This window comes from Anaerostipes faecalis, assembly GCF_018982945.1.
Lineage (GTDB): Bacteria > Bacillota > Clostridia > Lachnospirales > Lachnospiraceae > Anaerostipes > Anaerostipes faecalis.
Genome location: NZ_JABRXE010000005.1, coordinates 57,672 through 115,342, shown reverse-complemented (window position 1 = coordinate 115,342; position 57,671 = coordinate 57,672). Strand labels below are relative to the sequence as shown.

General features: G+C 38.0%; 55 protein-coding genes and 1 riboswitch (2 of these 56 cut by a window edge). Of the genes, 51 read left to right on the top strand and 4 right to left on the bottom strand.

The window, feature by feature from the left end:
• The 23 genes from KTB61_RS07360 to KTB61_RS07250 form a co-directional block, all read left to right on the top strand.
• Positions 1 to 814, top strand: partial view of a hypothetical protein gene (locus KTB61_RS07360; RefSeq protein WP_216697146.1) — the final stretch only. The gene continues 1,001 nt to the left of window position 1, outside the view; 814 of the gene's 1,815 nt are visible here — the last part of the coding sequence; the start codon falls outside the window, past its left edge; its stop codon occupies positions 812 to 814.
• Positions 815 to 832: 18 nt separating this feature from the next.
• Positions 833 to 1,420, top strand: coding sequence for a hypothetical protein (locus tag KTB61_RS07355; protein WP_216697145.1), 588 nt, complete (start codon positions 833 to 835; stop codon positions 1,418 to 1,420).
• Positions 1,421 to 1,434: 14 nt separating this feature from the next.
• On the top strand, positions 1,435 to 3,390 hold the full coding sequence (locus KTB61_RS07350; protein ID WP_216697144.1) for a DUF859 family phage minor structural protein: 1,956 nt from the start codon (positions 1,435 to 1,437) through the stop codon (positions 3,388 to 3,390).
• A gap of 83 nt (positions 3,391 to 3,473) precedes the next feature.
• Positions 3,474 to 3,896 carry a phage holin family protein gene (locus tag KTB61_RS07345; protein WP_022059228.1) on the top strand — a complete coding sequence of 141 codons (423 nt, stop codon included), beginning with the start codon at positions 3,474 to 3,476 and terminating at the stop codon, positions 3,894 to 3,896.
• Positions 3,897 to 4,048: 152 nt separating this feature from the next.
• On the top strand, positions 4,049 to 4,246 hold the full coding sequence (locus tag KTB61_RS07340) for a hypothetical protein (protein ID WP_022059227.1): 198 nt from the start codon (positions 4,049 to 4,051) through the stop codon (positions 4,244 to 4,246).
• A gap of 139 nt (positions 4,247 to 4,385) precedes the next feature.
• Positions 4,386 to 5,246, top strand: coding sequence for an N-acetylmuramoyl-L-alanine amidase (locus tag KTB61_RS07335; RefSeq protein ID WP_216697143.1), 861 nt, complete (start codon positions 4,386 to 4,388; stop codon positions 5,244 to 5,246).
• A gap of 231 nt (positions 5,247 to 5,477) precedes the next feature.
• Positions 5,478 to 5,672 carry a hypothetical protein gene (locus KTB61_RS07330; RefSeq protein WP_022059225.1) on the top strand — a complete coding sequence of 65 codons (195 nt, stop codon included), beginning with the start codon at positions 5,478 to 5,480 and terminating at the stop codon, positions 5,670 to 5,672.
• Complete coding sequence (locus tag KTB61_RS07325; protein ID WP_216697142.1) at positions 5,669 to 6,025, top strand: rRNA biogenesis protein rrp5; 357 nt, start codon at positions 5,669 to 5,671, stop codon at positions 6,023 to 6,025. Before KTB61_RS07330 ends, KTB61_RS07325 begins: the two co-directional genes overlap by 4 nt.
• A complete protein-coding gene (locus KTB61_RS07320) occupies positions 6,018 to 7,148 on the top strand; it encodes a DUF2800 domain-containing protein (RefSeq protein ID WP_216697141.1) in 1,131 nt (376 codons plus the stop codon). Before KTB61_RS07325 ends, KTB61_RS07320 begins: the two co-directional genes overlap by 8 nt.
• Before the next feature lie 5 nt (positions 7,149 to 7,153).
• A complete protein-coding gene (locus KTB61_RS07315; protein WP_022059222.1) occupies positions 7,154 to 7,702 on the top strand; it encodes a DUF2815 family protein in 549 nt (182 codons plus the stop codon).
• Positions 7,703 to 7,783: 81 nt separating this feature from the next.
• Complete coding sequence (locus KTB61_RS07310) at positions 7,784 to 7,963, top strand: hypothetical protein (RefSeq protein WP_022059221.1); 180 nt, start codon at positions 7,784 to 7,786, stop codon at positions 7,961 to 7,963.
• 63 nt (positions 7,964 to 8,026) lie between these two features.
• Complete coding sequence (locus KTB61_RS07305; RefSeq protein ID WP_216697140.1) at positions 8,027 to 9,979, top strand: DNA polymerase; 1,953 nt, start codon at positions 8,027 to 8,029, stop codon at positions 9,977 to 9,979.
• A gap of 56 nt (positions 9,980 to 10,035) precedes the next feature.
• The gene (locus tag KTB61_RS07300) at positions 10,036 to 10,254 is read left to right on the top strand and encodes an SHOCT domain-containing protein (protein WP_022059219.1); all 219 of its coding nucleotides are present in this window, start codon (positions 10,036 to 10,038) and stop codon (positions 10,252 to 10,254) included.
• A 61-nt stretch (positions 10,255 to 10,315) separates the two neighbouring features.
• Positions 10,316 to 11,878 carry a recombinase family protein gene (locus KTB61_RS07295; RefSeq protein WP_216697139.1) on the top strand — a complete coding sequence of 521 codons (1,563 nt, stop codon included), beginning with the start codon at positions 10,316 to 10,318 and terminating at the stop codon, positions 11,876 to 11,878.
• Complete coding sequence (locus KTB61_RS07290) at positions 11,871 to 12,293, top strand: recombinase (RefSeq protein ID WP_408630306.1); 423 nt, start codon at positions 11,871 to 11,873, stop codon at positions 12,291 to 12,293. The genes KTB61_RS07295 and KTB61_RS07290 overlap by 8 nt, the downstream gene beginning before the upstream one ends.
• A 3-nt stretch (positions 12,294 to 12,296) precedes the next feature.
• Positions 12,297 to 13,871 carry a recombinase family protein gene (locus KTB61_RS07285; RefSeq protein WP_216697138.1) on the top strand — a complete coding sequence of 525 codons (1,575 nt, stop codon included), beginning with the start codon at positions 12,297 to 12,299 and terminating at the stop codon, positions 13,869 to 13,871.
• 178 nt (positions 13,872 to 14,049) lie between these two features.
• On the top strand, positions 14,050 to 14,478 hold the full coding sequence (locus tag KTB61_RS07280) for a GNAT family N-acetyltransferase (protein WP_029172350.1): 429 nt from the start codon (positions 14,050 to 14,052) through the stop codon (positions 14,476 to 14,478).
• A 358-nt stretch (positions 14,479 to 14,836) separates the two neighbouring features.
• Positions 14,837 to 15,058: a helix-turn-helix domain-containing protein gene (locus tag KTB61_RS07275; protein ID WP_216697137.1), complete on the top strand. Its 222-nt coding sequence runs from the start codon at positions 14,837 to 14,839 to the stop codon at positions 15,056 to 15,058.
• Positions 15,059 to 15,156: 98 nt separating this feature from the next.
• Positions 15,157 to 15,570 carry a GNAT family N-acetyltransferase gene (locus KTB61_RS07270; RefSeq protein ID WP_216697136.1) on the top strand — a complete coding sequence of 138 codons (414 nt, stop codon included), beginning with the start codon at positions 15,157 to 15,159 and terminating at the stop codon, positions 15,568 to 15,570.
• A 212-nt stretch (positions 15,571 to 15,782) separates the two neighbouring features.
• The gene (locus tag KTB61_RS07265; RefSeq protein WP_216697135.1) at positions 15,783 to 16,067 is read left to right on the top strand and encodes a DUF1905 domain-containing protein; all 285 of its coding nucleotides are present in this window, start codon (positions 15,783 to 15,785) and stop codon (positions 16,065 to 16,067) included.
• Between the two features lie 63 nt (positions 16,068 to 16,130).
• Positions 16,131 to 16,481 (top strand): DUF2200 domain-containing protein, encoded by a 351-nt coding sequence (locus KTB61_RS07260; RefSeq protein ID WP_216697134.1) that lies wholly within the window; start codon positions 16,131 to 16,133, stop codon positions 16,479 to 16,481.
• Positions 16,482 to 16,564: 83 nt separating this feature from the next.
• Positions 16,565 to 16,918: an ArsR/SmtB family transcription factor gene (locus KTB61_RS07255; protein ID WP_216697133.1), complete on the top strand. Its 354-nt coding sequence runs from the start codon at positions 16,565 to 16,567 to the stop codon at positions 16,916 to 16,918.
• Between the two features lie 74 nt (positions 16,919 to 16,992).
• Positions 16,993 to 19,344, top strand: coding sequence for a heavy metal translocating P-type ATPase (locus tag KTB61_RS07250; protein WP_216697132.1), 2,352 nt, complete (start codon positions 16,993 to 16,995; stop codon positions 19,342 to 19,344).
• Positions 19,345 to 19,935: 591 nt separating this feature from the next.
• Here the strand turns inward: KTB61_RS07250 and KTB61_RS07245 are convergent.
• Entirely contained in the window at positions 19,936 to 20,079 is a 144-nt protein-coding gene (locus KTB61_RS07245) for a hypothetical protein (RefSeq protein ID WP_330390901.1), read from the bottom strand.
• A gap of 131 nt (positions 20,080 to 20,210) precedes the next feature.
• On the opposite strand from KTB61_RS07245, the gene KTB61_RS07240 reads away from it, so the two are divergent.
• Positions 20,211 to 21,089 (top strand): AraC family transcriptional regulator, encoded by an 879-nt coding sequence (locus KTB61_RS07240; RefSeq protein WP_216697131.1) that lies wholly within the window; start codon positions 20,211 to 20,213, stop codon positions 21,087 to 21,089.
• Between the two features lie 63 nt (positions 21,090 to 21,152).
• Here KTB61_RS07240 and KTB61_RS07235 read toward each other — a convergent pair whose 3' ends face one another.
• Positions 21,153 to 23,783, bottom strand: coding sequence for a carbon-nitrogen hydrolase family protein (locus KTB61_RS07235; protein WP_230973662.1), 2,631 nt, complete (start codon positions 23,781 to 23,783; stop codon positions 21,153 to 21,155).
• A gap of 353 nt (positions 23,784 to 24,136) precedes the next feature.
• Between KTB61_RS07235 and KTB61_RS07230 the strand changes: the two genes are divergently transcribed.
• From KTB61_RS07230 to KTB61_RS07125, 22 genes are all read left to right on the top strand, one after another.
• Positions 24,137 to 24,427: a DUF6465 family protein gene (locus KTB61_RS07230; RefSeq protein ID WP_216697130.1), complete on the top strand. Its 291-nt coding sequence runs from the start codon at positions 24,137 to 24,139 to the stop codon at positions 24,425 to 24,427.
• Between the two features lie 169 nt (positions 24,428 to 24,596).
• Positions 24,597 to 25,262 carry a nitroreductase family protein gene (locus KTB61_RS07225; protein ID WP_216697129.1) on the top strand — a complete coding sequence of 222 codons (666 nt, stop codon included), beginning with the start codon at positions 24,597 to 24,599 and terminating at the stop codon, positions 25,260 to 25,262.
• 358 nt (positions 25,263 to 25,620) lie between these two features.
• The gene (locus KTB61_RS07220) at positions 25,621 to 27,978 is read left to right on the top strand and encodes a glycyl radical protein (RefSeq protein WP_216697128.1); all 2,358 of its coding nucleotides are present in this window, start codon (positions 25,621 to 25,623) and stop codon (positions 27,976 to 27,978) included.
• On the top strand, positions 27,941 to 28,891 hold the full coding sequence (locus tag KTB61_RS07215; RefSeq protein WP_230973661.1) for a glycyl-radical enzyme activating protein: 951 nt from the start codon (positions 27,941 to 27,943) through the stop codon (positions 28,889 to 28,891). Before KTB61_RS07220 ends, KTB61_RS07215 begins: the two co-directional genes overlap by 38 nt.
• A gap of 103 nt (positions 28,892 to 28,994) precedes the next feature.
• A complete protein-coding gene (locus KTB61_RS07210; protein ID WP_075759778.1) occupies positions 28,995 to 29,672 on the top strand; it encodes a fructose-6-phosphate aldolase in 678 nt (225 codons plus the stop codon).
• Positions 29,673 to 29,719: 47 nt separating this feature from the next.
• Positions 29,720 to 30,697 carry a Gfo/Idh/MocA family protein gene (locus KTB61_RS07205; protein ID WP_216697189.1) on the top strand — a complete coding sequence of 326 codons (978 nt, stop codon included), beginning with the start codon at positions 29,720 to 29,722 and terminating at the stop codon, positions 30,695 to 30,697.
• A gap of 214 nt (positions 30,698 to 30,911) precedes the next feature.
• On the top strand, positions 30,912 to 33,182 hold the full coding sequence (gene lon, locus KTB61_RS07200; RefSeq protein ID WP_216697127.1) for an endopeptidase La: 2,271 nt from the start codon (positions 30,912 to 30,914) through the stop codon (positions 33,180 to 33,182).
• A 32-nt stretch (positions 33,183 to 33,214) separates the two neighbouring features.
• Positions 33,215 to 34,375 carry a glycerate kinase family protein gene (locus tag KTB61_RS07195; RefSeq protein ID WP_216697126.1) on the top strand — a complete coding sequence of 387 codons (1,161 nt, stop codon included), beginning with the start codon at positions 33,215 to 33,217 and terminating at the stop codon, positions 34,373 to 34,375.
• Between the two features lies 1 nt (position 34,376).
• On the top strand, positions 34,377 to 35,276 hold the full coding sequence (locus tag KTB61_RS07190; protein WP_216697125.1) for a DMT family transporter: 900 nt from the start codon (positions 34,377 to 34,379) through the stop codon (positions 35,274 to 35,276).
• A gap of 135 nt (positions 35,277 to 35,411) precedes the next feature.
• Positions 35,412 to 36,287: a DMT family transporter gene (locus KTB61_RS07185; RefSeq protein ID WP_216697124.1), complete on the top strand. Its 876-nt coding sequence runs from the start codon at positions 35,412 to 35,414 to the stop codon at positions 36,285 to 36,287.
• 220 nt (positions 36,288 to 36,507) lie between these two features.
• Positions 36,508 to 36,948 (top strand): Hsp20/alpha crystallin family protein, encoded by a 441-nt coding sequence (locus KTB61_RS07180; protein WP_075759783.1) that lies wholly within the window; start codon positions 36,508 to 36,510, stop codon positions 36,946 to 36,948.
• A 101-nt stretch (positions 36,949 to 37,049) separates the two neighbouring features.
• Positions 37,050 to 38,018 (top strand): DnaJ C-terminal domain-containing protein, encoded by a 969-nt coding sequence (locus tag KTB61_RS07175; protein ID WP_075759784.1) that lies wholly within the window; start codon positions 37,050 to 37,052, stop codon positions 38,016 to 38,018.
• 126 nt (positions 38,019 to 38,144) lie between these two features.
• Entirely contained in the window at positions 38,145 to 39,593 is a 1,449-nt protein-coding gene (locus KTB61_RS07170) for a 4Fe-4S dicluster domain-containing protein (protein WP_075759785.1), read from the top strand.
• 183 nt (positions 39,594 to 39,776) lie between these two features.
• A complete protein-coding gene (locus KTB61_RS07165; protein ID WP_075759786.1) occupies positions 39,777 to 40,202 on the top strand; it encodes a MarR family winged helix-turn-helix transcriptional regulator in 426 nt (141 codons plus the stop codon).
• Positions 40,203 to 40,291: 89 nt separating this feature from the next.
• Complete coding sequence (locus KTB61_RS07160; RefSeq protein ID WP_216697123.1) at positions 40,292 to 40,540, top strand: HAD hydrolase-like protein; 249 nt, start codon at positions 40,292 to 40,294, stop codon at positions 40,538 to 40,540.
• A 132-nt stretch (positions 40,541 to 40,672) separates the two neighbouring features.
• On the top strand, positions 40,673 to 41,218 hold the full coding sequence (locus KTB61_RS07155; RefSeq protein ID WP_216697122.1) for a ferredoxin domain-containing protein: 546 nt from the start codon (positions 40,673 to 40,675) through the stop codon (positions 41,216 to 41,218).
• A gap of 44 nt (positions 41,219 to 41,262) precedes the next feature.
• Positions 41,263 to 42,156: a PHP domain-containing protein gene (locus tag KTB61_RS07150; RefSeq protein ID WP_075759789.1), complete on the top strand. Its 894-nt coding sequence runs from the start codon at positions 41,263 to 41,265 to the stop codon at positions 42,154 to 42,156.
• Positions 42,157 to 42,246: 90 nt separating this feature from the next.
• A riboswitch (Fluoride riboswitch) is annotated at positions 42,247 to 42,323 on the top strand.
• 48 nt (positions 42,324 to 42,371) lie between these two features.
• The gene (locus tag KTB61_RS07145; RefSeq protein ID WP_216697121.1) at positions 42,372 to 43,544 is read left to right on the top strand and encodes a cation:proton antiporter; all 1,173 of its coding nucleotides are present in this window, start codon (positions 42,372 to 42,374) and stop codon (positions 43,542 to 43,544) included.
• Positions 43,545 to 43,647: 103 nt separating this feature from the next.
• On the top strand, positions 43,648 to 44,199 hold the full coding sequence (locus tag KTB61_RS07140; protein WP_075759791.1) for a TetR/AcrR family transcriptional regulator C-terminal domain-containing protein: 552 nt from the start codon (positions 43,648 to 43,650) through the stop codon (positions 44,197 to 44,199).
• A gap of 136 nt (positions 44,200 to 44,335) precedes the next feature.
• Positions 44,336 to 45,484, top strand: a complete 1,149-nt coding sequence (gene fucO, locus KTB61_RS07135) for a lactaldehyde reductase (RefSeq protein ID WP_075759792.1) — start codon at positions 44,336 to 44,338, stop codon at positions 45,482 to 45,484.
• Positions 45,485 to 45,625: 141 nt separating this feature from the next.
• Entirely contained in the window at positions 45,626 to 48,322 is a 2,697-nt protein-coding gene (locus KTB61_RS07130; RefSeq protein WP_216697120.1) for a leucine-rich repeat protein, read from the top strand.
• Between the two features lie 88 nt (positions 48,323 to 48,410).
• Complete coding sequence (locus KTB61_RS07125) at positions 48,411 to 49,373, top strand: D-2-hydroxyacid dehydrogenase (protein ID WP_075759794.1); 963 nt, start codon at positions 48,411 to 48,413, stop codon at positions 49,371 to 49,373.
• A gap of 9 nt (positions 49,374 to 49,382) precedes the next feature.
• Here the strand turns inward: KTB61_RS07125 and KTB61_RS07120 are convergent, their stop codons facing one another.
• Both KTB61_RS07120 and KTB61_RS13340 read right to left on the bottom strand, forming a co-directional pair.
• On the bottom strand, positions 49,383 to 50,429 hold the full coding sequence (locus KTB61_RS07120; protein ID WP_075759795.1) for a phosphatidylinositol-specific phospholipase C/glycerophosphodiester phosphodiesterase family protein: 1,047 nt from the start codon (positions 50,427 to 50,429) through the stop codon (positions 49,383 to 49,385).
• A 61-nt stretch (positions 50,430 to 50,490) separates the two neighbouring features.
• On the bottom strand, positions 50,491 to 51,114 hold the full coding sequence (locus KTB61_RS13340; RefSeq protein WP_230973664.1) for a TIGR01906 family membrane protein: 624 nt from the start codon (positions 51,112 to 51,114) through the stop codon (positions 50,491 to 50,493).
• Between the two features lie 162 nt (positions 51,115 to 51,276).
• Here KTB61_RS13340 and KTB61_RS07110 point away from each other — a divergent pair, with 162 nt between their 5' ends.
• The 5 genes from KTB61_RS07110 to KTB61_RS13020 all read left to right on the top strand — a co-directional run.
• Positions 51,277 to 51,921 (top strand): hypothetical protein, encoded by a 645-nt coding sequence (locus KTB61_RS07110; protein ID WP_216697118.1) that lies wholly within the window; start codon positions 51,277 to 51,279, stop codon positions 51,919 to 51,921.
• Positions 51,908 to 53,563: an adenine deaminase gene (gene ade / locus KTB61_RS07105; RefSeq protein ID WP_216697117.1), complete on the top strand. Its 1,656-nt coding sequence runs from the start codon at positions 51,908 to 51,910 to the stop codon at positions 53,561 to 53,563. Before KTB61_RS07110 ends, ade begins: the two co-directional genes overlap by 14 nt.
• Before the next feature lie 15 nt (positions 53,564 to 53,578).
• Positions 53,579 to 54,421 carry a polysaccharide deacetylase family protein gene (locus KTB61_RS07100; protein ID WP_216697116.1) on the top strand — a complete coding sequence of 281 codons (843 nt, stop codon included), beginning with the start codon at positions 53,579 to 53,581 and terminating at the stop codon, positions 54,419 to 54,421.
• Between the two features lie 60 nt (positions 54,422 to 54,481).
• Complete coding sequence (locus tag KTB61_RS07095) at positions 54,482 to 56,149, top strand: glycoside hydrolase family 13 protein (protein WP_216697115.1); 1,668 nt, start codon at positions 54,482 to 54,484, stop codon at positions 56,147 to 56,149.
• 254 nt (positions 56,150 to 56,403) lie between these two features.
• On the top strand, positions 56,404 to 57,671 hold the 5' portion of the coding sequence (locus KTB61_RS13020) for a fibronectin type III domain-containing protein (RefSeq protein WP_230973660.1). Its footprint extends 460 nt past the window's final position; only the first 1,268 of its 1,728 coding nucleotides appear in the window; it begins with the start codon at positions 56,404 to 56,406; its stop codon lies beyond the right edge, outside the window.

The following is a 57,671-nucleotide window of genomic DNA, read 5'->3' as shown; positions in this document are numbered from 1 at the left end:
GCTGGAACTTTCTGTAGCAGCATCTTCAAATCTTGGAGCAGATGCAGCATTAACAGGCAATATCACGCTGACATTTACGATCTCCGGAAAGACAGTTACAAAGGTTTTTACCTGGACAAAATCCAAAGCGGGAATCAATGGTGCATCGGCAGTAGTATTTTCTGTTTATGCACCCAATGGAACCATCGTACAGAATCAGTCGGGCAGTATTCTGCTTGCGACATCCGCCTATGCAGGTTCCACAGCGATTACATCAGCAGCATATCAGTGGGCGAAATATTCCAGCGGCTCATGGACAAATATAAGCGGGGAAACATCCGAAACGCTTACGGTATCCGGCTCGGATATTATAAATATTCAGTCTTACCGATGCACCATGACCTACGGTGGAAAGAATTATGTGGATGTTATCACAGTGGAAGATAAGTCGGATCCGTATGTTTCAGAAATGCTGTCCATTGGCGGATATACGGTGAAGAATAATTTAGGCGGTGTAGTTCCTTATGTAATTGTAAGAACCAATCAGAAGGAAGTAGATTCACTTCTTGGAAGTATTAGTGAAACTGCACCTTCTGCACCAAAGTCCGGAGATTTCTGGTATAAGATTGATCACACAGAAAAAAGTGTGACCTTGATGAAATATAACGGAACTTCATGGATCAGTGCTTCGGAAAAACAAAGCCTTACTTATACATGGTATGCGCAGGATAAAGACGGAAAAGAAATGACTTTTAATAAGGCGGGCAAGGTTATTTATTTATCCGCAGCAGACATTGACAGTATTATGACGCTTCAGTGTGATGTGTCCAGCTGATACGGGAGGTGATGCACTATGACATTACTAACGTGCTGCCAACATACTTTTCAAAATTTCACAGGATATGAAGAGAGTATCGATGAATTAAAAAATGCGGCAGATGTTTTGACAAAGGAAGTCAGTCAGACATCTGCCGAAATCATGAAAACATCGGATCGGATAAACAACACCGTAGAAATGGTTAAGACGAAGGTGGATGGCTCAACAGTAGAAGAACTGGAACGAAGAGTAACAGATGTGGAGCAGAATGCAAGTGGAATGCAGATCACTATTTCGTCTGTTCGTGATGCGGTAGATAAACAGGAACAGAATCTTGAAAATTATAAATTGGAAACAAGCATTTATCTGAGGTTCACAGAAAAAGGTTTAAGCATTGGAAAGCAAAATGCCGGAGATGAGTCACCGTATTCGATTGTTATCGATAATGAAAAGATGAGCTTTCAACAGAATGGTATGGAGGTTGCCTATATTCAGTATAACAAGATGCACATCAATGCAATCGAAGCAATGGATAAGCTGAGTGTGGGAGCCGCATCAGATGGTGGATATTTTGATTTTATTTCCACACCTCAGGGAATGGGAATCAAATGGAGAAATGTATAGAAAGGAGATAGTCTATGAGCTTAACAACTAGAAAACTGACAAAGTCGCTGTATTATCTTACGGCGAATGGATCGGTAAGCGGAGCCACAACGAAGCTGTCGATTGTGTTTCAGGCATCGACCGCAATATATGGTGCGGATTCAAAGAATGGAGTGGCAATCTATGTGGATGGAGCAAAACAGAGTCCGACATGGACCGTCAATAAGAGCGAAGATTTTATGGGAACTAAGAAGTATACAAAGATGACCAGTTCGACATTATCGATCAGCAAACCATTTTTCACACTGAAAATCACTGTAGATGGATTGGAGCTATATGAAGAAGTGTTTTCGTTTTATGAGATTGAAAAAGCCGGGAACGGCATCCGTGTGTCTGGCGGCTTGATGAATGGAAGCACAGCGTCTTCGGTGAAATTTGACTGCACATCTTCGGATGCAGCCTATAAGGCAACCTTTAAATTAGGATCATACAGCAACACGATAAGCTCCTCCGCATCATTGATTTCTTATGCAATTCCTATCAGTTGGTGTAATGCAGTGACGGATGATATCACTGGAGCTGCAAGTATTACCGGACAGGTTTTGTTTGGAGGAAAAGTGTACAAGACATTTACAGCTAATCTTACGGTATCTGTTCCGGACACTGTAATTCCCAGTATTTCGTCCGTAACGTTTTCAGATGTGGATGATTCTGTAGTTCCTTCTTCGTGGGGAATTTATGTACAGGGACAAAGCGGGATTAAACTGAAATCAATTAGCTGCGCAGGGGCATATGGTTCGGAAATTAAAAAAGTGAAAATGACAGCAGACAGCAGAATCCGGGCAACAGATTATCCGGAACTACCGGAAATGGATCATATCTCACAAAGCGGAGAAGTGAGCATTATGATTACAGTGACGGACAGCAGAAACAGGACGGTAAACAAGAGTGCCGTTGTTTCCATTGTGTCATATGCATCTCCTAAATTATCAAGTATAAAGAGCGAACGGTGCAATGCATCGGGCGAAACGGATAATGATGGAACGTACTTCTTAAGTACGACTTCTGCCGTATTTTCTTCCTGCTTTGGGAAAAATGCACTTACTCTCACTGTAAAATACAAGAGAACAGATCTTAAGAATTATGGAAATGAAGTGCAGATAAACCCTGGCTCCAATGTATGTGCAAACAATGATCTGGATCCGGAGTACAGTTATGATGTTCTTTATACATTATCGGATGAATTTAATACCGTGACTTATTCGGACTTTGTTTCAACAGCGGTGTATCTTATGCACTTTCTGCATGGGGGAAGAGGTGTTGCGTTTGGACAAAAAGCGACTCTTGCAGATACGCTGGACTGCAACTTCAATGCTGTTTTTAGAAAGAAATTATCCTGTGTGCTGGATGATGGAACGGTATTGGAAGTACGAGATATGATGGAGCAGATTCAAAACAATCTAGTGAATATGCTTTGTCCTAAAGGAAAGCTTCCTGCTCTTTTACTGGATCTTTTGTATCCGATTGGCAGCATCTATATGAGTACCAGTTCTGCAAATCCAACAAACATCATGGGTGGAATTTGGGTATCCTGGGGAGAAGGAAGAGTGCCTGTCGGTGTTGGAACAGGTACCGACAGCAACAATACGTCCGTGGACTTTTCTGCAGCAAATCAAACGGGCGGAGAGTATACGCATCTTTTGACCGGGGCAGAGAGTGGACAAAAGGCTGTGCAAACAGGAAACCAGAGTGCTTCTCATACGCATTCTCTTACATATAATGCCGACAGCGGTGCAGCAGCAAGTGGCTCAGATCCAAGCGGAAGAGGTGCTTTTGTAAGAAGAACTGCATCCGGAGGAGCAACTTCAACTTGGAAAACTGGAAATCAAAGTGCATCCCACACGCATTCAATCTCAGCTTCCAATGCTTCCAATCGTCATAATAACATTCAGCCGTATGTTACCTGCTATATGTGGAAAAGAACGGCTTAATACTTACTGCTAGATGAGGCGATTACTTATATTTGAGCAGTCGCTTTTTCTATACAAATTTTTAAGAAACGGAGGATTTATCAATGAAGGAATTTTGGAACATGATTCAGTTTTTATTTGCCGGAATCGGAGGATGGCTTGGATATTTTCTAGGTGGCTGTGATGGTCTGCTTATTGCACTGCTTTTATTTGTCATCACTGACTACATTACGGGAGTGATGTGCGCCATTGCAGATAAGAAGCTATCCAGTGCAGTTGGTTTTAAAGGCATCTGCAGAAAGGTCCTTATTTTTCTGCTTGTAGGGATTGCAAACATTCTGGATATGCAGGTGATTGGCACAGGCAGTGTACTTAGAACGGCAGTTATCTTTTTCTACATTTCAAATGAAGGAGTAAGCCTTCTTGAGAATGCAGGACATCTAGGGCTTCCTATTCCGGTAAAAATCAAATCAGTGTTAGAGCAGCTCCATGACAGAGCAGAACAGGAGGTGGGGGATGAAGATTAGTATAAGTAGTAAAACAAAATAAGTATATTGTGCTTCATTTTGTCTTTGAAATTTACTGAACCAATTTTCATTTGCAGTATAACTTGATTCTACGGAGATAGCATGGTAACATACAGCAAATTGTTAATTGTTAGAAGAATGGAGAAGTTAATATGGAAAAGCCACAGCATAATACAAGAAATGAAGAATTTTTTTCAAAGCGAGATTTTCCCCAAGAGATCGATTATCTTCTGGAAGGATTTGAAGACAATAAACTTTTAAAATGTGATGCCGAAAGGATGATAGAGATTGCATATAAAAGCGGATATGTTGATGCGTGGAGGGAGGCATTATTTTTTACAGATAATTAATAGAAAACAAAGAAAGACGAGTTGAAGTCCAGATGGGAGAAATCCTGTCGGGACTTTATTTTTTACATCAGATACAAAGAAAAAATCAAATCGTTATTAGAGTAGCTCCAAGGCAGAGCAGAAAGTGAGGAAAAATAATATGGCTTATACAAACAGTAAAATGGTATCTTACACAAGACTCAGTCCAAATCATTCCGGAAAGAGAACACATTCCATTGACAGAATTACACCGCATTGCGTAGTAGGTCAGTGCAGTGTAGAAACTTTAGGAAACATCTTTGCACCAAGATCCAGACAGGCAAGCTGCAACTATGGCATTGGGCCGGATGGAAGAGTTGGCATGTATGTGGAAGAGAAAAATCGCTCCTGGTGTTCTTCTTCCAATGCCAATGATCAGAGAGCTGTGACGATTGAATGTGCATCGGATACAAAACATCCTTATGCCATGAACAATAAAGTGTATGCGTCTCTTATCAAGCTTTGCACCGATATCTGCAAGCGCAATGGCAAGAAGAAACTTCTGTGGCTTGGAAGCAAGTCGAAGGCACTGAATTACAGGCCGAAATCCGATGAGATGGTTCTTACGGTACATCGTTGGTTTGCCAATAAGTCCTGTCCTGGTGACTGGCTTTATTCAAGACTAGGTGACCTTGCAACAAAGGTAACTGCACAGCTTGGTGGTCCTTCTTCTGGCGGAACAACTGCAAGTGGATTATATAGAGTCAGAAAATCTTGGAATGATGCAAAATCACAGAAAGGTGCATTCAAGTCCCTTGATAATGCAAAGAGATGTGCTGCATCAAATCCTGGATACTTTGTCTTTGATGAAAACGGAAGAATCGTAGGCTCTACTACCTCAAGTACCAAAACGGTAGATGAGCTTGCAAAGGAAGTCATCAAAGGTTTATGGGGCAACGGTGCCGACAGAAAGGCAAAGCTTACAGTAGCCGGATATGACTACGCAAAGGTACAGAAGAGAGTAAATGAACTCTTAAAATAAGAAATAGTTAAAACAGTGCTATGAGCCTGCTTGCATTCTTCGGAGTGTAGGCAGGCTTTATTTTTTTTGTAAAAACCGTCCTTTTGATGCTCTTTTCAAGGCTACTAGTTAGGAAGAGCAAAACAAGGAAAAAGGAAAATAAAAAAGTTTTTCAAAAAACCGTCCTTTTGAACCTCTTCCCAAGGCTAAAAGTTAGAGAGAAACAAATCTCTCGGAATTGGAGGTGTAACGATGAAACATAATCTTCACATTAGTGTTTCTGACAAGCCACAACGAAACGGCATGGTGTCCTACAAGAGCATCACACTTCGAGAAAGATTTATGAGAATGCTGTTCGGTAAAAAGCAGAAGATCATGATTCTTGTTCCGGGTGACACGGTTGAGGAACTTGCCATCACAAAAGTTACGGAAGGAGGTAGACCATGAACAAAGTAACAGAATTACTTGACGCTGTTGCCCACGTCATCACGAATGTGCGTAACCTGGCAGACAGTCTTCAGGTGGTAGCTGATGTTCTTACAGATATGAAATCTGTAGAAATAACTGAATCACAGCCTGTAGAACAGATTCCTGAAAAGACTTCAAAGCCTAAGAAGGAAAAAGCTAAGGTTTACACACTTGAAGATGTAAGAGGTGTTCTTGCAGAGAAGAGCCAGAACGGACTTACATCAGAAGTTAAGGGGCTGATTGCAAAGTTCGGAGGCAGCAAGTTATCCGACATCGACCCTAGCAACTATGAAGCAATCATCAAAGAGGCGGAGGTGCTAGGAAATGAGTAAACACGCATTCCTTTCCCCCTCAAGTTCTCACAGATGGCTCAACTGTACACCAAGTGCAAGTCTTGAATCAGAATTTGAAAATAAGACAAGCCAGGCAGCAGAAGAAGGAACAGCTGCCCACGCATGGTGCGAACACAAGCTTAAGAAGGCTTTCCGCAGAAGAAGTAAAAGACCTGTTTCATCCTATGACAGTGATGAAATGCAGGAACACACAGATGCATACGTGGACTTTGTCTTAGAACAGCTTGACATTGCAAAGCAGAACTGCAAGGACCCATTGGTGCTGATAGAGCAACACGTAGACTTCTCTGAATATGTTCCAGATGGTTATGGTACAGCAGACTGCGTGATTGTTTCAGACGATAAGCTTCACATCATTGATTTCAAGTACGGCATGGGAGTTCTGGTAGATGCAACAGACAATCCACAGATGAAATGTTATGCACTCGGTGCACTTGCCATCTATGACAGCTTATATGACATCAAGGAAATATCGATGTCCATCTTCCAGCCACGCAGGGAGAATGTGAGTACCTGGACAATCCCAGTTGATGAACTGAAGACTTGGGCAGAAGAAGTATTAAAGCCAAAGGCTGAAATGGCCATGAATGGCGAAGGCGAATACTGTCCCGGCGAGTGGTGTAAATTCTGCAGGGCGGCAGTCAGATGCAGAGCAAGAGCAGAAGAAAAGCTGAAACTTGCACAGGAAGAATTCAAACTTCCGCCACTTCTTACAGATTCGGAAATCGAAGAAATTTTAAAGGTTATTCCTGATCTTACAAAGTGGGCAAATGAGATTATGGCTTATGCCACCGAATCGGCAGTAAACCACGGCAAGCAGTGGGACGGATTCAAGGTTGTTGAAGGACGCTCTGTCCGTAAGTACACGGATGAAGATGCAGTTGCCAAAGCAGCCAAGGAAGCAGGCTATAAGGATATTTACCGTCAGAGCCTTATCACTCTTACAGAGATGCAAAGACTGATGGGTAAAGCAACATTTGAAAAGGTACTGGGTGACCTTATCTACAAACCACCCGGAAAGCCGACTCTTGTACCTAACTCGGATAAGAGAGAGGCAATGCATATATCAGACGCTAAAAACGAATTTAAAATGGAGGATTAACGATTATGGCGAATGTAAGAAAAACAAAAGTTATCACAGGCAAGAACACAAGACTTTCTTATTTCCACGGATGGGAGCCTACATCTATCAATGGCGGTCCTGAAAGATACAGCGTATCTGTTCTTATTCCAAAGGATGATAAGGAAACAGTAAAGGCAATCAATGATGCGGTTGATGCAGCTATTGAGGAAGGCATCGCAAAGTTCGGTGGCAAGAAGCCTAACAAGGCAGCAATCAAGCTTCCTCTTCGTGATGGTGACACAGAGCGTGAGGACGAGGCTTATGCCGGACATTGGTTCATCAATGCCAACAGTAAGACAGCACCACAGATTGTTGATAAGGCCGTAAAGCCTATCCTTGACCGTGATGAAGTGTACAGTGGTTGCTATGCGAGAGTTTCACTTAACTTCTATGCATTCAACTCCAATGGTAATAAGGGTATTGCTTGTGGTCTTGGCAACATTCAGAAGATTAGAGACGGAGAACCCCTTGGTGGTCGCAGCTCTGCAACTGATGATTTCAGCACAGAGGAAGATGACGATTTCTTATCTTAATCTGAACCGACCTTTTAACTTCCGGCAGGCGGTGTGAAACACCACCGTCTGCGACTATTACGAATATACGAGGTAAACGATATGAACGAATTATATGAATTAGCAAAGCAGATTGATGTGATTATCATCTTCTACATCTTTATGGGTGCTGGTATCTACGGCATTGTAAGCACCATTATGAATGGTATCTGGCTTGTCAAGGATTCAATCAAGAAACGTAAGGCAAAGAAAAAATCTGCTGAAGAAACAACTGAAGAATAAAAATGTGCAGGCGGTGGAGGACAATCCTCTGCCGTCTGTTTTACTTTGGAAGGAAGTGAGAATGTGAAATCAATCAGTATAGATATTGAAACCTTTTCAAGTGTGAGTCTGCAAAAATCCGGGGTTTACCGTTATGCAGAAAGTGAAGACTTTGAGATTCTACTTTTCGGATATTCCGTAGATGGTGGCGAGGTCAAGGTTGTAGATCTGGCAATGGGAGAAAAGATACCGGACGATATTATTGTTGCTCTTACAGATGATGAAGTAATAAAGTGGGCATTCAATGCACAATTTGAAAGAGTCTGTTTATCGAGGTATCTTCGTGATAATGGTGTATCTCTTAAGGGATATTGTCTTGATCCTGTGTCATGGCGTTGCACTCTTGTTTGGGCGGCAACTCTTGGACTTCCATTATCCCTGGAAGGAGTAGGAGCCGTTCTTGGTCTTGAAAAGCAGAAACTATCGGAAGGCAAGAATCTCATCAAATACTTCTGTGTTCCCTGTTCTCCAACCAAGGTAAACGGTGGCAGAACAAAAAATATGCCATATCACGATTTAGAGAAGTGGCAGCAGTTCAAAGCCTACAATATCCGTGATGTTGAAACGGAAATGGGTATTCAACAGAAGCTATCCCGTTTCCCGGTAAGCGAAACCATCTGGGATGAGTATCATTTAGATCAGGAAATCAATGACCGTGGAATTGGTGTTGATATGGTTTTTGTTAAGAATGCCATTGCCTTTGATGAGAAGAGCAAGACGGCACTTACAAAGCAGATGCAGGAACTTACCGGTCTTGAAAATCCTAACTCCGTACAGCAGATGAAAGGCTGGCTTTCTGACAACGGACTTGAAACTGGCAGTCTTGGTAAAAAGGTAGTAGCCGAGATGATTAAGGATGCACCGGAACACTTGGCAGAAGTCTTGTCTCTTCGTCAGCAGCTTGCTAAAAGCAGTGTGAAGAAATATACGGCTATGAAAAATGCCGTGTGCATGGATAACAGAGCAAGAGGAATGTTTCAGTTTTACGGAGCCAACAGAACTGGCAGATTTGCCGGAAGACTGGTGCAGCTCCAGAACCTGCCTCAGAACCATATGCCAGATCTTACACAGGCAAGAGGTCTTGTAAGATACGGTAACTTTGATGCCCTTGAACTGTTATATGATGATATCCCGGATACCTTGTCACAGCTTATCCGTACAGCCTTTGTGCCACAGGGAGATAACAAATTCATCGTTGCTGACTTTTCTGCCATTGAAGCGAGAGTCCTTGCGTGGCTTGCTGGAGAAAAATGGAGAATGAAAGTTTTTGAAGAAGGAAAAGACATATACTGCAGCAGTGCATCACAGATGTTCGGTGTTCCTGTTGAAAAGCATGGCATCAATGGTCATTTAAGACAGAAAGGTAAGATTGCAGAACTTGCGCTTGGATATGGAGGCTCAGTCGGAGCATTGAAAGCTATGGGTGCTATTGAAATGGGTCTGAATGAAGATGAACTGCAGCCTCTTGTCTATGCCTGGAGAAATTCAAATCCTGCCATCACAATGTTGTGGTGGGATATTGATAACTGTGTAAAGGAAACAGTCAAGAAGAGAATCACAACCGAAACTCACGGCATACGATTTATGTATGAGAGTGGATTTCTTTTTATCGTTCTTCCTTCAGGCAGAAGACTTGCATATGTAAAACCCAAGATGGGTGTGAATCAGTTCGGTGGTGCGTCTGTTACCTATGAAGGTGTAGGTGGTACAAAGAAATGGGAAAGGCTTGAAAGCTATGGTCCAAAGTTTTGTGAAAACATCACACAGGCAATCGCAAGGGATATTCTCATGTATGCAATGCAGACTTTAAGAAACTGTAATATCGTTGCTCATGTGCATGATGAAGTCATCATCGAGTGCAGAAAGAATATGTCCCTTGGTGCCGTGTGTGAGCAGATGGGAAGAACTCCACCCTGGGCGAAGGGTCTGCTTCTTCGTGCTGACGGCTATGAATGTCAGTTTTATAAAAAAGATTAATGAAAAACGTCCTTTTCAACCTCCTGCTAAGGCTACATGGTAGGAGGTGCTTTTTTATGCAGATTACAAAATTAGAAGACGGTGCAGCAGCACCAAAGCCTGACACAAAGGTGTTTACACAGGAAGAATTGCAGAAGGAATTTGACTTCATTCTCGCTGAAAGGATAGTTCGTAAGATGGCAGAAAAGGGTCTTATTTCTGATGATGAATTACACAAAATCTCCGAGAAAAATCGGCTTATTTTCTCTCCCTATCTATGCGAGATTTATCAGTAATTGACTTGATATATAACGGTTTCTACGGGAATATGTCATACGATAAAGCGAGGTGATATAAGTGAAGAATGTAACGAAAATCAATCAGGTTGATTTCTCCATTTTTAAGAAGACAAGGGTGGCTGCATACTGCAGAGTTTCAACTGATAGTGATGAACAGGAACTCAGCCTTGAAACACAGAAAAATCATTATGAGAGTTACATCAAAGCAAACAGTGAATGGGAATATGCAGGTATTTATTATGATGATGGTGTCAGCGGTACAAAGACTGCAAAGAGAGATGGGTTGTTAAGACTTATGGAAGACTGTGAAAAAGGTCTTATCGATCTTGTCATTACAAAGTCCATCAGCAGATTCAGCAGAAACACTACCGATTGTCTGACACTTGTAAGAAAGCTTTTGAATTATGAAGTCTATGTTATTTTTGAAAAGGAAAATATAAACACCGGCTCTATGGAAAGCGAATTGATGCTTGCCGTATTGGCCAGCATGGCAGAAAGCGAGTCACGTTCCATTTCCGAGAATGAGAAGTGGAGCATCAAGAAGAGATTCCAGAACGGTACTTATGTGATTTCCTATCCGCCTTATGGTTATGCCAATGTTGATGGTGAGATGGTGATTGTTCCAGAACAGGCAGAAGTTGTAAAAGAGATTTTTGCAGGATGCCTTGCCGGAAAGAGCACCCACATAATTGCAAAGGAATTGAATGAAAAAGGTGTTCCGACCAAGAGAGGGGCTAAGTGGACAGGCGCTACGATTAACGGCATTCTTACAAATGAGAAGTACATAGGAGATGCACTTTTTCAGAAGACCATCACAGATGCATCCTTCAAGCGAAAAAGGAACTATGGCGAAGAAGAACAATATTACTGTGAAAATCATCACGAGCCTATCATTGACAAGGATACCTTTGAAAAGGCAAAGGAAGCCATCAGACAGCGTGGACTTGAAAAAGGCAACTGCAGTGAGAATACAGCAAAATACCAGAACAGATATGCCATGTCTGGAAAAATCAAGTGTGGTGAGTGTGGAAGATCCTTTAAGAGAAGATACCATTACACTTCCCACGGCAGAAGCTACAATGCCTGGTGCTGTGGCGGACATATTGAAGATTCGAGTTCCTGCTCCATGAAGTTCATTCGTGATGATGACTTAAAGAGAGTGTTCCTTACGATGATGAACAAGTTGCGTTTCGGTAATGACCTGGTCTTAAAGCCACTTCTTATTTCCATCACTACCAGTAATTCGAAGAAGAACATTCACAGTATGGAAGACATCGAAAAGGATATGCAGAGCAATGAAGAACAGAGAAAGCAGCTGAATACACTTCTTACAAGAGGCTATCTTGAAAGACCTGTATTTGCCGAGGCTCATAACAAACTGATAATGGAGTATGAACAGCTTGCTGCAAAACGAGATCTTCTTTACAGAATGGATAACGCAGGCTACACGATGGAACAGGCATTAAGTGACATGGTTAGTTTCCTTAACGGAGCAGAGCCTTTTACTGAATGGGAAGAATCCCTATTTGAAAGATTTATAGAAAAGGTAAAAGTGCTGTCAAGGGATAAAGTTGAATTTGAATTTAAGTGCGGCTTAAAGCTAAAAGAAAGGATTGATTGAAATGGCACACATACCAGTAGGGTACAAAATAGTTGACGGTTGTGCTGTAGTTGATGAAACGGCTGCAGAACAAATAAGGGCAACCTACAGATACTATTTTGAAGGCAAGTCACTTATTAATGCAGCTAAAGATGCCGGTTTTAAGATGAACCATGCATCAGTAAAGAGAATGCTTTCTAACAAGAAGTATCTGGGAACAGACTATTACCCACAGATAATTGACGAAGAAACCCAGACAAGATTTCTGGAAGAGCTGACACGAAGGGCAGGAAACCTTGGAAGGCTCGACAGAAGATGCAAGGAACACAATAAGACAGTTCCTACAGCATTTCATTTCAAGCCAGCTGATTTAACATTTCCTGATCCATTCGAGCAGGCAGAATACATTTACAGTTTGATAGAAAGTGAGGAATAACCTATGGCAGGAGCAAAGAACATAACAGTTATTCCGGCAAAAAAACGTGTAGGTAATACGGTAACCGCAGAAGATAAGCCAAAGCTAAAGGTCGCAGCGTACTGTAGAGTAAGTACTGACAGCGAAGAACAGGCTACAAGCTACGATGCACAGGTTGAGCATTACACAGAATTCATTAGAAAGAATCCTGAATGGGAATTTGCTGGAATCTATGCTGATGACGGTATCAGCGGTACAAACACTAAAAAGCGAGAAGAGTTCAATCGAATGATTGAAGATACGATGGCAGGCAAGATTGATATGATTATCACAAAGTCAATCAGCCGATTTGCAAGAAATACCCTAGATTGCCTTAAGTACATCAGACAGCTGAAGGAAAAGAACGTGCCAGTATTTTTTGAAAAGGAAAATATCAATACTTTAGATGCTAAAGGCGAGGTACTTCTTACTATTATGGCATCACTTGCACAGCAGGAATCTGAGTCGCTTTCCAAGAATGTAAAGATGGGACTTCAATTCAGATATCAGAACGGGGAGGTTCAGATTAACCATAATTGGTTCTTGGGATACACAAAAGACGAGAATGGACATCTCATCATTGATGAAGATCAGGCTGTGGTGGTAAGAAGAATATTCCGAGAGTACCTTCAAGGCGCAAGCCTTAAAAATATAGCAGACGGACTTATGGCAGATGGTATTCCAACCGCAACCGGAAATATGAAATGGCGAAGTGATGGCATCAGAAAAATCCTTACTAATGAAAAGTATATGGGAGATGCTCTTTTACAGAAGACCTATACGGTTGACGTTCTTACAAAGAAGAGAGTTGCTAATAATGGAATTGTTCCTCAGTACTATGTTGAAAATAACCATGAAGCAATCATTCCAAGACAGTTGTTCATGCAGGTCCAGGAAGAACTGCAAAGAAGAGCTCATTTAAGAACGGAAAACGGGAAGAGGAAAAGGGTCTACAGCAGCAAATATGCATTATCGAGCATCATATACTGTGGTAAATGTGGGGATCTTTTCAGAAGAGTTGCGTGGAAAGCCAGGGGTGCATCTTATAACAAATGGAGATGTGCCAGCCGAATTGAGAAGGGACCGAAAAAAGGCTGTGATGCTGAGGCAATCAGTGAATCTGAAATTCAAAAGGCAGTCATGAGAGCCATCAATAAGACTCTTGGAGGAAGAGAAGAATTTTTGGCACAGCTACAGCATAATATCGAAGATGTGCTGAATGGTGATTCTACGGCAACACTTGAGTATATAGACCAAAGAATGGCGGAATTGCAGGAAAAGCTTGTGATGTGCGTAAATAAAAATGCCGAGTATGATGTTATAGCAAAGGAAATAGATGCCTTGAGGGAAAAGAAAGCAGCAGTTGTAACAAAGGATGCTGAACAGGAAATGCTCAGAAAACGAATTAATGAAATGCGACATTTTCTTCAAACACAAACAAGCAGAATCACAGAATATGATGAGCAACTGGTCAGAAGGCTTATTGAAAAAATCACAGTTTATGATGATAAATTAATCTTCGAATTCAAATCCGGCATGACTGTTGAACTCAAAAGATAATTGAATAGGAACTATTACATCAACACCTTGCAGCAATCGGGAGCATTCGTAAAACAGTTTCAGTCCCGGCAGTAATGTCTGCCGGGACTGTTCTTGTATAAATTGAAGCCGTATGATATGATTAAACAGACCGATAAACTTGAATAGGTCGAATAGATAATAATTTATGGAGGTTGTAATGGTAAGAATAGCAACTGTAAATGATGCGGAGCAATTAAACATCTTAAACAACGAATTTAATGGTGAGGGCGATACAAGCATAGACAATATTAGAAATTCCCTTATGAATAATAAACAGGAAGTTGTTATCGTTGCTGATGAAGATGATATGTTAGTTGGATTTGTTTGTGTTCAGCTTAAAAAATCGTTCTGCTATGATGAATATATGCCTGAAATTACAGAAGTGTATGTTAAACCAGCATACAGAAAAAGAGGCTTAGCGAGTGAGATGATTACTTTTGCAGAGGCTTATTGCAGTAAGAATTATCCACTTGACAAATATGAACTTCTAACAGGACAAGAAAATCTTGTTGCACAAACTGTATATAATAAACTTGGATATGTAGATGATAATGAACTTCATTTATCAAAAAGAGTGAAGAAGTAAGTCAAATTAAGATTTGTCGAACTGATACTAAGGGCGCACTTCTATACGGGTTAAACCCGTATGTGCGCTCTGCGAGACCGAACAGCTCGGCCCCCTGAATATCTGGGGTGCGTCACTGCGTTCCGTACAAGGGGATCCATCCCTTGCGCCGCTATGCGGCTATCCTTACATGAAAAAAGGCGTGATCACTTTCGTCACGCCTTTTGCCTATTTAACTGTCTTACGAACACCCCGCTAATGCAGGGTGTTTTTTCGTTCATAGAAAATTTACAGAGTGAAACCGTGTCTGGATTGAATTTATCAACCAAATGGTTTATAATGTGATAAGTGAGGTGCGTTTTAGACATGGAGGATAACGATGAAGACATCCGATATGATTAAAGAATTATGTAATAAAAAGAATATAAGTCTTTCAGAACTTGCCAGACGGATAGGTCAGACACCACAGAACTTTGGTAAGAAACTGAAACGAGATACTGTGAGCCTGGAAGAATTGAAACAGATTGCTGATGTCATGGGTGTAATCTTTGAACAGTCGTTTATCTTCCCAGACGGAGAGCAGATAAAAACGAGTAATTGAATTAGAATCCGATTACATATCTGAACTTATGATAGAGAGATAAAATTCCAATTTTCGGAATTAAACAAATTTGAATTTATAATTCGCATGGAGGATTCATGATGTTTTTACGCAAGAGTACGATAAACGATATTAAAGAACTTACAGCAATTTCCATCAAGGCATTTGATTCTGATATAGAAGTTGGCGGAAAAGAAGCAGGCGGACCGCCGGATTATGATTCGGAAAACTGGCATAGAGAGATGATGGAGCAGGATCACCTGTATACTTTTTTAAATGGTGATGGAATAATTGTGGGCGGTGCTGTTCTGTTTGTGGAAGAGGAATTATTCATCGGAAGAATATTTATTGATCCCGGATATTTTCGTCAGGGATACGGGATGAAGCTTATGACAGAAATTGAGGGCTTATTCGCTTCTAAAACAATAAAGTTGGATACCCCGACTTGGAACGAACGTACAAACCGGTTTTATAGAAAGTGTGGCTATACTGAAATCGGAAGAGATGACTAGAGCGTATTCTATGAAAAGCAAATGGGCTGAATCAATACCAAGGTTGAAAGAATGAAAGTAATATTCGGAGAGATATTTCCGATTTAGTGAACGATAACAAATTTTAATTTCCAAGTGCGAAAGGGTCAATAGAAATGGCTATTCAAGATATGCTTCTGGTGAGTCTGAAAGCGTTTAAAGATTTGAAGTTGTAAAAAGAAAGGTGCACAAGTATGAACGATAAAATATACAAGTATGAAGCAGTGATTGAACCCGTACCGGATAGGCATGGAGCGTTTGTCAGATTCCCCTATGATGTTAGAAAAGAATTTGGAAAGGGAAGAGTAAAGGTTCAGGCTACATTTGATGACATTCCTTATAGTGGAAGTATTGTGAATATGGGAGTAAAAAATACGGATGGTTCAATCTGTTATATCATTGGTGTGCGTAAAGATATTCAGGAAAAAATGGGAAAATATGCAGGCGATACAATTACTGTAACGATTAAGGAAGTATAAGATTAAATTTACATTATGAAAGATAACAATGAGAATTATGGTTTACAATAACAGGAGCCGAGAATGGGAAACGAAAAGATTTATGCAATGAGCTTTGCGAAAATATATCCTCTTTTAGTAAATAAAGCAGTTAAAAAAGGACGTGCCGAAGATGAAGTAAATGAAATTATACAGTGGCTTACAGGATACAGCACAGAAGAGATAAAAAATGCTTTTGAATCAGCAGTAAGTTATGAGAGCTTCTTTAAGAATGCACCTGCAATGAATTCTAAAAGAAAATTGATTAAAGGATCTGTCTGCGGTGTGAAAGTTGAAGAGATAAAAGAACCACTTATGCAGGAAATAAGGTATTTAGATAAACTGATTGATGAATTAGCAAAAGGGAAAAAGATGGAATGCATTTTAAGAAAGTAACCTATTGACAAGACGTAAACAATGACATATAATTTGATTAGTTGAAAGATTGCTCAACTAATCAAACAAAGGAGGGATTCGATATGGCAAACAAACTGACATGCGATTGTGATGTGATTCATGAAGATTTAGTTAATGATACCCGAAATAAAATGCAGCCTAAAGAAGATTATGTACAGCTGGCATCCTTGTTTAAGCTGTTTGGAGACAGTACCAGAATTCAGATTTTACATGCATTGGAACAGAATGAAATGTGTGTCTGTGATTTGGCGGTATTACTCGGCGTGACGAAGTCAGCTATTTCCCATCAATTAAAAGCATTAAAACTTGCTAACCTTGTCAAATTCCGACGTGAAGCTCAGATTATTTACTATTCTTTGGCAGATGATCATGTAAAAGAAATGATAGATATGGGCTTTGAACATATACATGAATGATGAATTTATTTCGTCATTTTTTACTCTTATAGTTGAACGATTGAACAACTACGAAATAAAAAGGAGGCTTTTATATGAAAAAAATATTTTTATTGAAGGGCCTTGATTGCCCAAACTGTTCTGCAAAAATCGAAAAAGAGGTTGGCGAGCTGGCAGGCATTCACTCTTCTATTGTTAATTTAATGAAACAAACATTGACGATTGAGTTTGACCCTGCAATTGCAGATACAATAGAAAAAAAGATTGAAACTATAGTACACAGTCATGAACCGGATGTAAAAGTTGTGGATAAAACATCTGAATCAATAAAGAAACAATATTTATTGAAAGGCCTTGATTGTCCGAATTGTTCCGCAAAGATTGAAAAAGAAGTAGGCGAACTGGATGGAGTGAACTCTTCTGTGATGAATTTGATGAAGCAGACATTAACAATCAGCATAGATGCTTCAGTAGATGCAACAATCGAAAAACAGATTAAAACGATTGTTCATAGTCATGAACCAGAAGTAGAGGTATCAGAATATATTGTAGAATCTATAAGCAAGACAAAAACAAATAATGTAAATGATGATGAGAATGAAAGCAGGAAAATGACCATTCGTCTGGTTGCCGGAGCAGCCATTTATGCAATCGGTATGGGACTGTCTGCGTTTACCGATGTATCGTTGACAGTAGAACTGGCATTTCTCATTGTGGCTTATATTATTCTTGGTGGCGATGTGGTGATGCGTGCAGTTAAGAATATATCCAAAGGCCGAGTGTTTGATGAAAACTTTTTGATGAGCCTGTCTACCGTTGGAGCTTTTGTTATCGGTGAATACCCGGAAGCAGTTGCAGTTATGCTGTTCTATCAGGTTGGAGAGTATTTTCAGGATATGGCAGTTAAGCGTTCCAGAAAATCCATTGCCGACTTGATGGATATTCGTCCGGATTCAGCAACGGTAAGTAGAGATGGAGAATTATTTACTGTGGCACCTGAGACAGTTGCAGTAGGAGAAGTAATCGTAGTAAAGCCTGGTGAAAAAATCCCATTAGATGGAATTGTTCTTGACGGCGAATCAATGCTTGATACAAAAGCCCTGACTGGTGAATCTGTTCCAAGAAATATTAAAAAAGGCGAGGAGGCTCTTTCAGGCTGCATCAATCAGAGTGGTGTTCTGACAATTCAGGTAACCAAAGGTTTTGGTGAATCTACAGTTTCTAAGATAATTGATTTGGTAGAAAATGCTTCAAGCCGTAAAGCACCAACGGAAAACTTTATTACAACGTTTGCACGTTACTATACTCCGGTTGTTGTAATTTTGGCAGCAATTCTTGCCATTGTTCCTCCATTGGTATTTGGTGGGGAATGGATCGAATGGATTCGCAGAGGCTTTGTATTCCTTGTTATTTCTTGCCCATGTGCATTGGTCATTTCTATACCATTGACTTTCTTTGGCGGAATCGGTGCAGCTTCTAAACATGGAGTGCTTGTAAAAGGAAGCAACTATCTGGAAGCACTTAACAGTGTTAGTGTCGTTGTTTTTGACAAAACAGGAACACTTACAAAAGGGGTATTTAATGTAACCGCTATTTTGCCAGAGAATGGTTTTACGGAAGAGCAGGTATTGGAATATGCTGCAAATGCAGAGAGTTTCTCAAATCATCCAATTGCAAAATCAATTTTGTCCGCTTATGGAAAAGATATTGAACAGAATGCTGTTACTAACTATAAAGAGATTTCTGGACATGGTATCAGTGTAGAAGTCAAAGGTAAAAAAGTTCTTGCCGGAAATACAAAACTGATGGATAAAGAAAAGATAACGTATGATTTATGCGAGAAAGTCGGTACAAAGGTTTATGTTGCTGTAGATGGTCAATATGCGGGCTGTATTTTGATTTCAGATGAAGTAAAGGCAGATAGTAAAAAAGCAATCGCCGATTTGAAACGTATTGGTGTAGAAAAGACGGTAATGCTGACAGGAGATGATGAAAGAATTGGTAAGGCGATAGCCGAAGAATTAAAACTGGATGAATATTACGCACAGCTTCTGCCAGACCAAAAAGTAGAAAAGCTAGAATTACTTGATAGCAAAAAACGTCAGGGGAGCAAGCTGGCTTTCATCGGAGATGGTATCAATGATGCACCTGTTCTTGCACGTGCAGATGTAGGTATTGCAATGGGCGGTCTGGGTTCAGACGCTGCGATTGAGGCAGCGGATGTGGTTCTGATGACAGACGAACCATCAAAACTCGTGGAAGCCATTGAGGTGGCAAAAGCAACAAAGCGTATTGTAAGTCAGAATATTGTAATTGCACTTGCTATCAAGGGCGTTTTCTTAGTGCTGGGTGCGTTTGGTATTGCTGGCATGTGGGAAGCGGTATTCGGTGATGTTGGAGTTGCAATTATAGCTGTCTTGAATGCGATGCGTATTATGAAAAAATAATAAGAGATATAAAGGGATTTGCAGAATTATCATTGTATCAAATAGAAAATGAGTTCATGCTTGAAAAATGGTTTCGCAGAAATACCAGCCGATAAAGAAAAATTTCCATTTGAGAGAGCTGACATTGCTTTTGAAAAATTCCTTTAATCTTGATGGAAAAATATTATTAGAGAACAGAAAATTATAGTTTGTCGAGCTGATGCGGTTAGACAGGAAACTTGAAATTTAGGTAGCATAGATTTACCTTATTTGCCTATACGAGCAATAAGGCTATTCAACACTCGTATCGGTTCGACATACCCATTTTAAGGCGAAAATAGGTGTTCCACCATTCCCTTGTACAGTAGGTATGAAATGCGTTACTCGTTGGAGAACCGAGCCATGTTGAGACGGTGTGTTTGATGTCAAGAAAAGCCAAATCATTAAACTAGTACGAAATGAAAAAATGTGAAGAGTTCTGTTTTAATAGGTGAGATGTTTTGAACCCTGAAAAGTAGAAATAACCCTCCGGGATATCGATTATGGTAATCCAGAGGGTTTTATTTTCATACTTTTATATATCTTTGGTTTTTACAACCTGTGATATCGTCCCTATTTCAGATTTACTTTAAAGAAATCTTCAAGCTTATCAAACGGAATTGCATCCTTTCCACCGCCATCATATAAGTCTGTGTGAACCATGTCAGGTATAATCAGAAGTTCCTTGTTATCAGTATATGGATTATCGTTTATCATATTGGCATAAGCATCCCTGCTAAAGTAACATGAATGTGCTCTTTCTCCAATTAACACTACACAGCATAAAATGTCGGGAGACTGGATTTGTTTCTTGATAAAATGTAGTCACAGAACAGGAGGAAAAGAATATGGAATGGATAGCAGGGATTCAAAGAGCGATTGATTATACGGAAGCTCACTTAACAGAAGAAATAGACTATGAGATTGTGGCGAAAGAGGCCTATTCGTCATCATTTCATTTTCAAAGGGTATTCAGTATTCTGTGTGGATTTACGTTGGGAGATTATATCCGTATGCGGCGTCTTTCTCTGGCAGCAGAAGACCTGATTCAAACAGATGATAGGGTTATAGACATTGCCTTGAAATATGGTTATGACACGCCAGAAAGTTTTACCAGAGCTTTTGCCCGTTTCCACGGAATTACGCCTACAGAAGCAAGGCATGGAGGTAATATCAAGTCTTTTTCCAGACTGTCTGTAAAACTTATTTTAACAGGAGGTAGTACGATGGACTATAGAATTGAGAAATTGGATGCTTTTCAGGTTATCTGCAAACGTAAGACAGTAGGAAAACCTGCAAATGCAGCGGCAACAGCAGATATTTCTGCATTTTGGGGAGAATGTGCAGCGGATGGATCTACACAGCAGATTATCAGTTATTTTCCTAAAAAACCTAAACTGAAAGGTTTGCTTGGCATATGCTTTTCTGCCGAAATGCAAGCTTCAAAGTTTCCGTATGGTATTGGTGTAGAGTATGACGGCAGCCCGGTGGATCAGGATAGCCTGGAGATTATAGAAATTCCGGCATATACTTATGTTGTGTTCACCTGCAAAGGGAAAATGCCAGATGCTTTTGTGGAAACTTATCGGAAGATTGTTTCAGAATTCTTTCCACAGAGTGATAAGTATGAGTATGGTCAGGGGATTGAACTTGAAGTATATCCTTCTGATAAGGTCAGCGATCCAAATTATACCTGCGAAATCTGGATTGCAGTTAATGAAAAATAAGTATAGAAAAGAAGTGCCCACTAAAGTTTTTTTAGTGGGCACTTTCAATCAGAAACATTTTTCTTAATATGCCTTTACCAATTTCGCTTTGGAATATGCTCCATAAACTCTTTGGTTTGTGGAATCATAGTAGTAATAGCGAACTTGTATGTAATATTTGTTTCCTTTCTTTAATCCGGTCTTGGTATATACATTCTTTGCAATACCGGTTGTATTTGTTTTAGCATTTTTCATTTTTGAGTTTGTGGCATAGCGGTATGTAAATCCACGTCTGGATCCATCAGTTTTTGTATATTTTTGTGAGGTGGCTACAAATCCAACGCCTTTTCCGGATTTCCCTTTTACGGAAAGTGATTTTGCCTGTCCTACAGAAAGTTTTACAAATTTAGCAGTTAAAGTAACTTTTTCTTTCACAGATGGGACGGTTGTGATGACTTTGCCATTATATGTCCATCCTGCAAAGATGTAACCTTTCTTACCAGCCGCCTTGTACTGAGCTTTGCTCCATGCAGGCAATTTTGTTCCTGTTTTTACATTTTTCATGACTTTTACAGTTTTTTCGGAAGTTCCTTTAAAGGTTACAGTTACCGTATTTACAGTTTTATTTTCAGACAAATCAATGGTTTCTGGCTGATTGATGGATTCACTGTAGAGACTGGTGTAGCCTGCACGGTAATCTTTTGCCAAATCGTCATACATTCTGGAAAACAGATCTGGGTTAAAGTTGCTGATTCTAAATCCACATCCATTTAAATTCATTGTTGCAACTTCTAATCCTTCTGGACTGGTTTTGCGTTCTTCATATCCTTCAGATTCAGATCCAGTACCATTTAAATCAATGGCAGATCCGGTTTCTGTATTAAATCCATGCTGCTGTTTGGTAATGATCAAACTGGTACTATTAAAAATTCCACCAGAATAGGTTCCATCAGATTGTAAGGTTCCATCTGGTCCAAGAAGGTTACATGTAATTGCAGCCATTCCATCACGATCGGTATAAGAACCGATTCTTGTTTCACGGTACCAAGGGTTTCCTGTGGTTGCTGTTGGATGAATGAATAAAGTACAACCCATCGCAGCGTAGTATCTTCCTAATTCAGGATAGAAGTGACCGTCACGACAGATGTCGATACCAACTTTACCCCATTTTGTTTCAAACATCTTCGGATTTTCTCCAGGTACTGACCATTGATCTTCTGCTCCTGCACGATGAATCTTACGATAAGAATCAATAGTTCCATTTGGCATACAGATTGCAGCAGAGTTGTATACTTTTTCAACTTCATTTTCATAAATTGGTCCACTCTTGTCTTTTTCTGTCATTCCAAAAATAATATACATATCATATTTTTGTGCCAATTCAGAGAATTTCTTGGTGGTTGGACCTGGAATCAGTTCCGCAAGTTTCACTTGCATGGCGTCTTCTCCGTCTTTTGGCTTCTGATATTCATAACCTGTTAATACAGTCTCTGGGAATACTAGGATATCTACATCCTGTGCAGCTGCTTCTTCCACATATTTTTTCATATTATTAATATTAGTTTCTTTATCACCCCATACACCTGCCATATTGACAACTGCAGCTTTTGGACCATCAGTTACTTTTGAGGAGTAAGATAAAGAAGCTCCATTGGCTTTCTTTGTTGCCAGTCGTTTGTACAGTGTAGCATACATTTCCGGATTAAAGTCTTTGTTAGAGCAGGTGGAGCCGGTTACACAGGTGATTTTTTCCATGTTGGTTAGCAGCCCTTCTTTTCCTGTTACAATATCTGCTTTCTCATTTGCTTTTACTTCTGTATCAGTAGTTCCGGCATAGTAGGTTGGTCCATTGAAGACTGCTTTCAAAATAATACTTCCACCAGGGAAGTTATAATTTTCATTTGGCCCATCTTTTCCAACAAGATTGGAACTTAAGATAGTATAACCTTCTCTAGATGCACCACTTTCCAGACGGTTTTTATAATACCATTCCCATCCCTTATCATTATCAGATCGATAGCTTCTGGAGGTTGCTGTTGGATTTAATAAAATATTGGCACCTTTGGCTGCATAATATCTTCCAAGTTCAGGCGTAGCATAGGTATCATAACAAATGCTTAAACCAATCTTTCCATATTTTCCTGCATCTAAAAGGACAGGTGTTGTACCTGCTTTACACCAGGCTCCTTCTACAGGAGTGATTTTCTGATAAGCAGTTACTTTTCCTTCTGGTGAGCAGGCGAATGCTGAATTGTAGGCATGCTTGGTATCTACGGTTTTGTTATCATTATATACTTTCTGAGTACCACCATAGATGACCCACATGTCATATTTGTCTGATAATGCTGCAATGGTTTTCTGGGTTGGACCATCTAAATCCTCTGCATTTTTGATTGGCATCTGATAAATTTCAGATTCTTCGTAACTGGATGATGCATATCCAGTTACACACATTTCTGGGAAAAGTATAATCTTTGTTCCTTTTTTATGTGCTTCCTCGATATACTCAATCATACTGTTTACATTTGTCTTTTTGTCACCCCATTTGGGTTGGAAATTAACAACTGCTAGTTCATCTTTCACAAAAGTATATTGGTAAGATGGCTGCGTTAATCGTTCTAGTCTGGAATAATCTGTATCTGCAAGTACTGTGGTCACTGACATTACAAAAGTAAGTATCACAGCAAGAGCAAATGATACTGATTTCCGTATCATTTTCTGTGCTTTTTGCAATTTCTTCATCTCCTTTTCATACTTTTCCAAAACAAAAAAAGCCTTACACAGCATTTTCTATGCTCTGTAAAGCTTCTTTGCTTTGTCTGATTGGTTTGTGATGAAACAATGATATGCTTAACTTTTTTTAATGTCAAGCTATCTGAATTATGAGTTTATTTTTTTAATTTGTTTTAAGTTATTTTTTTATTTTAATATGTTTTTTTAATTCTCGCTTTATTTTTTTAATTTTTTGTGTTATTTTCACATGGTTTCGTCTTTTGTATAATTGTTTGACTAACTGGCTCTTTATATGGTAGTATGCATTGTGACATAAATATCATGTGGGAGGGAATATGGCTAATCGAAGAATCACAAAAAAGAAAAATAAGGCATTACAGAAAGTGATTAAAATAAAAGAGATAGGAAAGGTAGAAGAAGAAAATATGAAATCACGTTTTTTTGTACAGTATCAGGGAAATGAATTTGAAGAAAAAGAGATTATAACAAAAATCAAGGAAATATGGAAAGAAGAAGGAAACAAAGTCAAAGATTTAAAAGAATTGGATATATATGTAAAACCGGAAGAAGGAAAAGCTTATTATACAATTAATGGAGAAACTAGGGGAAGTATCGACATTTTTTAATTAGAAGATACTATAGCGTAATAAATATATTCTCTACCGCAAAATCGTTTCAAAGCTTTTGTAAAATTTACAAAGAATGTGCGATTTGATGAATGGGTTACGAGGGGCAAAGTCATTGCTGGCTTTGCCCCTTATTTGGAAAGAAAAGAGTTGTGGAGGTAAAGAAAAAATGGATTTATTAGAAGCAATGAAGAATCGTCATAGTGTACGACAATATAAAAGCAAACCTTTGGAACCAGAGGTTATTTTTGCGCTGAAGAAAGAAGTTAAAGCCTGCAACAGGGAAAGTGGTCTGCACATTCAGCTTGTTACCAATGAACCAAAAGCATTTAATGGTTTTATGGCCCATTATGGAAAATTTAGTGGTGTTACAAATTATTTTGCATTGGTCGGGAAAAAAACAGATGATCTGGAGGAGAAATGTGGTTATTATGGAGAAAGGCTTGTTTTGGCTGCACAGCAATTAGGACTAAATACCTGTTGGGTAGCTCTGACTTATAGTAAGATAAAAAGTGCATTTGTCATTGATAGTGGAGAAAAACTCTGTATTGTAATAGCTCTTGGATATGGCGAAAATCAGGGAGTGCCTCATAAATCAAAACCGGCTAGTGCTGTTATGAAAGTGGATGATCAGGTACCGGATTGGTTTCAAAGAGGTATAGAAGCAGCACTGCTTGCACCAACAGCGATAAATCAGCAGAAGTTTTCATTTAATCTAAAAGGAGATCAGGTGTTAGCAAAAGCAGGAATAGGACTTTACTCAAAAATAGATCTTGGTATTGCTAAGTATCATTTTGAACTTGGTGCCGGAAAAGATTCTTTTAACTGGGCATAATGAGAGGAATCAATACCTTTTATAGAATTCTTATGTTTGTTTATATTTTATTTATAAAATTTTATATGGAGAAAATTGAATCCATCAAGGAATCAAGTATAATAAAGACATAGTTTTTCATATATATTTTAATCCTCTCTTTTCATTAAAATAGGAATCCCGCAGATGATGCGGGATTTTTTACATTATAGGAAAACAGTTAAAACTGTTGTACATCAGCATGCAAAGCAGACTTGTCTGCTTTGTTTTTTATTATTAAAAAATAATACAAAATAAACAAAAGCAATTGACAGCAAGAAGAAAACTATATAGAATAATAAAAAACAAGAATAAATAATAATTATGAAAGGAGATAAAGTTGAGCGAAGTATATGAAACAGATCGAGTAAGATATTTAAAAGATAAAATGTTGTCAGAGCCAAGATATGCATCCATTGAGCAGGCACTGATCATTACGGATGTATATAAAGCAAATGAGGATAAACCAAGAATTATTCAGAGAGCATTGGCATTGAAGGCAGCTTTGGAACAAATCAAAATTAAGGCAGAACCGGAAGAATTAATTGTTGGTAATCGTACAGCAGGAGTACGTTATGGTGTTGTTTTTCCGGAAAGTGGAAGCACATGGGTTGATAAAGAGTTTGAAACACTTCCAATGAGACCGCAGGATAAATTCAATGTACATGAAGAAGATATTACGACTTTTCGCAAAGTGATCAAGCCTTATTGGGAAGGAAAATCTCTGGAAGATGTTTTAAATCAGAGATATGGAAAAGAGATTAATGAAATTGGGAAAGTAGTAAAGATTAATCAAAAGGATCATGCCCAGGGACATATTTGCCCAAACTGTGTAGAGTGGCTGCAGTTTGGACCAACAGGGTACAGAAGACTGGCAGAAGAAAAGCTTAATACAGTTACAGAAGAATCTCAGAAATTATTTTATAAAGCAGTAGCACTTGTAATGGAAGGTGCATCCAATTTTATGGTTCGCTATTATGATCTTCTTGTAGATATGGCTGACAAAGAGGAGGACGAGAAGAAAAAAGAAGAAATGCTGATAGTAGCTAACAACTGTAAGAATTTAAGTGAAAGACCGGCAGAAACATTTCATGAAGCGGTACAGGCAATCTGGTTTTTATTTGTGATTTTGCAAATGGAGTCTAATGCATCATCATTTTCACCGGGGCGTTTGGACCGACATTTGATCGCTTATTATGAAAAAGATATAAAAGAAGGGCGGCTGAACAAACAGCAAGCGTTGGAGATCATCGAATGTCTGTGGTTAAAGTTTAATGAAATCGTATATATGAGAAATTCCGGAGGAGCAAAGTATTTTGCAGGATTCCCTATTGGATTTAATATTGCAGTAGGTGGACAGGATGAAAATGGAAATGATTATGTCAATGATCTGTCATTTTTATTTTTGGAAGCACAGAAGCATATCGGATTACCTCAGCCAAATCTGTCTGTCAGGCTTCACGAAGGTACAGGAGAAGAACTGTTAAAAGAAGCAGTCCATACGGTTGCCCTGGGAAGTGGTATGCCGCAGTTTTTTAATGATAAGGCGGTTATCCCGTCTATGATGGAATTGGGGATTGAGGAAAAGGATGCACTGGACTATGCCATTGTAGGCTGCGTGGAACTTACCACACAGGGAAATAACCTGGGATGGAGTGATTCTGCAATGTTTAACTTAAATAAAGCTTTAGAGGTAACACTTACCGGTGGAAAATGTCTTTTAACAGGGAAACAGATTGCACCAGATTACGGAAGTCTTCCGGAATATGAGGCCTATGAGGATCTGGAACATGCTCTTCAAAAGCAGATTGATTATTTTATGGATAAGATGATCCTTGCATGTGAAGAAGTAGAAAAAGCACATATTGATCTACTGCCATCGCCGTTTCTGTCAGCCACCATTTCCAATTGTATGGAAAATGGGGTAGATGTAACTGCAGGTGGAGCAAAATATAACCTATCTGGAATTCAGATGATTCAGATAGCCAATCTGGCAGATAGTCTTGCAGCTATTAAGCAATTAGTATATGAAGAAAAGAGATTTTCCAGAGAAGAAGTATTAGAGGCACTGAAAAAGAATTTTGAAGGTTTTGAATTAATGAGAGCTACAATGCTTCATAAGGTGCCGAAATACGGAAATGATAATGACTGGGTAGATAGTCTTGGAACAAAATGGGCGGATTATTTTAAAAATCGTCTGCGCACATATAAAAATTACCGTGGTGGTCCGTATCACACAGGTATGTATACCGTGTCAGCCCATGTACCAATGGGGCAGAATGTAGGGGCAACACCAGATGGACGTTATGCCATGGAACCACTGGCTGATGGTGGTATGTCACCGGTATATGGAAGAGATATAAAGGGACCGACTGCAGTGTTAAAATCTGTATCAAAACTGGACAAAAACTGTACCACCAATGGCGGACTTTTAAATATGAAATTCCTTCCGGAATTTTTCGATACAGAAACAGGTGTACAGAAGTTTGCAAACTTCTTACGAAGTTTTGTAGACCTGGAAATTCCACATATTCAGTTTAATGTAGTAAGAAGAGAAGACTTAATTGCAGCAAAGAAAAATCCGGAACAATATCGCAGCCTAACTGTTCGTGTAGCAGGATATACAGCATATTTTACAGAGCTTGCAGGAGACCTGCAGGATGAAATCATTGCAAGAACAAGCTATGGAGATATTTAAAATGGAAGGAACGATATTTGATATCAGGAGATTTTCCACACACGATGGAGATGGTATTCGGACCACTGTGTTTTTCAAGGGATGTCCATTATCCTGTGTCTGGTGCCAGAATCCGGAAGGAATTTCTGCAAAGAGACGGCCGATTTATTTTGAAAATCGCTGCATTCACTGCTGTACCTGTGTTGCCCAGAGCAAAGATGGAGGATGCAGAACTTGTGACGGAAAAATTCAGTTGAATATCCAGGCAGATGAGGATTGGAACCAGTTAATCTACCAATGTCCAACAGGAGCCTTGGAGATGGATTCACAGATATTATCTTTAGATGAAGTAATGGAAGAAATCCGCAAAGACAAAGTATTTTTCCGCCATGGCGGCGGAGTAACCTTGTCTGGAGGGGAACCTCTAATGCAATGGCAATTTGCAGTGGAATTATTAAAGAAATGCCAGGAAGAGGATATACATACAGCAATTGAGACTTCACTTTATGCGAAACCAGAAGTGGTGAAAGAATTGATTCCATATCTTAGTATGGCGTTTTCTGATCTCAAGTTAATTGATGAGGAAGCACACAAAAAATATGTTGGTGTGTCCAATGAAATCATTAAAAAGAACATGGAAATACTGCTGTCTTCAGAAATCAGGGAGCATGTGATTATCCGGACACCAATGATTCCGGGAATTACCACGAGTAAGGAAAATATTCAGGGAATTGCAGAATTTATCAGCAATATTTATTCAGATGTTTCTTATGAGATTTTAAATTATAATCCCCTTGCAGAAGCCAAATATCATCTTGTCGATAAAGAATACTGCTTTAAGGAAAATCCAAAAATGTACTCTAAGGAACAGATGCAGCAATTTGGTCAATGGGCAAAAGAAGTAGGTGTAAAAAATATTATTATTGAATCATAAGGATAAATGCAAAATAAATAATTGAAGCTATTGAATAATAATAAATAATAATATAAAATAATAAAAAGAAATAAAACGAAGAAAATAACCAGGAGGAACAAGAATGAAATTAATTATCGATGATGCAAATGTAGAAGCAATCAAGGCCCTTTATGAATATTTTCCAGTAGATGGTGTTACAACAAATCCATCAATCTTGGCAAAAAGCGGAAGAAATCCATATGATGTATTATCTGAAATTCGTGAAATCATTGGGGCAGATGCAGAACTGCATGTGCAGGTAATTTCAAAAAAAGCAGAAGGAATGGTTGCAGAAGCAGCAAAAATCAGAGAAAAATTAGGGACTAATACATATATAAAAATTCCTACAACCCGTGAAGGATTAAAAGCCATGAAAGCTTTAAAAGCAGAAGGTGTAAATGTAACTGCAACTGCAATTTATACAGCACAGCAGGCATTTCTGGCAGGAAAAGCAGGTGCAGATTATGCAGCACCATATGTTAACCGTATTGATAATCTGGGAGCAGACGGTGTGGCAACAGCAAAGAAGATCCACGATATCTATAGAAAAAATAATCTTCACACAGAAGTATTAGCTGCAAGTTTCAAAAATACACAGCAGGTGCTGGAACTGGCAGAATATGGTGTAGGTGCAGCAACGGTTGCAGCAGATATCATCGAAGGATTATTAAAAAATGCATGTGTAGATTCTGCAATCGATGCTTTCACAGCAGACTTTGAAAATCTGGTTGGTAAAGGGAAGACAATGGAAAACTGTTAATAGAAGTAGGATACGAAAATGAAATGAGACGGAAGAAGGGTGAAATGATGGTAAATTTTGCAGTAATCGGTACAAATTTTGTAACGGATAGTTTCATTGATGCAGGAAGACAATGTGATGATTTTCATGTGCAGGCAGTTTATTCCAGAACTATGGAAAGAGCAAGGGAATATGCAGATCGATATGAAATTGAAGATTGTTACGATTCTTTAGATGATCTTGCTAAGGCAGAAAATATCGATGCAGTATATGTGGCAAGCCCTAATTCTTTCCATGCAAAACAAAGTATTCAGATGATGAATGCAGGGAAACATGTATTATGTGAAAAGACTATAGCCTCCAATTTGAAGGAATTGAAACAGATGCTGGAGGTGGCAAAAGAAAATCATGTTATTTTACTGGAAGCTATGCGTTCAGCGTTTGACCCTGGTTTCCAGGCAATTCAGGATAATTTAAAGAAACTGGGAAAAATCCGCAGAGCTACATTTCAGTATTGTCAATACTCCAGAAGATACGACAATTATAAAAATGGTATTGTGGAGAATGCTTTTAAACCGGAATTGTCTAATGGTGCTTTGATGGATATCGGTGTTTATTGTGTTCATCCATTGGTTAAGTTGTTTGGAATGCCAAAAGAGATTTCTGCACATTGCCTGAAATTAGATAACGGAGCTGAGGCAGCTGGAACGATTGTAGCTATGTATGAAGATATGCAGGCAGAATTAATGTATGCAAAAATTACAGATGCAATCCTTCCAAGTCAAATTCAGGGAGAAGAAGCTTCTATGATTATTGAGGAAATTCCAGATACTAAAAAGATTAGGATCCGTTATCGTGACAGACATTGGGAAGAAATCGAAATTTCCAAAAAAGAAAATAATATGTATTACGAAATAAAAGAGTTTATAAGATTAATTCAGGAAAAAGGAAGTGCCAGGGAACATAATCAGTATTCTCTGTGGGAGCTGGAAGTTATGGACGAGGCAAGAAAACAGATGGGCATTGTTTTTCCGGCAGATTGTTAAGATAGGAAAGGAAATACCGCATATTATCTTAGAAATAGTTTCTACGAAATGTCATTATAGGAGTGTTATCCAATAGATGAAACATCTATTGGATAACACTCCTTTTTAAAATAGTATTGACAGATTTTAAAATAGGTTTATAATTATTCAAAAACGGATTAGCACTCTATAAAGAAGAGTGCTAACAAAAATATTTGTAAAGGGGGAATATAAGATGATAGTGGTACCTTTTTATAATTTAGTAGTGGTTCCAGAAGTTACCTTCTATTTTCAAGGAGAGTATTTTAAGGAAATTGCGGGACAAGATGCTGAGAAAGGCGATGAAATCCTGTTTCTAATGCTAAAAGAAGACAAACAAAGGGAAGATATGACACCAGAAGATTTTTATCCTATCGGGGTAACAGGTGTTGTTGAAAACCTGGATAAAGATGGTAATATCGGAATTAAAACTCTCGGTCGTGTAGATATTAATAGCGTTGAAGTGGATAAAGATGATATCAAAACAACATTTTCAGATCGTATTATAATAGAAGATATTGATTCCCAGCAGCAGAAAGAACGTTTTGAACAGGTCAAATCTGCTGTTTTGCAGTATATTAATGGATTCCAATGGGGCATCATGGTGAGAAACTATGTTGTACGATGGAAGTCCATGGAAGAAATGATTGCCAATTTATCCAATCATCTGAATATTTCAAATGAAGAAAAATACGAGATTCTTGCAGCAGACAAGATTTCCCAACGGTTTGAATTGATGGAGCAGGTTTTATATGAATTCATCGAGGTCTCTAAAATAGGAGAAGAAGCTAAAAAAGTACAAACGGAAGCCCATGAGAAGGTTTATCGGGAGGAAGCCATCAAAAAACAGATTGAGATTCTGCAGAATGAATTGGATGAAATGCATCCCGAAAATGTATCGGATATTAGAAAATTTGAACAGAAAATAAGAAAATCTCATATGAATGAGATTGCAAAAAATGAAGCTGAAAAAGTTCTTAATCGTATGAAACAGGAAGGGAAAGATAGTCATGAATATGGTATGCTGTATGATTATCTGGATTTTGTAACAGGATTATCCTGGGAGAAAGAAACTTTTTCAGATATCAATCTTGTGGAAGCAGAGGAGATTCTTAACCGGGAACATTATGGTCTGAAAAAGGCGAAAGAAAGAATTATACAGCAGATTGCAGTAATGGCGTTAAATAAGCAGCAATCCGGTTCTATCTTATTATTTGTAGGGGCACCAGGTACAGGAAAGACAAGTATAGGTCAAAGTGTTGCCAAGGCATTAAAAAGAGAATATGTAAGAGTCAGTCTTGGTGGTATTCGCGATGAGGCGGAAATTCGTGGACACAGGAGGACTTATGTAGGTGCAATGCCGGGACGTATTATGGATGGAATCAAAAGAAGCGGTGTTTCCAACCCGGTTATGGTTTTAGATGAAGTAGATAAAATGGTAAAAGATTATGGAGGAGATCCTTCCAGTGCATTGCTGGAAGTTCTGGATCCGGAACAGAATAATACATTTACTGATCATTATATGAATGTGCCATATGATTTATCAGATGTACTGTTTATCTGTACAGCAAATTCAATGGATACCATACCGGAACCGTTGCTAAATCGTATGGAAGTGATTCAGTTCCAGGGATATACAGAATCTGAGAAATATCAGATTGCCAAAAAGCATCTGCTTCCAAAAGCAATGAGATCCATGGGAATCAAAGCTGCTAATCTGAAAGTGACAGATGAGGCATTTCACACAATTATTTCTGATTACACCATGGAAGCCGGAGTGCGTGGTTTAAAGAAGCAACTGGATACCCTTTGCCGTGTGGCAGCGGTAAAACTGGTAAAAGGAGAACAGAAATCAGTTACAGTCAGTCCGAAACGTTTGAAGGAATTTTTAAATGAAAAGCCGATATCTCATGATCATGTTCTGGAAAATCCAAAGCCGGGGATTGTTACAGGACTGGCATGGACACAGGCAGGCGGTGATATTTTATTTATTGAAACCATGTTTACCAAGGGAGAAGGAAAAACCATTGTAACGGGACAATTGGGAGATGTGATGAAAGAATCTGTTCAGATTGCCGTAACTTTGGTAAAATATCTGTATCCGGAAAAAGCACAATTGTTTAAGGAAAACGATCTGCATATTCATGTGCCTGCCGGGGCAGTGCCAAAAGATGGACCATCAGCAGGAATTACATTGACAACAGCATTGTCATCTTTGGTAACAGGAACAACAGTCAGTCCTAAACTTGCCATGACAGGTGAAATTTCTTTGCAGGGAATGGTTATGCCGATTGGTGGTTTGCCAGAAAAATTAATGGCAGCAGTCAGAGCAGGAATGGAAAAAGTCCTGATTCCTGTAAAAAATGTGGAAGATCTGGAAGATGTAGCAGAAGAAGTAAAAGAGAAAATAGAAATTGTACCAGTGGAAACAATAGAGCAAGTGTTAAAATATGCAGGATGCAGATAGTGAACCTGGTATTAATGTAGTGGAGTGAAAATATGAAAGTAACCATTGCCATAGATTCTTTAAAAGGCAGTCTTTCTTCTATGGAAGCAGGACATGCTATTGCCGAAGGAATAAAAAAGGTCTGTCCAAAAGCTCAGATCAGCGTTCGTCCGCTGGCTGATGGCGGAGAAGGAACAGTGGAAGCTTTAACCCAGGGTATGGGTGGTGTCCTAAGGGAAGTTCATGTAACAGGTCCTTTAGGGACACCGGTTGATTGTAAGTATGGAATTCTTATGGAGAGTAAAACAGCCATTATTGAAATGGCAGGGGCATCAGGAATTACATTAGTACCCGAAGAAGCAAGAAATCCGCTGAATACTACTACATATGGAGTAGGAGAAGTGATTCTGGATGCCATTGAAAATGGATGCAGGCATTTTATTGTCGGAATAGGAGGAAGTGCTACCAATGACGGTGGTATTGGAATGCTGCAGGCATTGGGATATGGAATGCTTGACAAGGATGGTAATCAGGTAGATTTTGGTGCGAAAGGATTAAAAGAACTGGTGATGATTACAGATGATCATGTGGTGCCAGAGTTAAAAGACTGTACATTTCGAATTGCCTGTGATGTAACCAATCCACTATGTGGGAAAGATGGGTGTAGTGCCGTTTTCGGCCCGCAAAAGGGTGCTGATCAGCATATGATTTCCAAGATGGATCGGTGGTTATCTGATTATGCCAGTCTGGCATGTAAAAAGTATCCAAAGGCTGATCCTGGATATGCCGGAACGGGAGCTGCAGGAGGACTGGGATTTGCATTTTTAACTTTTACCAATGGTACATTGGAATCAGGAATAAAGATTGTTCTTGAAGAAACAAAACTAGAAAAATTTGTGAAAAATGCAGATGTTATTGTGACCGGAGAAGGACGTTTGGATGGTCAGACAGTTATGGGAAAGGCTCCTGTTGGAGTTGCCGGGATTGCAAAAAAATATAACAAACCAGTCATTGCTTTTGCAGGTGCAGTCACAGAAGATGCGATAGAGTGTAATCAGGCAGGTATTGATGCATTCTTCCCGATTTTAAGAGAAATTTCAACATTGGAAGAAGCAATGGATTCTTCTAATGCAAAAAGAAATATGATCAATACCAGTGAGCAGGTTTTTCGACTGATCCACTTATCAAAGCAGATGAGAAAGGATTTAGATTAACGTGAAAGACGCAACACAAAAGAAAGGATATCTGCAAGTCTTTCTAGCAGGTATATTATGGGGAACCATTGGCTTATTTGTAACGGATATGAGTCATAATGGAGCATCATCAGCTTTGACCAGTTTTTTAAGAATATTTTTTGCATTTTTGATTTTGTTAGTGATTACTGTTTTTAAATTTGGATGGAAGTCTTTGATTATCCCCAAAAGAGATTTGTTATCATGTGCTCTGCTTGGATTGATCTGTCAGGGAATTTATAATATTTTTTATAGTTATGCTGTTGTTATGACAGGAGTAACAATAAGTGCAGTATTACTAAATGTAGCACCGGTGTTTACTGCATTGGTATCTTATGTTCTATTTTCGGAAAAAATCACATGGATTAAAAGGACAGCATTAGTGATTAATGTAATCGGATGCAGTCTTGCGGCAACAAGTGGACATATTTCATCGGGTGCTGTTTCACTGATAGGGATCCTATTTGGTGTTGCAGCTGGTTTTTGTTATTCTCTGACAGCAATTATTGGAAGAATTGCCGGTTCAAAAATAAATGCATTTGTTGTCAGTACATATAGTTATTTTTTTGCAGCAGTATTTCTGGCGGTTTTTATGAAGCCATGGAATATGTCATTTTATATTGAAAAAGAAGTATGGATCATAGGTTTTCTTTATGCACTGATTCCTACAGCGATCGGTTATCTGTTATATTATATGGGTGTACAGAAAATTAGAGAGAGTAGCAAAGTTCCGGTGATTGCATCAGTGGAAACAGTTGTGGCGGCAGTACTTGGTATGCTGGTATATCAGGAACAGATTAGAGGAATGAATTTCTTAGGGATTTTACTGGTTATGGGTTCTGTTGTATTAATGAACCAGCCATTGAAAAAGGACATATGGTAAATTGATTTGTTGACATTATATAATTTTCAAAGTATATTGATTAAAAAGCAGACAAAGAAGCCTGAAATAACTTCTTTGCCTGCTTTGTTCTATTTTAGAATTAAAAAATCAAAAAGAATCTGGAGAGGAAGACAAATGAGGAAAAAATATACATATGCAATTATTACAGTTTGCATTTGGTCAACTTTGGCGGCATTGGCTAAGAAACTGTTACTGGATATACCAAATTTAGAAGCACTGTGTATTAGCAGTTTTTTTGCATTTTTATTTTTATTGATGGTAAATATTAAAAGTGGAACAATCAACCAGATGAAAAATTATTCAGTAAAAGAATATGCAACTATGAGTGGATTGGGATTTATTGGATTATTCCTTTATAATGCACTATATTATTATGGATTATCACAGCTAAGTTCTCAGGAAGCATGCATATTAAACTATTTATGGCCTATTATGCTGGTGATATTTTCATGTATCATTTTAAAAGAAAAATTGACAATAATGAAAATCATAGCTATGATCAGCTCTTTTTTGGGGATAGTTATACTTTCTCTGGATAGTGGGAGTCATTCTTCTGGAAATGTATCTTTGGGGATGATCAGCTGTATTGTGGCAGCAGCATGTTATGGATTGTTTTCTGTTTTAAATAAGAAAGCAGACTGTAATCAGAATATTGCCATGATGATAATCTGGCTGACCACAGCGGTCTGTGCACTGGTATTTGGTGCACCAGTGGAAAAGTGGATTCCAATTCAGGGAATACAGTGGATCGGAATTCTATGGATTGGAGTGGTAATAAATGCTGTGGGATATCTTCTTTGGGCACTGGCGCTAAATGGAACTGAAAATACGGCAGCGATTGCTAATCTTGCATATTTCACGCCATTTCTATCATTGATTATTTCTGCTGTTTTTCTTAAGGAAAAAATACATATTCGGACAGTTGTGGCATTGATTTTTATTATTGGAGGAATTTTACTTCAATATGTGTATGACAGAAAAAAGGGATGAATCAACGCTTTGAGATATTTCAAATGTACGGCGTAGGTTAAAAAATTTTTCAAAAAAATTAGCACTCACATATTGACAGTGCTAACAATAGGTGTTATATTACATATAGAACAAAGGAAGAGGTAATAAAAGGAACCGAATTCATAGTTCAGGAAACCAGGCACATGAGAACAAACTCATAGTGTTAAACATAGATTGTTAGAAAAAGGAGAGATGACTTATGATGATGCCTAGTATTTTTGGAGGAAACTTATTTAATGACTGGATGGATTTTTCATTTCCTGATTTTGACGAGAAACTTTATGGTAAAAAGACTGCAGCTGTTATGAAAACAGATGTTAAAGAAAAAGACCATGGTTATGAAGTATCTATTGATCTGCCAGGATTCAAAAAAGATGAAGTAAAAGCAGAATTGAAAGATGGATATCTGACAATTTATGCAGCAAAAAATGTAAACAATGATGAGAAAGACAAAGACGGCAAATATATCAGACGTGAACGTTACAGTGGTAATATGAGCAGAAGCTTTTATGTAGGTGAAGAAGTTACGGAAAATGATATTCATGCCAAATTTGAAAATGGTATTCTGATGCTGGATATTCCAAAGAAAGAAGAAACAAAGAAGGCGGAAGAAAAACGATATGTAACTATTGAAGGATAATAACAAATTAAAAATGGTATTTCCCCGGGATGATTCCCGGGGATACTTTTATCTTTTATTACAGGAAACCAAACTGTCAAGGTATATAGGGGGTGGTAACATTGGCAGCAAAGAGAGATTGTTATGATATTCTGGGAATCAGTAAAAATGCGGATGATGCACAGATCAAAAGGGCTTATCGAAAACTTGCGAAAAAGTACCATCCGGATATGAATCCCGGCAATTCTCAGGCAGAACAGAAGTTTAAGGAAGTAACAGAAGCTTATGAGGTTTTAAGTGATCCGAAGAAGAAAAAGTTATACGATCAGTATGGATATGCAGCTTTTGATGGAACAGGCGAAGGAGAGAATCCTTTTAATGGAAATCAGGGAAATTATAGAGAATATCATTTTGAAAGTGGAGACATGGATGATATTTTCGGGGATATTTTTGGAGGAATGTTCGGGAATAAGAAAAAAGCTTCACAAGGATATAGAGGATACGGATTTCATGATGGGTTTGGCGGACAACATTTTCAGCAAAAAGGCTCTGATGCAGAAGCAGAAATATCCATCAGCTTTGATGAAGCGGTTTCAGGTTGTACAAAGACCATACATCTCCAGTCTTCTAATGGAGGTGTTCAGTCTCTTCAGGTTCGGATTCCAGCTGGTATAGATACAGGAAAGAGTATCCGGCTTCGTGGAAAAGGCAATTCGGGCCTTGGCGGTGGCGAGCCTGGGGATCTGTTGCTGAAAGTAACCGTGGGAACCAAACCAGGATATGAGAGAAAGGGAATGGATGTATATACAACAGTCAGCATTCCTTTCACCACAGCAGTATTTGGAGGAGAGGCTGTGGTAGAAACACTCTATGGAAATGTTGTTTGTAAAATCAGGGAAGGAACCCAGTCTGGAACGAAAATCAGACTTCGTGGAAAAGGTATTGTATCTATGAAGAATTCCTCTGTTCGCGGGGATCAGTATGTAACAGTACAGATTCAGGTTCCTACAAATTTAAGCCCGGAAGAGAAACAGAAACTTATAGAATATGACCATATTGTAAAACGAAAAAACAGAAAGCATGCAGTATAAAAAGAGTTAAAAAATCTAAGGATAAATACTACGAAAATAAGCAAATTTGTGTTATAATAAATATGTTAAAAAAATGACAAACAATGGCGGACTGGTAGAAAAAATAAGGAAATGAGGGAAAAGATAATGCTCGCAGACGCAAATTTGTTAAAAATTAAACATGCTGTACTTTATGAAGTTGCCAAACTTGCTTTTGAAGGTACACTGGAAGAGAACAGAGATAATATTGCCATGGAATTAATTCCTGGTCCAACACCACAATTTAGGTGTTGTATTTACAAAGAACGAGAGATTATTCGTCAGAGAGTTCGTTTAGCAGAAGGAAAAGCTCCAGGAGTGAAAGATGATGGAAATGTCATTCAGGTTATTTCATCTGCATGTGCAGACTGTCCGATTTCCAGTTATGTTGTTACGGAAAACTGTCAGAATTGTATCGGAAAAGCATGTATCAACGCATGTAAGTTTAGTGCTATTGAGAGCGGAAGAAAACGTTCACATATTGATCCATCAAAATGTAAAGAATGTGGACAGTGCGCTAAAGCATGTCCGTATAATGCTATTGCATATCTGCAAAGACCTTGTAAATTCAGCTGTCCGGTAGATGCCATTACATATGATGAACATGGTATTTCCATAATTAATGAAGAGAAATGTATCCGTTGCGGACAATGTATTCATAGCTGTCCGTTTGGTGCTATTGGTTCTAAAACATTCATTGTAGATGTAGTTGAAGCACTGAAGTCAGACAAAAAGGTTTATGCAATGGTTGCACCTGCTACAGAAGGACAGTTTGGCGAAAAAATTACAATGAGCAGCTGGAAGAATGCAATGAAAGAAGTAGGATTTGATGGATTCTTCGAAGTAGGGCTTGGCGGTGATATGACAGCAGCCTATGAATCTGAAGAATGGGCGGAAGCATATAAAGAAGGTAAGAAGATGACAACCTCCTGCTGTCCTGCTTTTGTTAATATGATTCATAAGCATTTTCCAGAATTAAAAGATCAGATTTCCACAACAGTTTCTCCGATGTGTGCAGTATCAAGACTGATCAAAGCAAAGGATCCTGATGCAGTAACTGTATTTATTGGGCCATGTCTTGGAAAGAAATCTGAAGTTGTAGATCAGAAGATTGAAGGAAATGCGGATTATGTATTAACCTACAGTGAAATTCGTGCCATTATGAAGGCAAAAGAAGTTGTTTTAAAACCGGCAGAAAATGATTATCAGGAATCTTCTGTTTATGGTAAAAAGTTTGCGACTTCTGGAGGAGTTACAGAAGCTGTAATTCAGAGTCTGAAAGAATCTGAAGAGGAGATTGATGCAAAGGTTTGTAAGGCAAACGGAGCAGCAGAATGTAAGAAGGCATTGTTGTTCCTGAAAGCTGGAAGATTACCGGAAGACTTTATTGAAGGTATGGTATGCGAAGGTGGATGTGTCAATGGACCAAGTTCATTTAACAAGCCAAATGTCAGCAAAAAGAGCAGAAATGCATTATTGAGTCAGGCAGATAAAAGAGAAATTCATGAAAATCTGAAGAATTATGATATGGATTCATTCTCTATGCATCGTGAATAAAATTTTATAGACGAATATCCTGCAGATAAATTTCTGCAGGATATTTTTATTACATAGGAAATTCCTTTGAATTTCCTATGTAATAAAAAATGTTCCGCGCGGATGTGCAAAAGAAAACAATTATTGACAAAATAAAGAAAAACATTTATAGTGTATATACACGAAAAGTGATAAGAGGTATATATGACACAAGTTAAAAGAAAAAAAAGCAGTTGTTATTGTATTAATTTAAGACAGGCAGCAAAGGTCATCTCAAACTTATATGATGATGCACTAAAATCGGTTGGGATTTCTGTGACCCAGTATTCATTATTGAGCAGTCTTGGGCATATGGAAAACTGTAATGTTAGTGATTTAGCGAAATATGTAGGACTGGAAAGGACAACTTTAGTGCGTACATTAAAACCTTTGACAGCAAAAGGCTTGGTGGTGGACGTATCAGAACCGGGAGAGCGGGATCGAAGATTGCGTCTTACCAATCAGGGAAAAACTGTTATTCGGAAAGCAAAAGAGTTGTGGAGTGAATCACAAAGGGAAATAGAACGTCGTATAGGGAAAGAGGATGCAGCGAAATTAGAAGAAATATTACTTCGACTTTTGGAGCAATAATTATATCTAATCTATCAGTGGAAAATCCCGCAAAGCGGGATTTTTTTCTTAAAGAAATATGTGTATATACACGAAAAAAGGAGCAAGAGATGAAAAAAGCAGTTATTTTTGACATGGATGGAGTAATCTCTGATTCTGAATATATAAATATTTTGGCAAAGCATAAATTATTGCAGAGCTTGGGAATCGAAGTTGATTGGCATTATCATGATCAATTTCTTGGAACGACTTATGAATTTATGTGGGAAAAGATGAAAGAAGAATTTCATTTACCAGAAGCTGTCTCCTATTATGTTGAGACAGCAGAAAAGAAAAGCCAGATTCAGAAATTTTTTTAAAGGCAGCATCAATGCTTAAGGAAAAGCCAGAAGCTTTAAAACAGGATTTAACTCTGGCAGATCTTGTTGTATCGGATTTTGATACATTGACAATAGAGCAATTAATGGAAGATTAAAAGGAGGAAAAGTGTTATGATTTATAAAGAAAAACAAATGGAAGAACAGGCGGTTTTGCAAACAGCAGCCAGAATGTGTGCAGCGGCGAGAACAGCTCCAAAAACCAAAGGAATTGATGATATTCAGACGATGGTTCTTACTGGAGAAGATAAAGACCGGTTAGCGGACGAAATGGAAAAAATCGGGCAACGGGATTTTGGAGAAAAGGCAGAGGACTGGTATATAAGAGATGCACGCAATGTAAAAGCAGCAGATGCCATTATATTAATCGGAGCAAAACGTACATATCGAGGAGTACAGAAATGCGGATTCTGTGGATTTAAAGATTGCGGTGAGTGTAGAGCTAAAAATGGAAGATGTGCATTCCAGTTTGTAGATCTGGGAATTGCACTTTCGTCTGCGGTGGCAGTGGCGGCGGATGCAAGAGTAGACAATCGAATTATGTTTTCAGCAGGAAAGGCAGCAATGGAAATGTTTGACACATCAGATGATGTAATATGGCAGGGAATCCCGATCAGTGTGTCTGGAAAAAATGTTTTCTTTGACCGGAAGAAAAAATAAAAAACTGGAGCAAATTACATAAACAAAGAGGAAAGGTGTGAAAAATGAAAAATTACATTGATTTGCATATGCATAGTATATATAGTGATGATGGAGAATATATGCCGTCCAGACTGGTAGAAATGTGTGCAGAGAAGGGAATTCAGATTATGGCAATTGCTGATCATAATAAGGTCGATGCAATTACTGAAGCGAAACAAAGAGCGAAAGAATTGGGAATTCAGTACATTCCGGCGATTGAAATTGATTGTACATATCAGGATATTAATCTGCATGTAGTTGGATATGGAATTAATGATAAAGCTCCAGAATTTACAGTTTTGGGTGAATCTGTTCTAAACCAGGAGCTGGAACTTTCCATGAAAAAAATTGAATTAACAAAGCAGCTTGGTTTTCAGGTATCCAAAGAAGAATTAGATCAGTTATCTGACAATGGGGTGTATACAGGAGAGATGTTTGGAGAAATAATTTTAGCAAAAGAGGAATATGAGAAACATCCATTATTAACACCATATCGAAAAGGCGGAGATAGAAGTGACAATCCATATGTAAATTTCTACTGGGATTTTTATGCACAAGGGAAACCATGCTATACGAAAGTAATTTATCCATCTCTTGCGGAAATAGTAGATTTGATACACAGAAACGGAGGGAAAGCAGTACTGGCACATCCGGGAGAAAATTTAAAAGGAAGATTTGAAATTTTTGATGAAATGATGGAGGCTGTAAAATTCGATGGAGTTGAGGCATTCAGTAACTATCATGATGCGGAAACAGTGGATTATTTTTATAAAAAAGGGCAGGAGTATGGAATCATGACAACTTGTGGAAGTGACTTTCATGGAAAAACCAAACCTGCAATTCAACTGGGTGAATCTCATTGTCAATATGATCAGAAATTTATAGAAAAAGCATTAGGAGAAAATGGTCTAATTTAATTGGAGCTTTTGTAATCGAATGATAGAAAGATATGCTTATAATATTCAGAGGGATGATGATTATTGAAAAATGGTATAGATTGTGTTAGGATTATACATGGGAATGAAGTACTCCCTTAGTATTTATACTTAAACCGCTTATTAGAGCTGATGACTTCTGCAATTATAATACGCAGAAGCTATCGGCTTTTTCTGCGTAAAAAGGAGATTTTTTTATGTTATTAAGTGTTGCATTAATTTTAAGTTTAGGCATGATTTTAGGATGGTTATGCCAGAAATGTAAATTACCTAGTTTGTTGGGAATGCTGATTACAGGTATTATATTGGGACCATATGTTTTGAATCTGATTGATCCCAGCATACTTTCCATCTCATCTGAACTTCGTAAAATAGCATTGATAATTATATTGACCAGGGCGGGATTAAACCTTGATATTTCCGGACTAAAAAAAATAGGGAGACCAGCAGTTCTTATGTGTTTTGTTCCTGCAAGTTTTGAGTTGCTAGGAATTATTCTATTAGCACCAAAAATATTGGGAATTAGTGTGTTGGAGTCTGCAATTTTAGGTTCTGTTTTGGCTGCTGTTTCTCCAGCAGTAGTAGTTCCACGTATGGTCAAATTAATAGAGGAAGAATATGGAACAAAAAAAGGCATTCCGCAGTTGATTTTAGCTGGAGCTTCTGTTGATGATGTATATGTAATTGTGTTGTTTACAACATTTATAGGTATCATACAAGGAAAAGGAATATCTGTAATAAGTTTCATAAATATTCCAATATCTATAACACTTGGAGTACTAATTGGAGTGGGACTTGGATATATCCTGTCAAAATATTTTGAAAAGGTGCATATAAGAGATACAACGAAAGTATTACTCATTCTTTCTGTTTCATTTATGCTGGTAACAGCAGAAGATACATTAAATACAAACATTACATTTGCAGCGTTGATAGCTATTATGTTTATAGGTGTTGCAATACAAAAATTTCGTGAGCCTGTTGCAAAAAGATTATCCGCAAAATACAATAAATTATGGGTTGCAGCAGAGATATTTCTGTTTGTTTTAGTTGGGGCAACAGTAAATATAGGATATCTTAAAAATGTGGGAAGTAATGCATTGATTGTTATTGCAGGAGCATTGGTCTTTAGGATGGCAGGTGTATTCGTGTGTCTGTTAGGAACAAAACTAAATTGGAAAGAGAGAATGTTTACAATGCTGGCATATACACCCAAAGCAACTGTTCAAGCTGCAATCGGAGGTATTCCGCTTAGTATAGGACTTTCATGTGGAGATATGGTTTTAACAGTTGCTGTTCTTGTCATTGTGTTAACAGCACCATTAGGGGCATTTGCAATAGATTTTAGTTACAAAAAGTTATTAGAATAAACAAGAAGGATGGTTCCATCAGAAAATTTAATAGTTCAAATAATGCAAATTCTGATATAATATTTTCTGAAAGAAGAATCACAGGAAAGGAAGGGCGGTTTCAATGGATGCGTCAGAGAAGATGAAATATAAACTGGCAGAAGCAATGAAAGAGTTGTTAGATCATTATCCGGTAGAAAAGATTACAGTAACACAGATTGTAGATCAGTGTGGAGTGACACGCCCTACATTTTACCGCCATTTTAAGGATAAGTACGATTTGGTAAACTGGCATTTTGATAAACTTGTTCAGAAATCTTTTCAGGAAATGGGGGGAAGTCTGAATCTGAGGGAAGGTTTAAGAAAAAAATTTGAGTTTATTAAACGTGAAGGAAAATTTTTTCCGGCAGCATTTACCTGTGATAGTCAAAATTGTTTGAAAGAATATGATTATGAATGGTTTTATCAGTTTTATCGGGGTATGGTTCATGAGAAAGGTGTGAAGGATATTCCAGATGATATAGAATTTCTGCTGAGGATGTATTGTCGCGGATCTGTACATATGACTGCTGAATGGGCGACCACAGGGATGAAGGTTCCTCCGGAAGAGATGGCAGATCGTTTAATGGCAGCTTTACCTCCAATGTTATATGATTTACTTGAGAATAGCAGATAGGAAATGTTGAAATGTTACACTTTTTTCGAAGTGTAACATTTTTTACATTCTAAGGAAAATGTAACTTGTATTAAAATTTGTACAATATTAAAATGAAGATAGTTAAAAAAATATCAATATAAAAGGAGCGTGTATTATGGTAAATCGTATTATTTTAAACGAAACATCTTATCATGGAGCGGGAGCAATTAAAGAAATTGCAACAGAAGCAAAAGCAAGAGGATTTAAAAAAGCTTTTGTTTGTTCTGATCCGGATCTTGTAAAATTTGGTGTTACAAAAAAGGTGACAGATGTTTTAGATGAAGCTGGATTAGACTATGAAATTTATTCTGAGATTAAACCAAATCCAACTATTGAAAATGTACAGAATGGTGTTGCAGCATTTAAGAAAGCCCAGGCTGATTATCTGGTAGCTATCGGTGGAGGATCTTCCATGGATACTGCCAAAGCTGTTGGTATTATTATTAACAATCCGGAATTTGAAGATGTGAGAAGTCTGGAAGGCGTTGCACCTACAAAAAAACCTAGCGTACCAATCATTGCAGTACCAACAACTGCAGGAACAGCAGCTGAAGTAACTATCAATTATGTTATTACAGACGTTGAGAAAAAACGTAAATTTGTGTGTGTAGACCCTCATGATATTCCTGTTATTGCAATTATTGATCCGGATATGATGTCTTCTATGCCAAAAGGATTAACAGCAGCAACCGGAATGGATGCATTGACACATGCAATTGAAGGATTCACAACAAAAGGTGCATGGGAAATGACAGATATGTTCCACTTAAAAGCAATCGAAATCATCTCCAATAGTTTAAGAGGTGCTGTAGATAATACTCCAGAAGGAAGAGAAGGAATGGCTCTTGGACAGTATATTGCAGGAATGGGATTCTCAAACGTAGGTCTTGGAATCGTACATTCTATGGCACATGCATTAGGAGCAGTTTATGATACACCACATGGTGTAGGAAACGCAATTCTCCTTCCGACAATTATGGAATTTAATGCTGATGCAACAGGTGATAAATATAAATATATTGCCAAAGCAATGGGTGTTGAAGGGGTAGAAGATATGACTCAGGAAGAATACAGAAAAGCAGCTGTAGATGCTGTAAAACAGCTGTCTGCTGATGTAGGAATTCCTGCTGATCTGAAAGAAATCGTAAAAGAAGAGGATATCCAGTTCCTGGCTGAGTCTGCTGTTGCAGATGCATGTGCACCTGGAAATCCAAAGGATGCTTCGCTGGAAGATATTATTGCACTCTATAAATCTTTATTATAATTTAGAATATTTTTAAATCAAAGGTTCCTTATGTGATTTATATGTAAGGAGCCTTTTTCTATACAAAAAAATATAAGGAAAATGAGATTTTCTTGTACTTCAATTTGTATATTATATATAAAGAAAAACAGGAGGAAAAGAATGAAAAGAAGAATGAAAAAACGATTGCTTGGTATGATGTCCTTTTTTGTGGCTGTCTGCCTTTGTTTTTCTGTAACAGGGCTACCAAGAGTATCAGTGAAGGCTGAAATTCTAGAACCAGAATACGATGGATTTGAGTATGAAGAATATACAGAGTACATTGCTCTTACAAAATACATAGGGAATGATAAGAATGTTATTGTACCAGATGAAATTTATGGAAAAAGAGTAACAAGTGTTAAGGAAGGAGCTTTTAGTGGAAATGCTACGGTGGAAAGTATTGTTTTTCCAGATAATATAAAGCGGATTGGAAGAATAGAAGACTGTAGTGAGTTAAAAAGGGTTGTAATTCCGGAAAATTATGATTATCTGGCAGAAAGATTGTACATTGAAGACTGTCCGAAGCTGGAAGAAGTGAATCATTTTTTTGAAAAAGAGGGAGACAATATCATTTACAAAATACCGTCCAAAGAATTTACTGGAAAGGTTGATTTTTCAGGATGTTCCAGAATTAATATTGTAGAAATGCCAGAGAATATGCAGGAGATTCCAGATCAGGCATTGTATACCTGGAATAATGTAAAGGAGGTCAGGCTGCCGGATACGGTTACAAAAATAGGAAAAGAAGCCTTTGCATATTGTTCAAATCTGGAAAAAATAAATCTGCCGGATGGATTAGCTTTTATTGAAGGGAGGGCTTTTTCTAATTGTCGAAAACTGACAGAGATTCTGCTTCCAGAAAGTTTAAGAGATATAAAAGTCGATGGGTTTGAAGGAACAGGGATTACATCTGCAGAGATTCCATCAGAATGTCAGTTGGGAGAAGGAGTTTTTTCTGCGTGTTCTAATTTAAAAGATATCACGATTCGTGGAAAAGATATTACGATCACACCTTATATGTTAAGAGGATGTGGTAACTTAGAGAATATAAATTTTCCAGATGGAATGGAAAAGATTACAATTGGAGATTTTGCATTTGATTATGATGAAAAATTGAAGACGATCGATGGAGTGTTAAATCAAAACGGAGATCAGGCACAGCTAATAATATCTTCTAAAATAAAATCAATGGGAAGATCTGTATTTAATCATTGTACACAGATTAAACAAGTAAAATTCCAGGAGGATATTAAAGAAATACCAGAAGGGGCATTAGGTGGAGTAAAGGAAATTCATTCTGTACAGATACCCGAGGGAGTAAAAAAAATAGGAGATAGAGTTTTTTCCAACTGCTCGGGATTAGAAACTGTGGAGATACCAAAGTCCGTTACTTTTATTGGTAATCAGGCTTTTTATGGATGTGCAATCAAAGAAATCAAGCTGCCAGAGCAATTGGAATCTATAGGAAATGGAGCTTTTTCTTTTTGCAAAAGATTAAAAAATATATATGTTCCAGGAAATATTAAAACAATCGGAATGAGGGTTTTTTCATACTGTGACAATCTGGAGACGGCAGTTATTGATTGTAAGCTTAGAAGTGGTATGTTTTCAGATTGTGGAAGACTAAAAAAAGTAACTTTGAATCCCGATATAGAGAATGAGATACCATATAATACATTTGTCAATGATTCCGGGCTGGAGGTAATTGAAAATGCAGATACGATTACTGCAATTGGAGAATATGCATTGTATGGATGCAAAAACCTTAGGCAGATGGGAAGCTGGATTGTACAAAATGAGACTTCAAAAGTATTAAATATATCAGATAGAGTGAGAGAGATTGGAGAAAAGGCATTTTCTCATACAGCAATTACAAAGGTGAATTTTGGAGGAAAGAGAACTTCATTACAAAATATATATTTGACAGATGTGGATACTCTGGATGAAATTACAATGACATCTTCGATTACTGTACTTGAAAAAAGAGCTTTTGAAAAGAATCGAATTCTTAAAAAGGTGCAGTTATCGCCTGGAATTAAGGTAATACCGGAAAAATGTTTTGCAGGATGTAGAGGGCTGGAAGTTTTGGTGATTCCAGAGGGAGTAGAACGTATTGAGGATTATGCGTTTGAAAATATTATGAATTTAAGCGTATATATGCCATATTCTGTAAAATATATTGCACATAATCTGAGTTCCATCATAAATCAACCTAGTTATATGTACGTATATGCGAATACACCAGCACATGAATATGCAAAAAATCATTCTGATAAATATGGGTTGAAAGGGTATTATATCCGGAGTCCACTTTTAGATAGAGTGGAAATTGTGGCTCCAACCAAAAAAATTTATGTAGAAGGAGAAACTTTTCAGATAAAAGGTCTTAAAGTGATCACATATTACAGAGATGGAAGTAAGAAAATTTTAAATGATTACAAGCTGGTGAAACCAGATATTCGGATTGGAGTTCAAAAGGGAAAAATCAGTTGTCTGGGATATGAGAAAACCTTTGATATTAAGGTGTATCCGAAAGCAGTCAGTGGAGTAAAAGCAAAGTCTTCTAAACGAAAGACAGTAGCTGTTACATGGAATAAAGTCAGTGGATCTTCATATTATAAAATATATCGGGCAACGTCAAAGAATGGAAAATATATTTATAAGAAAAAGATTAAAGCATCTTCCGCAAGAAAATATATCAACACAAGATTAAAGTCTGGAAAAAAATATTATTATAAAGTGTATGCATGCAAAACGGTCAAGGGGAAGGAATGGAGATCCAGAACAGCAAAAATTGTTTCTGCAAAATCACGTTAATGGTAAAAGAGATATTGAATAAGTGATTTTTCAATATCTCTTTTGTGCTATAATATAGTTGAAAATATTATACAAGGAGATAATCTTTATGAAAAGCAAAAATATTCTGGTAGTAATACCATTTAATAATAGACAGAAAAAAACAATCGAAGAAAGTGCACCGGGGTGCAGCTTTACATATACATCCTATGACAAAGTCACAGCGGAGCAGGTTGAGAATGCAGAAATTATTATTGGAAACGCAGATCCATATTATCTTCAGGATGCTTCAAAACTGGAATGGATTCAGTTAAATTCAGCGGGAGCTGATGCATATGTGAAAAAAGGCGTTTTACCAGAGGATGTTTATTTAACCAATGCAACGGGAGCTTATGGACCAGGTGTGGCAGAGCACTTGTTTGCTGTACTTTTTTCCATTCAGAAAAAACTTCATTTATATAGAAATAATCAGGAAAAATGTGAGTGGAAAGATGAAGGAGAAGTACTATCTTTGTTCGGAGGTAATCTGTTAATCGTTGGTTTGGGTGATATAGGGTTATATTTTGCCAAACTTGCGAAAAAGTTTGATTACCATGTGGTCGGAATTAAGAGAAGACCTGGAAAACTTCCAGAGAATGTAGATGAGTTGTATACGATGGAAGATCTGGATCGATTGCTTCCGGAAGCAGATGTGATTTTGTCTGTCCTTCCAGATACAAAGGATACAAGAAATATATTTAATAAAGAACGTTTCAAAAAAATGAAATCTTCCGCGATCTTTTTGAATGGAGGACGTGGAACTGCGGTGAATACTGAAGAATTATGTGATGCATTGGTAGCAAAAGAAATCTATGCAGCCGGACTTGACGTTACAGATCCGGAACCATTGCCAAATCAGCATAAATTATGGAATATGGACAATGCGGTAATTACTCCTCATGTGTCCGGAGAGTTTCATCATCCGGTAACTTTATATCGAATCGCAGATATTGTAGCAGAAAATCTACGCAGATATCTGGCAGGAAAAGATTTAAAGAATATTGTGGATCGGGAAACAGGTTATCGAAAATAAAAAACCGACTTACAGATTACGGTAAGTCGGTATGAGTTCCTTCATGAAACGAATGATAAATGTAGGATAATTTGCCCGGATATAAGATAAATCTATTTGAGCAGGAGTGAGAAAATCGGAATAAACGCCATATACTCCAAGTTTCATAAATTCTTTTGTATGATAAGAGCTGTTAATGGAATGGGTAAAAGAGTAAAGTCCTTTTTCTTTTAAAATATCCATTCGATAGTCATTAATATCGTTTTGAGGAGAGGTAACTCCTTCAATATGATTTGCCAGACAAAAACGAACCATTTCATAGAAAGCAGCATCAGGCTGTTTATATGTAGTATATACAAAATGTTTAAATGGATAGATTTCCTTGATTGTCTGGAACATTTGCTGGTTATAAACCTGGACGATCAGACGATCCAGGAGATATTCTTTATTTGCCTTTCTGGCGGTTTCAACAATGACATTAAAATCGCTGCGAACATCGGCAATTTCATCTCCTTTGGAATCAGTCATCAGATAAAAATCCGGATATTTGTCCATGACCTGGAACATATCCAGCAATGAGGTTGGAGTGTATTTTCCATATATTTTTGTGCTTTTAAAAGTCTGATAACTTACTGCATTGCCTTTTTTGGAAGTAGGATCAGCCAGATTCCATCCCCATTTATGCTTACCGATGGCAACCTGATCTGTTGTAAGGAGAAGATCCATCTCAAAAATACGGTAACCTTTGGCGTAAGCCTGATAGAAACCGTCTATGGAATTAAGATAATCTTTTCCATCCACGCCACCAAGTGCATGTGCCACACCACGGTATGTGTACCATGGTTTTAATACTGGTTTTTGTGCCTGCTTTATTGTTTTTTCAATAGCAGCATGTTCTTTTGCTATCTCCTTTTGGGTTTTTCTCTCCAAAGCTTTTGTATGAATATAATACAGTGTTGGAAGTCCGATAAGTGTTACTAAAAGAAGAATAGTAATAAAAACAATGAAATGTTCTGATTGCTGCTGCTTTTTTAATATTTTACGGATTTCACCGGTTTTAAATTTTTTGGTATTCATAAACAAATCTCTCTGACGATGTAATATATTTGTAATAAATGAAATAAATAATTAACATGTATTATATCATAGATTTGTGTCGAAAAAAAGAACAAAATTTATAAAGTAGAAAACAGGTGCCGCTTCCTGCCAGGATTAAAAGGATTATCATAACAGTGCAATGGAAGAAAAAGGTATCAGGCAGAATATTAATTATAGGATCAAAGCAGGGGTCAAAAATCCAGTAATCATTACTGAATAATAATTTATGAAAAAGAACAAAGGCTTTGTTCCAAAACAAAGAAACTGTAACACCTGTAATGAGAGGTATAGTAAGAGTCAGAATAGAAGTGGTTTTAAGAAAATGATAATTTTTTTGTTTCATCTGGCGGAAGCCTAAAAAGAGGGAACAAAGAAAACTGATTCCCAAAAGAATCTGAACAGCATAAAAAATTTCTCTTACTTCCTGGAAATGGATTCTTCCTTCTTTGGACATTTTCATAGTCAGTTTTAGAGGCTCTCTGGAAAAAACAGAATTATAGTCTATGAGGGAATTGTAGTTTTCACATATGGTTTTTCTGGAAAGGCCGGAAGTTTGTTCTATTTTCAAAGCAGTGATATCATGATAATATAAAATGCGAAAGTTTAGAGTAAAGGTAATGGAACCGGTGATAATAAAAATAGTAAGCACTACAGATAAAATCATTTGTTTCATAAATAAAATCCTTTCAAGTTTTTATTGAAAATATTTGACTATTTTAAGTTCAGTATATATCAGATATGAAATGACGTCCATCTGTAAAAATTGCGATTGAAAAATTTACGGAACGTTATTTAGAAGGAAAGAATAAAGGGAAAGGTTTGGGAAATGAAAGCAGAATTGCAATGTCCAGTGATAGAAAGGAATCATAAAGTTATAGGCTATGGTGGAAATCAGGAATGGTTTACAGGTGAGTTCCAGAAAAAAGCAGGATGTGGCAGCGTTACAGGGAGTAATATTGCCGCTGTATATGCACAGACTGATGAATCTATGAAGTCATTATATCCGGCACATGGCAATCCTGAAGATTATCAGGAGTTTATAAAACTGATGGAAACAATGTACACATATATGAAGCCTGGTTTTATGGGATATCCTCTTATTGGGAGATTTGCTAAAGATTTTGTTAGATATGCATCAGACCAAGGTGTTTCCTTAATTTCGGAACAGGTTTTTCTGCCTCATAATAAGGAAAAGTCTCTTGAGTTTATCATGTCTGCCATTGATCATAAAAATCCGGTGGCGTTTTTGATTCTTAGGCATCCGGCCAGAGAATTCCGGGAAGATAACTGGCATTGGGTAACTATTACCGGATATGATACAGACAGACATTTGATTATATGGTCCAATTGTGGAGAAAGGGAAGAAATTAATTGGGATATTCTGTTTGATTCTCAAAAAAAATATTTTGTGGGAATGGTAAGATTTAAAAAGAACCAAATCAGAAGGGAGCAATACAATGGAAAGATATGAAATGGTTTTTAAAAATGGAAAAATCGTGGATGTAAGGCAGGGAAAGATTGTTGAGGCAGATCTTGCGGTAAATCATGGAATTATCTGCGGCATTGGTGATTTTTCCGGAGAGAAAGAAATTGATTGTAAGGGAAAATATCTGTGTCCTGGATTTATTGACAGCCATGTCCATATTGAATCCAGCATGGCATCTCCTTTGGAATTTGCAAAAGCGGTTATGCCTCATGGAACAACTACAGTTATTGCGGATCCCCATGAGCTGGTCAATGTAAAAGGCAATGATGCTATGGAATATATTCTTAATGCAACAGATCAGCTTCCGCTGACGGTTTATGTGATGATGCCTTCATCAATTCCGGCTACACCATTCGAGACCAATGGTGCTGATTTTACAGCGGAAGATATGAAACGCTGGAAAGATCATGAAAGAGTTCTAGGGCTTGGAGAAGTTATGTGCTATCCGGCAGTTCTTGCAAAGGATCCGTCAATTATGGATAAGATTTCGTTATGTAAAGATATGGTGATTGATGGGCATGCGCCGGGATTGACAGGGGAGGATCTTAAGAATTATGTGGCAGCAGGAGTTATGACAGAACATGAATGCACTTCCTACCAGGAGGCCAGAGAAAAGTGTCATGCAGGAATGAAGATTTTAATCAGAGAAGGAAGTGCGGCAAGAAATGTTGAAAATATTATTCCTGGATTATTGAAAGATTCTGATGATATGGAACATTATATGTTTTGTACGGATGATAAGCATTTGGATACTATTGAAAATGAAGGACATATTAGTTATAATATCAAGAAGAGTATTAAGCTTGGACTTGATCCTATACAGGCTGTTGCTATGGCAACATATCACGCTGCTTGTACGTATGGACTTGACAATGCAGGGCTCCTTGAAGAAGGACGGGATGCCGATATTGTAATCCTGAATTCTTTAGAAGATGTTCAGGTGGAAGAAGTATATAAAAAAGGTGTAAAAATTCAGAAGGAATTATTTGATCATCTGGACATATCACCTGTGGATCCATCCATTCTTCACACAGTGGTACTTCCTGAAATTTCCAAGGACAAAATTCAGGTAAAGGCAGAAGGTGCTATACCAGTGATCGGAATGGTGCCAAATCAGATTGTAACAGAATTTTGCAAAGAAGAAGTGCCTTCTATTGATGGTTATTTTAAACCAGATCGTGTATATAGCAAATTATGTGTATTTGAGCGACATCGAGGAACAGGTAATGCAGCGGCAGCTCCTCTTCGTGGATATGGAATTGTCAATGGAGCCATTGCCACATCTGTAGCCCATGATTCCCATAATATTATTGCAGCTGGTGATAATGATGAGGATATTATCAAAGCAGTAGAAACAATCAGGGATATTCAGGGAGGTTATGTTCTGGTATCAGAAGGCAGGATACTCGGAACTCTTCCATTGCCGGTGGCAGGTTTGTTAAGCCAGAAGCCGGCTAAAGAGATTCAGAGGAATATTGATGAGATGCTTCAGAAGGCATGGAGTCTGAATATATCAAAAGATATTGATCCGTTTATTACCTTATCGTTTATGGCATTGCCGGTTATTCCTGAGTTAAGACTGACAGATCAAGGTCTGGTTGATGTTGTTAAATTTCAAAAGATATAAAAAAGGACGGAAAAGATGAAAAAAAGAAGAAGAAAATGGAGAAAAGACCGTGTTGCAGCACTTTTAGCAATTATTGCTGTTTTGGTTTTGGGAAGTGTTTTTATTGTAAAGAGCCGACAGACTAAATATGTATCAGTTAATGAAGGATTAGGACAGTATGTTGTAAAGGCTAACGAAGGAATATTAAGCAAAGATACCGGGAAACAGATGAAAAAGGCTTTATACGTTCCAAGAAAAATAGATAAGACCAAGAAGCTGATTGCCTTTACTTTTGATGATGGGCCGAAACCTGGAAATACAGAAAGAATCATCAAGGCATTAGATAAACAGGATTATCGTGCAACTTTTTATATGCTTGGACAAAATGCAAAAAGTTATCCGGATATAGTAAAAGAGGTACAGAAATCAGGGAATGAAGTTTCAGGACATTCTTATGATCATCCTCTTTTGACAAAGATTGGAGCAGCAGGAGTGGCCAGTCAGTATCAAAGAATGAATGATGCGCTGGTGAAAGCATGTGGAAGTAAAGCAGCTAATTTCCGGCCGCCATATGGTGGAATCAATGAGACAGTTAAACAGAACATTGATGGACCATTGGTTTTATGGAGTGTTGATACACTGGACTGGAAGACAAGAAATACAGCTGCAACAGTTAAGTGCATATTACAGAAGGCAAAGGATGGGGATATTGTTCTGATGCATGATATTCATGAGCAGACGGTTCAGGCAGTGGAACAGGTGCTTCCTCAGTTAAAGAAAAAAGGATATGAAGTGTGTACTGTTTCTGAACTGCTGGAGGCTAAAGGCATTAAAGTGAAAAAAGGAGATGTAGTAATCAGCGCAAATCAGATTCAGTAGTACATAATAATAGTTTTGGACTGGAGATAGCCAGGAAAACCCTGTTTATGGAGAAGAACTATGAAAAAACAATGGTGGCATGAGAAAGTTGCTTATCAGATTTATCCAAAAAGTTTTATGGATTCCAATGGAGATGGCATCGGTGATATTCAAGGCATTATCAGCAAACTGGACTATCTGGAAAAGCTGGGTATTGATATTTTGTGGATATCTCCGGTATTTCAATCGCCAATGGTGGATAACGGTTATGATATTTCGGATTATTATGCTATAGACCCGATGTTTGGGACTATGGATGATATGGATCAGTTGATCACAGAGGCAAAAAAGAAAAATATTTCAATTTTAATGGATTTGGTAGTGAATCATTGTTCCAGTGAACATCCATGGTTTCAGGAAGCAATGAAAAATCCGGAAGGACCTTATGGAGAGTTTTTTTATATTAAAGACGGAAAAGACGGAAAAGCTCCTACAAACTGGCGGTCCTATTTTGGAGGAAGTGTATGGGAAAAACTGCCGGGGCATGATAATAAATTCTATCTTCATTCTTTTGCAAAGGAACAGCCGGATCTTAACTGGGAGAATCCACTTGTCCGGGAAAAAATTTATGAAATGATCTGCTGGTGGCTGGAAAAAGGTCTGGGAGGATTTCGTATTGATGCGATAATGAACATAAAAAAAGATCTTACATGGGAGAATCTTCCGGCAGATGGACCGGATGGCATGGCAGATGTGTATAAAGTCAGTCAGAGAGTAAGTGGAATTAAAAAATTTCTTATGGAAATGAAAGAAAGATGTTTTGATCCATATAATGCTTTTTCTATAGGGGAAGCCATGTTTTTAAAAGAGGATAATATAAAGAATTTTATTGGAGAGAATGGATATTTTTCGTCTATCTTTGCTTTTGAACCATGTCATGCCTATAGAAAAGGGAAAAATTATAAGGAATATGTCTGGCCGCAGCCGTTTAAAGAATGGCGGGAAGAAACCTTTCATAATCAGAAAATCATAGGAAATACCGGATTTGAAGCAAATATTATTGAAAATCATGATCAGCCCAGAGGAGCAAGTCTGTTTATTCCGGAAGAGGATTATGGATTTCATAGTATTTCAGCATTGGCAACGATTCTTATGTGTCAGAGAGGGCTTCCGTTTCTCTATCAGGGACAGGAAATAGGCATGTGTAATCGTAGATGGAAATTGTCGGAATTTGATGATCTGGAAACCATGAGTCAGTATCAGGTTGCTGTTGAGGCAGGTTATTCCAGTAATCAGGCGCTGGAAATATGCAGACATCACAGCAGGGATAATGCCAGGACACCAATGCAGTGGAATGATAAAGAATATGCTGGGTTTACTGCAGGGATTCCATGGCTTCCGGTTAATGAAAATTATAAAGAAATCAATGTGGAAAAACAGGAAGTCCAGTATGGTTCGGTGTTAAATTTCTACCGCAGACTTATTGCGTTTCGCAAGTCAGAAAAATACAAAGAAATTCTGACCTACGGAGATTTTAAACCTTTGTATCAGGAGGAAGAATCAATTTTTGCCTATACAAGGGAATTAGAAGAGAAAAAGCTGGCATTGATCTGTAATTTCAGTGGTCAGCCAGCAGAAATCACATTAACAGAAGATTATGAAAATGTAATTTTTGTAAATTATCAGCAGACCACAATGATTGGAAAGAAACTACAGATGAAACCTTATGAAGTAGTTGTGCTGGAATAAGGATCAATGAAAAGCATGGCAGTTTTCAAAATAAAAATGTAATAAAAGTGAGAAAAAATATCAGGAATAAAAAGGTGTTGCACAGGTGCAGCACCTTTTTTGTATAGTAAAAATGCGGCTTGTGAGAATATTAAGAAAAAAATCCATTTAGACAGGAAAAATATTCCAATTGACGGCATAGTAAATTTCGTGATAAAAAGAGGTAGTCAAGACTAACCAGGAACGAATTTATATATGCAGTTAAGGAGGATTTTATGAGAAAGATCACAGCAAAAATAGCTGCCGGGGTTTTAGCACTTATGATGGCAGTTTCAACAGTTCCAGAATCAATCAATGCTTTTGCGGGAGAAAATGTGGTAAATGAATTTGGCAAGGCCGGGGGAGAAGCTTTTCTGGCAGGAAATGGAGCTGCACAAACAGAGGTGACTCCAGGAACCTACAGCGTTGCAGTTAAACTGCAGAAATCAGGTACAGATATGGAAGTAGAAGACTATTTTAGTGATGCATACACATCTATGGCAGGAAGCTGTATTAATGGACCGGCAGTCCTTGTAGTACATAAGGATGGGACGGCAACTGCAACATTAAACCTGACATCAGTAAGTATGGGACCTATAACGGCATGGGCATCTGAATGGGTAATTGCTCAGGATAAAACTTACACAGAGTCAAAGGCAGTAAGAGTTGATGAGGTAACAGAAGAAGGAAATCCAAGTAAGATTAGTTTTAAAATTCCGGATATCAGTGCAAACGGTGTGTATGTCTCAATGAACACAGGCGGAAATCATGCGAATAAAGCAATATTTGCCATTGATTGGAAGAATATTCAGAAGACAAGTGATGACACAAGTGATTCTTCCAATGTAGAGGGAGAAGATAATGAAGTTTCTTTACAGGATGGTGTTTACAAGATCAGTGGACAGATGTTGAAAGTTGACAAAGAAAGTTTATCTATGTCCAATGGGGCAATCGATCATGATATGAAACTGACAGTCAAAGATGGTAAAAAAATGCTGACTATGAATTTTAAAGGGTTGACAGTGGCAGGACAGCTTGGCTACCTGGATCAGCTAAAATATTTTCAGACTGGATATACATTGGATCAGTATGGCAATCCACAGGGAATGTTATCTGATGTGACAGTAAATACTTATCAGAAAAATGAAGATGGAACATTGGTCAGTGACTCTTTTGGTACCAGTTATCCGGCAGAAATCACATTTGAATTAATTCCAGAAGCAGAAAAAGATGGATATGTACCTCTTCAGATGGTTGTGCCTGTAATGGAGGCGATATCTGCAGGAACAGGTACACAAACGGTGTTCTTAAAACTGGATTGGACATCACTGAAAGAATGGGTAGAACTCCCAGATGTACCGGAGAAGCCAGCACAGCCGGTGGTTACAGTGAAGACACCGGCAGTTCCGCAGACTGTGAAAGCAGTAAGTGCTACGTACAATAAAGTAAAAATCAGCTGGAAAACAGTAAGTGGAGCAACAGGATATGAAGTATATCAATATAA

Coding starts and splice junctions, on each gene's coding strand:
- KTB61_RS07355 (WP_216697145.1), top strand. CDS start 833: ATGACATTACTAACGTGCTGCCAACATACTTTTCAAAATTTCACAGGA.
- KTB61_RS07350 (WP_216697144.1), top strand. CDS start 1,435: ATGAGCTTAACAACTAGAAAACTGACAAAGTCGCTGTATTATCTTACG.
- KTB61_RS07345 (WP_022059228.1), top strand. CDS start 3,474: ATGAAGGAATTTTGGAACATGATTCAGTTTTTATTTGCCGGAATCGGA.
- KTB61_RS07340 (WP_022059227.1), top strand. CDS start 4,049: ATGGAAAAGCCACAGCATAATACAAGAAATGAAGAATTTTTTTCAAAG.
- KTB61_RS07335 (WP_216697143.1), top strand. CDS start 4,386: ATGGCTTATACAAACAGTAAAATGGTATCTTACACAAGACTCAGTCCA.
- KTB61_RS07330 (WP_022059225.1), top strand. CDS start 5,478: ATGAAACATAATCTTCACATTAGTGTTTCTGACAAGCCACAACGAAAC.
- KTB61_RS07325 (WP_216697142.1), top strand. CDS start 5,669: ATGAACAAAGTAACAGAATTACTTGACGCTGTTGCCCACGTCATCACG.
- KTB61_RS07320 (WP_216697141.1), top strand. CDS start 6,018: ATGAGTAAACACGCATTCCTTTCCCCCTCAAGTTCTCACAGATGGCTC.
- KTB61_RS07315 (WP_022059222.1), top strand. CDS start 7,154: ATGGCGAATGTAAGAAAAACAAAAGTTATCACAGGCAAGAACACAAGA.
- KTB61_RS07310 (WP_022059221.1), top strand. CDS start 7,784: ATGAACGAATTATATGAATTAGCAAAGCAGATTGATGTGATTATCATC.
- KTB61_RS07300 (WP_022059219.1), top strand. CDS start 10,036: ATGCAGATTACAAAATTAGAAGACGGTGCAGCAGCACCAAAGCCTGAC.
- KTB61_RS07285 (WP_216697138.1), top strand. CDS start 12,297: ATGGCAGGAGCAAAGAACATAACAGTTATTCCGGCAAAAAAACGTGTA.
- KTB61_RS07280 (WP_029172350.1), top strand. CDS start 14,050: ATGGTAAGAATAGCAACTGTAAATGATGCGGAGCAATTAAACATCTTA.
- KTB61_RS07275 (WP_216697137.1), top strand. CDS start 14,837: ATGAAGACATCCGATATGATTAAAGAATTATGTAATAAAAAGAATATA.
- KTB61_RS07270 (WP_216697136.1), top strand. CDS start 15,157: ATGATGTTTTTACGCAAGAGTACGATAAACGATATTAAAGAACTTACA.
- KTB61_RS07265 (WP_216697135.1), top strand. CDS start 15,783: ATGAACGATAAAATATACAAGTATGAAGCAGTGATTGAACCCGTACCG.
- KTB61_RS07260 (WP_216697134.1), top strand. CDS start 16,131: ATGGGAAACGAAAAGATTTATGCAATGAGCTTTGCGAAAATATATCCT.
- KTB61_RS07255 (WP_216697133.1), top strand. CDS start 16,565: ATGGCAAACAAACTGACATGCGATTGTGATGTGATTCATGAAGATTTA.
- KTB61_RS07250 (WP_216697132.1), top strand. CDS start 16,993: ATGAAAAAAATATTTTTATTGAAGGGCCTTGATTGCCCAAACTGTTCT.
- KTB61_RS07245 (WP_330390901.1), bottom strand. CDS start 20,079: ATGATAAACGATAATCCATATACTGATAACAAGGAACTTCTGATTATA.
- KTB61_RS07240 (WP_216697131.1), top strand. CDS start 20,211: ATGGAATGGATAGCAGGGATTCAAAGAGCGATTGATTATACGGAAGCT.
- KTB61_RS07235 (WP_230973662.1), bottom strand. CDS start 23,783: ATGATACGGAAATCAGTATCATTTGCTCTTGCTGTGATACTTACTTTT.
- KTB61_RS07230 (WP_216697130.1), top strand. CDS start 24,137: ATGGCTAATCGAAGAATCACAAAAAAGAAAAATAAGGCATTACAGAAA.
- KTB61_RS07225 (WP_216697129.1), top strand. CDS start 24,597: ATGGATTTATTAGAAGCAATGAAGAATCGTCATAGTGTACGACAATAT.
- KTB61_RS07215 (WP_230973661.1), top strand. CDS start 27,941: ATGAAATCATTGCAAGAACAAGCTATGGAGATATTTAAAATGGAAGGA.
- KTB61_RS07210 (WP_075759778.1), top strand. CDS start 28,995: ATGAAATTAATTATCGATGATGCAAATGTAGAAGCAATCAAGGCCCTT.
- KTB61_RS07205 (WP_216697189.1), top strand. CDS start 29,720: ATGGTAAATTTTGCAGTAATCGGTACAAATTTTGTAACGGATAGTTTC.
- lon (WP_216697127.1), top strand. CDS start 30,912: ATGATAGTGGTACCTTTTTATAATTTAGTAGTGGTTCCAGAAGTTACC.
- KTB61_RS07195 (WP_216697126.1), top strand. CDS start 33,215: ATGAAAGTAACCATTGCCATAGATTCTTTAAAAGGCAGTCTTTCTTCT.
- KTB61_RS07185 (WP_216697124.1), top strand. CDS start 35,412: ATGAGGAAAAAATATACATATGCAATTATTACAGTTTGCATTTGGTCA.
- KTB61_RS07180 (WP_075759783.1), top strand. CDS start 36,508: ATGATGATGCCTAGTATTTTTGGAGGAAACTTATTTAATGACTGGATG.
- KTB61_RS07170 (WP_075759785.1), top strand. CDS start 38,145: ATGCTCGCAGACGCAAATTTGTTAAAAATTAAACATGCTGTACTTTAT.
- KTB61_RS07165 (WP_075759786.1), top strand. CDS start 39,777: ATGACACAAGTTAAAAGAAAAAAAAGCAGTTGTTATTGTATTAATTTA.
- KTB61_RS07160 (WP_216697123.1), top strand. CDS start 40,292: ATGAAAAAAGCAGTTATTTTTGACATGGATGGAGTAATCTCTGATTCT.
- KTB61_RS07155 (WP_216697122.1), top strand. CDS start 40,673: ATGATTTATAAAGAAAAACAAATGGAAGAACAGGCGGTTTTGCAAACA.
- KTB61_RS07150 (WP_075759789.1), top strand. CDS start 41,263: ATGAAAAATTACATTGATTTGCATATGCATAGTATATATAGTGATGAT.
- KTB61_RS07145 (WP_216697121.1), top strand. CDS start 42,372: ATGTTATTAAGTGTTGCATTAATTTTAAGTTTAGGCATGATTTTAGGA.
- KTB61_RS07140 (WP_075759791.1), top strand. CDS start 43,648: ATGGATGCGTCAGAGAAGATGAAATATAAACTGGCAGAAGCAATGAAA.
- fucO (WP_075759792.1), top strand. CDS start 44,336: ATGGTAAATCGTATTATTTTAAACGAAACATCTTATCATGGAGCGGGA.
- KTB61_RS07130 (WP_216697120.1), top strand. CDS start 45,626: ATGAAAAGAAGAATGAAAAAACGATTGCTTGGTATGATGTCCTTTTTT.
- KTB61_RS07125 (WP_075759794.1), top strand. CDS start 48,411: ATGAAAAGCAAAAATATTCTGGTAGTAATACCATTTAATAATAGACAG.
- KTB61_RS07120 (WP_075759795.1), bottom strand. CDS start 50,429: ATGAATACCAAAAAATTTAAAACCGGTGAAATCCGTAAAATATTAAAA.
- KTB61_RS13340 (WP_230973664.1), bottom strand. CDS start 51,114: ATGATTTTATCTGTAGTGCTTACTATTTTTATTATCACCGGTTCCATT.
- KTB61_RS07110 (WP_216697118.1), top strand. CDS start 51,277: ATGAAAGCAGAATTGCAATGTCCAGTGATAGAAAGGAATCATAAAGTT.
- ade (WP_216697117.1), top strand. CDS start 51,908: ATGGAAAGATATGAAATGGTTTTTAAAAATGGAAAAATCGTGGATGTA.
- KTB61_RS07100 (WP_216697116.1), top strand. CDS start 53,579: ATGAAAAAAAGAAGAAGAAAATGGAGAAAAGACCGTGTTGCAGCACTT.
- KTB61_RS07095 (WP_216697115.1), top strand. CDS start 54,482: ATGAAAAAACAATGGTGGCATGAGAAAGTTGCTTATCAGATTTATCCA.